The following is a 57671-nucleotide window of genomic DNA, read 5'->3' as shown; positions in this document are numbered from 1 at the left end:
GTCACCACGGTGAACGACTTCCACCAGCAGCCGGAATCCTTCGCGCCGCGCCGCCGGTGGCTGGGTTCGCTTGCCGCGCCGCACGTGAACTTCGTGGCCCGGATGAGCACGCCGGGAGGCCACGGCGCCGATTGGGCCGACGAGGCGACCACCAAGTGGCTGAGTAGCCCGCAGGACGCGCGCACCGAGGTCAAGGCGCTGGTCCCCTACAAGCCCGACTTCATCAAGGCTTTCACCGACGGCTGGCGCTACGGCGTCTCGGCCGACAATACCAGCATGGACCAGGGCACGCTCTCGGCCCTGGTGGACGAGGCCCACAAGAACGATATCCGGGTCCTGACCCATACCGTGACCATCGAGCGGGGCGCGATCGCGGCCCGCGCCAAGGTCGACATCATCGCCCACAGCCTGCAGGACCGGCTGATCGACGCCGAGACCGTGGCGCTGATCAAGGCGGCCGGCGCCGCCTACGCGCCGACGCTGGCCGTCTACGATCCCGACAAGTCCGGCCGCGAGCAGCCCGACACCCCGGCGCGCCGCCACTCGATCACCAAGTTCGGCTATGCGCTTGGCAACGTGAAGGCGCTCAGCGACGCGGGCGTGAATGTGGTGCTGGGCACCGACGCTGGCATGCCGGGCACGCCGCACGGGGTCTCGACCCTGCGCGAGATGGAGCTGTTGGTGAAGGCGGGCCTGACCCCGACCCAGGCCCTGATGGCGGGCACCTCCAACAGCGCCCGGGCGCTGGGCGAGATCGCCGACCGGGGGACAATCGAGGCCGGCAAGCGCGCCGACCTTGTGCTGATCTCAGGCGCGCCCTGGAACGACATCGCCGACGTGCGCAAGATCGAGCGGGTGTTCGTCGACGGCGCGCCCGTCCACGGCGCGCGCTTCAAGGCGCCGGCCGCCAACAGCGCCACGGCCATGCCGGCGATCAAGGTCGCAGCGCTCATCGACGACTTCGAGCGGGCCGACGGCCGCTCCAGCCTCGACACCCTTAGGCTCAATGACATGGACGGCGGCATCGACCGCACGCTGCAGGTGGCGCAGGTCATCGACCGCGCCGGGGCCGGCCACGCGCTCAGCCTGGCCGCGCGCATGGCCGCCAAGGACGATCCGTCCGCCGGTGTGATCATCCCGCTGAGCCGCGGCTCTGTGGAACCGGTGGACGCGCGGGCCTTCAGGGGTGTGCGTTTCGAGGTGCGCGGAGCCGGGACCTACGACTTCGACATCAACACGACCAACAGCAAGTGGCGCGCCGAGGTCACCGCCGGCGGCGACTGGCGCGCGGTCGAGGTTCCGTTCGGTGCGTTGAGGCGCGCGGCGGGCCGCGGGCAGGCGACCGGACCCTGGACGGGCGACGACCTGCTGGAGGTCGAGTTCGCCGGCAGCCGCGGGCCCGGCGAGAAGCTGTGGCTAGAAGTGGACAACGTGACCTTTTACTGACCCGGGACCGCGCGTCTCGGAGTGATTTAAGTGGGGATAAGTTCTATGAAATCAGCTATTTCGTGGCGTCGTGCCATGCTCGCCACCACGGCCCTGGCCGCTCTTTCGTTCGCGGGTCAGGCCCTGGCCCAGACCGATGAGAACGAGGTCGAGGAACTGGTGGTCGTCGGCTCGCAGATCGCCGGCGCCAAGGTGACGGCCGCCGTGCCGGTCACCGTCGTCGGCGAGGAGCAGTTGGACGCCATCGCCGCCACCTCGGGCGATGACCTGTTCCGCTCCATCCCGCAGATGGGCGATGTCAGCTTCAACTCCAGCTTCCTGCCCAATTCCAGCAACAGCGCCCGCGGCGATGTGGGCTCGGTCAATCTGCGCAACCTGGGAGTCGGCAACACCGCCTCGACGGCACGATCAACTTCACCGACTCGGTGACCGGCCAGGCCTTCATCGGCGACCTGATCGGCTCCAGCCCGTCGCCCGACACCAAGGGCTCGCGCACGGTGACCTCGGCCTTCGCCGAACTGGCGATCCCGATCGTCTCGCCGGAGATGGAGATCCCGTTCGCCCGCAACATCGAGATGCAGCTTGCCGGCCGCTACGAGAGCTTCAGCGACGCCGGCGAGGTGGCCAAGCCGAAGGTGGCCATCGCCTGGGACATCATCGAGGGCCTGCGCATCCGCGGCTCCTGGGCCCAGGGCTTCAAGGCCCCGAACCTGGAGCAGGTGAACGCCACCCTGGTCACCCGCGCCAACACCCGCTCCGACTGGGTGCGCTGCGAGGCCGACCTGCGGGCCGGCCGGATCGCCAGCTTCTCCGCCTGCGCGCGTTCGAGCGCCACCACCGCCCAGCGGGCCGGCAATCCTGACCTGCAGCCGGAAGAGTCGGAGACCTGGGGCGCGGGCGTGGTCTTCCAGCCTGCCTTCGTGCCGCCTGAGTTCGGCGACTTCACCTTCACCGTCGACACCTGGCGTGTGAAGCAGGAGGGCATTGTCGGCCTGTTCGGCGAGGGCAACGCCCTGATCGCCGACTACCTGGCGCGCGTCAGCGGCGGCACGAACCCGGACGTGGTCCGCGCCGCGCCCACGGCCGACGACATCGCCGCCTTCGCCGGCACCGGCCTCGCGCCGGTCGGACAGGTCCTGTTCGTGAAGGACCAGTACCGCAACCTGCTGCCGCAGGAGGCGCGGGGTGTCGACCTGGGGCTGATCTGGAACCTGCGCACCGACACCTGGGGCGATTTCAACGTCAACATCAACGCCGCCAAGCTGGTGAAGTTCTACCGCTCGCCGTCGCCTGAGATCGCCGCCCTGCTGGCGGCGCGGGCCGCCGGCCAGATCAACGCCGGCACCACCATCACCGGCGGCGGCGACCTGATCCGCCAGAACGGCCGTCCGGAGTGGAAGTGGTCGGCCACGGCCACCTGGAGCTACGAGCAGTTCCAGGTCGGAGCCTTCACCCAGTTCATCGACAACGTGCTGGACACCGATCTGCTCGACGCCACCGGCGAGGCCTGGGTGGTCGAGAGCCAGATGACCGCCAACCTCTACGGCCAGTACGAGTTCACCGACGGCCTGGCGGCCAACACCCGCCTGCGTCTCGGCGTGCGGAACATCACCAACGAGAAGCCGCCGCTGGAGTCGGGCGACGGCTTCCTGGGGGCCCTCTACCAGCCCCATAGCCGCTATTGGTACGTCAGCGTCCGCAAGTCGTTCTAAGCTCCAGCCGGAGGGGCGGCGACGGCGCGCCGCCCCTCCGCGCTCATTTCGATCACGCCGGAATTCCTGGGAGACGCGGCACATGCGGCGACAGATGATCGGTATCGGACTGGGGCTGGCCCTCGTGGGGGGCATGGCCCAGGCCGCGGAGCTCACCGCGGCGGAACGCCAGGCGATCCTGGGGTCGCTGGACAAGAGCGCGCCGCGCACCGCTGAGGTCGCCAAGCAGATCTGGGGTTTCGCCGAGGTCGGCTACCAGGAGACCCGCAGCTCGACCCTGCTGCAGGGCGAACTCAAGAAGTCGGGCTTCAAGGTCGAGGCCGGCGTGGCCGGCATGCCCACCGCCTTCGTCGCCAGCTTCAAGACCGGCCCGGGCCCGGTGATCGCCATCCTGGCTGAGTTCGACGCCCTGCCGGGCATGGCCCAGACCGCCGATCCCAGCCGCTCGCCGATCGCCGGCCAGGAGGCGGGTCACGCCTGCGGCCACCACATCTTCGGCGCCGCCTCGGTGGCCGCCGCCCAGAGCCTCAAGGAATGGATGGTCGCCAACAAGATCTCCGGCGAGATCCGGGTCTATGGCTCACCGGCCGAAGAGGGCGGGTCGGGCAAGGTCTATATGGTCCGCGCCGGCCTGTTCAAGGACGTGACCGCCACCCTCCACTGGCACCCCTCCAGCGAGAACAGCGCCGCCCAGAGCGTGTCGCTGGCCAATGTCAGCGGCAAATTCCGCTTTACCGGCGCCTCGGCCCACGCCTCCGCAGCCCCTTCGCGCGGCCGCTCGGCCTTGGACGGAGTCGAGGTGATGAACGTGGCGGTGAACTACATGCGCGAGCACGTGCCGGACGGTACGCGTATCCACTATGTGGTCACCGATGGGGGCAAGGCGCCCAATGTCGTGCCGGACAAGGCCGAGGTCTATTATTACGTCCGCCACACCGATCCGCAGATCGTGCGCGACGTGGTCGGCCGCATCCAGAAGGCCGCAGAGGGCGCGGCCATGGCCACCGAGACCAAGGTCGCCTTCGAGCAGACCGGCGGCGTCTACAATATGCTGCCCAACGACACCCTGGGATGGGTGATGGACGGCGCTCTGCGCCAGGTCGGCGGGATCACCTGGGACGCCAAGGAACAGGCCTTCGGCGAGGCCATGGCCAAGCAGCTTCCGGCCAACAAGGCGACCCTGGCCAGCGTCGGCGTCATCCAGCCCTATCGGATCGGCGATGGCGGCGGCGGCTCCACCGACGTGGCCGATGTGAGCTGGGTCACCCCCACCGCCGGCATGGGCGCGGCGACCTGGGTGCCGGGCACGCCGGCCCATAGCTGGCAGGCGGTGGCCGCCGGTGGCACCAGCATCGCGTCCAAGGGCGGGGTCGTGGCGTCCAAGACCCTGGCGCTGGCCGCGGCCACCCTGTTCCGCGAGCCGGAGTTGCTGGCCAAGGCCCAGGCCGAGCTCGAGACCAAGCGCGGGGCGGACTTCAGCTACAAGGCCATGGTCGGCGACCGGCCTCCGCCGCTGGATTACCGCCGCAACCCGTCAGGCGCGGAGTAGGGCGCGCTCAGGCCGCCACGCGCGACGAGGCGGCGATGGGGCTGGCGTCGGCGATCATCGCGTCCAGCCGGGCGGCCAGATCGCGCCCGGCGGGGGTAAGCTCGGCCGCGGTGATCGACCCCATCTTCCAGCGCCTGACCTGAACCAGGTCCTCGCCGGCCAGGGCCCGGACATTGCGCCAGGCCTGGACGGCGCTCATCTCCGCGCGTCGCTGCAGGTCGAGCAGGGGCAGAGCCTCGTCCTCGTCGGCCACGTAGAGGAAGACCATGATCTGGGCGAGCGACAGGGTCGGCGCGCGCTCGCGCAGCAGTTCCAATGCTTCCAGGACAGCGCTTCTGCGGCGCATATCCGCTCCCTGACGACACAACGCTATTGGGGACTCATGCACCGGTTCCGGCGCGCGCGGCGTGCGAACTGCGGGCGTGAATGTCCGCCGCGCCGCGTCGCACCGCGCAGGAACGCTCCAAAAATGCATACGTCGGCGACTACGCTTAGCAACCATCGCGTAATCGGATTGGAGGGCCTCATGAAGCTCTGGGGACAGATTTCAGTCGAGCTGAACGTCGAGGATTTCGTCGAGGCCGCCGACCACCAGAAGCGGCTGGAAGACATGCTGCGCGTCGTCCGCGCCGCCTACCCCGAGGCGACCCTGGCCATGCGCGAGCGCCGCCAGCGCAGTCCCACGCCCGTGGTCCGCGCCCGTCCGCCGGGCCTGGGCACCGGTCGCCTGAACGAATACGCCGAAGGCTGAGCCGATGCGGCCGCGCGACTCCCTGCTCGAGGCGCTGTCGCTGTTCAAGACTCTCAATCCGACCATCACGGTCAACGAGATCATCAGCTTCCTCTACACCTGCGAGAACGAGGGCCTGAGCGTCCAGGAGCTGGCCTATGTCAGCCGGATGACCGAGCCGACCGCCTCGCGCAGCATCCGCTCCTTCGGTCCCCCAGGGTCGGAGTGGGCGCGGCCTCCCGCCTGCGGGTTGGTGGAGGCCTTCCTCAATCCCAATGACGGCCGTGGACGGGTGCTGCACCTCACGGCCGAGGGCCGCGCCCTGCGCGCGCGCCTCGACGACATCATCGGCCAGGCCATCGCCATCACACGCTGAACGCGGCTCGATGTCCAACGGACATCGCTTCCGCGTGCCGATGTAATTGCATCTATGAAATCAATATAGTTATAATAATAAAAACGGCAAAATGTTGCAAACTCGCGACAAAGATAAGTATATCGACCGATTCGACTCCGTATTTGTTGACCAAATTTTCCCTTACCGCGTAACTCACCCGTAACCGGACCTAACTGTGTTCGGCAATTTTTGCGGGGTGCGGATGTCGCCTTCGACCTTCTTGGGTCGGGCGGGCCGTTGGAGGATTCAGACTTGAAAATCAAAACCATGCGGGAGCGCTTGCTGGCGTCTTCCATGATCTGTGGCGCGGCCTTTGCGGCCATCGCCACGAGCCCGGCCTACGCCCAGGAGGACGAGGTCGCCGAGGTGGTGGTCACCGGCTCGCGCATCGTCCGCCAGGACTTCGTGGCGTCCAGCCCGATCACCACCGTCACCGGCGAGCAGGCGACGGCCAACGCCGATATCACCCTCGACACCTATCTGAACACCCTGCCGCAGGTGAGCCCGGCCGGCACGACCACCTCCAACAACCCCGGCAACGCCGGCCAGGCCAATGTCGACCTGCGCGGCCTGGGCGCCAACCGAAACCTGGTGCTGGTGGACGGACGCCGTCCGATGATCTCGGCCAACACCGTGACCGTCGACATCAACACCATCCCGCAGGCGATGATCGGCAATATCGAGGTCATCTCCGGCGGCGCGGGCGCGACCTACGGCGCCGACGCCGTGGCCGGCGTCGTGAACCTGAAGCTGAAGGAGAACTTCGAGGGCCTCGACTTCCGCGCGGGCTACACCGACTCCACCGACTACCAGGACGCCAAGGAGTTCCAGTTCTCCGCCGTGCTCGGCGGCAACTTCTCCGACGGCAAGGGCAACGCGATCTTCGGCTTCGACCGCAGCTACCGCGAGCCGGTGACCAAGGGCCAGCGCGCCTTCTCGGCGCTCGCCACCTCCACCACCGGCACGCCGCCGGCCGGGGTGGTTCGCTACAACTCCGGCAACGCCATCCCCCTGTCGGCGGTGCAGGCGCTGTTCGCCACCTATGGCGTCGCGCCGACCGCCGTGGGTAACGGCTCGGGTTCGCTGGGTTTCAACCTGGACGGCACCCTGTTCTACGGCGGGGTGGGCAACAATCCGACGCTGAACGTCCAGAACTTCCGCTATCCGGTCGACGTCAACGTCAACACGCGGTTCTACCCGGACTTCTACAGCTACAACTTCGACGCTCCGAACCTGCTGACCCTGCCGCTTGATCGCTACTCGTTCATGACGAAGCTGAAGTACGAGTTTGACAACGAGGTGGAGGTCTTCGCCCAGTCCGGTTGGACCGAATACACGGCCAACCAGGCCCTGGCCCCGACCCCCGTGCCGACCGTCACCACCGCCGCGGTGGGCACGGCCACCAACCTGCAGGTCGCCTCGTCCCTGGTCACGCCGGGCCAGAGCATCGGCGCCAACCTGGTGGTGCCGGCCACCAACCCGTTCATCCCCAACGATCTGCGCACCCTGCTGAACGCGCGCACCGGGGACGACCCGTTGCTGGTGGGCGCGGGCGCGACCGAGCCCTTCCTGTTCGCCTTCCGGCCGCTGGGCTTCGGCGCGCGGATCTCCCAGTTCCAGAACACCGTCGTCCAGTACATGGCCGGCGTGAAGTTCCCGATCGGCGAGAACTTCAAGGGCGAGGCCTATGTCAGCCAGGGCCGCACGGAGATCGACCGGACCCAGTTTGGCAACATCAACACCCAGCTCCTGACGGACATCCTGGCTCACCCGACCCAGAACCCCGCGGGTTCGGGCGGCGCCTGCCAGAACCAGAACTTCTTCGGTGACCGGCCGCTGGCCAGCGCCTGCCGCGCGATCCTCGAATCGCCGGTCACCAGGCGCGAGCAGTACGAGCAGACCATCGGCCAGTTCTTCATCAGCGGCGACCTGTTCGAACTGCCCGCCGGCGCGGTCCCGATCGTGCTGGGCGCCGAGCACCGCGGCCTGGAATACAACCTGCGCTTCCTGTCCAACCCGGGCCCGTTCTCGGGCTTCACCGTCGGCCTTCCGGAAGCGGGCAGCAGCGCCTTCAACGACCTGTTCGCCGAAACCCTGATCCCGATCGTCAAGGACATGCCTTTCGTCGAGAGCCTCGAGGTCGGCCTGGGCTTCCGCTATTCCTGGGCTCAGTTCGAAGACCTGCTGACCGGCCGGCGCAGCGACTCGCGCGGTTCGGCCACCTACAAGGCCGAGCTGAACTGGAAGGCCAACGACTGGGCCCGGATCCGCGCCTCCTATCAGCGCGCCGTCCGTGAGCCGAACTTCCAGGAACTGTTCGTCGGCACCGCCTCGGCGCCGCAGATCTTCGATCCCTGCTCGGCCTTCACCAAAGCGTGGCAGGCCTCGGGGACGGGGCCCGGCACCCTGCGCGCCCTCTGCGCGGCCCAGGGCGTTCCGGCCACTGGCGCGACCACGGCGCCGGGCTCGCAGGCCAATATCAACCTGTCGGGCAGCCTCGACCTCGATCCGGAGAAGGCCGACACCTACACCGTCGGCATCGCGCTCTCCTCGCCCTGGGAGAGCCAGTGGCTGAGCCGCCTGCGCGGCACGGTCGACTACTACAACATCGAGATCGCCGACCCGATCATCGTGTTCGACACCAACACCGCGATCTCGTCGTGCTTCAACTATAATGGCGCCAACCCGACCTATTCGAACACCAACCTCTACTGCGCCGGCATCGCGCGGACCGGCGGCAACCTTACAAACTCGACGATCCGCAATCCGCAGCTGCCCGGCAACAGCCCGTGGCCGTTCGAGAACGGCGGGATCATCAAGACCTCCGGCCTCGATTTCCAGCTCGACTACGGGTTCGACTGGGAACGGCTGGGCGCCCCGCAATGGATGGGTTCGATGCAGGCCAACCTGCTGGTGACCCACGTCCTCGAGTACAAGCAGGCCGACCGGACGGGCCTGACCCCTGTCGACTACACCGGCACCATCTCGTATTTCGGAGCCGGCCTGGGTACGAGCTTCCCGGAGTGGAAGGCGACCCTCAATACCCGCTGGGACCTCGGCCAGATCGGGTTGATGGGCTACGAGACCGATGCGGTCAGCCTCGGCGCCCGGGTCCGCTACATCGACGCGATGGAGAACCGCCAGTTCCGGCAGTACACGGGGGAGACCTTCCTCGGCGCCGCCGGCGTCGCCGCCAACGTCCCGGCGACCTACTACATCGATGTCGACGCCACCTGGGGCGTCACCGACAACGTCGAGATCAAGCTGGGCGTGAACAACGTGGCCGACCAGCAGCCGCGCCTCTACGCCCCGAACGTCCAGTCCGGCACCGACCCGTCCACCTATGACGTGATCGGCCGCCGCGCCTTCGGGCAGATCAAACTCCGCTTCTAACGCGCGGAGACATCACGGGAGGGGCGGCGAAGTCATTCGCCGCCCTTTTCGCGTGTGCAGATCATTACAGAAAAGAAAGGAACGATGTCACGAATGTAACAGAACACCCAAAGAGAGGACGCGTATCGCGATACGTTACATGAGTAACCGTCGAAACATTTCGAGAAATTAATTGGCGAAGAAGCGGCGAACCGGGTCACCTATCAGCGTTCAGGGAGCGCGTAGACATGACCATGACAATCGCCTTGGCGACGATGCCGACGACGGTCATGGGGCGGAGCCCTGGATGACTCCGCACCTTGATAGGTTGGATCTTCAGATCCTGTCGGAGCTCCAGGACTCCAACCAGATGACGGCGCACGACCTGGCCGACCGGGTGCCTCTGTCGGCCTCGGCGATCCAGCGGCGCATCCGCAACTACCGCAACAGCGGCGTGATCACCGCCGACGTCTCGGTGGTGAACCCCAAGGTGGCCGGCGAGCAGCTCTCCGTGGTGCTGCTCATCCAGCTCGCCCAGCAACGCCCGCAGTCGGTGGCGGAGTTCCGCGCCTTCCTTGGCAAGTCGCCCCACGTCCAGGTGATCATGGAGATCGCCGGGACCTACGAGCTGATGTGCATCGGCATGTTCGACGGCATCGAGAGCTTCAACGCCTTCGCCGACGCCCATATCGGCGACCATCCGTCGGTCAGCCGCTACGAGACCATCTTCGTGCGTCGCCGGGTGAAGTTCGGCACCAAGATCCCGCTCTAACACCCGGTCACACCGGCGCCTGTTTTCCAGGCGCCTATGTGATGCTTTCGTGCTCAATGCAGAAACGGGTTGCTTGCGCCCTGTCGCTGACCGCCGGGTGGGCGTGCATGAAGGTTATCATCATCGATCCGGACGAGGCGCGGGCCGCCCTGGTCGCCGAAGGGCTGGCGGACGTGCGCCCGCTCGAGGTGCGCCGCGCGTCCAGCTTCGAGGCCATCGAGGGCGAGCTTCCGTCCTTCGCCCCGGACGTGATCGTCATCGCCTGCGACAGCCCCGACCGCGACACCCTGGAAAGCCTGCGTGAAGCGACCTCCGACAATCCGCGCCCGGTGGTGATGTTCGTCGACCGCTCCTCGCCGGGCCTGGCGGAGGCGGCGGTGGAGGCGGGGGTGGCGGCCTATGTGGTCGACGGACTGTCGGCCGGGCGGGTGCGCTCGGTGCTGGAGGTGGCCATGAGCCGCTTCGAGCTGATGCAGAAGCTGCGCGCCGACCTCGACAAGGCCAAGTCCGACCTCGCCTCGCGCAAGTCCGTGGAGCGCGCCAAGGGCCTGCTGATGAAGGAGCGCGGCATCGACGAGGACCAGGCCTATGCGCTGCTGCGCAAGCTCGCCATGGACACCGGCCGGTCGATCGGGGCCGTGGCCACCGACCTGCTCACCTTCGCGGGCGTCTTGAAGGGGGACCGATCATGAGCCTGGAGCGGACGCAGCTTCGGCTGGGCTTCATCGCGCTGAACGACTGCGCGCCGCTGGTGGTGGCTCGCGAGAAGGGGTTCTTCGAGGCCGAGGGCTTGTCGGTCGACCTGTCGCGTGAGGCGTCCTGGGCCAATATCCGCGACAAGGTGGCGATGGGAGCCCTGGACGGCGCCCACATGCTGGCGCCCATGCCTCTGGCCGTGCGGCTCGGGGTCTGCGGCGAGCCGGCGCGGATGATCGCCCCCATGTCGCTAAATCTGAACGGCAGCGCGATCACGGTCTCGACGGCCCTGGCCGATGCGATGCGCATAGCCGATGCGCAGGGCATGACCGTCCGGCCCCGCACCGCCCGGCCACTGACCAAGGTCGTCGCCGAGCGCAAGGCGCAGGGCCTGCCCTTGTTGACCTTCGCCGTGGTGTTCCCGTTCTCGGTGCACAATTACGAACTGCGCTACTGGTTGGCGGAAGCCGGCCTCGATCCGGACCGGGACCTGCGCATCGTCGTGACCCCGCCCGCGCGCATGGCCGCGCGCCTGGCCGCCGGCGACATCGACGGCTTCTGCGTCGGCGCCCCCTGGAACGCCCTGGCCGTCGCCGACGGCTATGGCGAGATCATGGTCTATGCCGCCGAGCTGTGGGGCGTGGGCCCCGACAAGGTGTTCGGCCTGACAGAGGGGTTCGCCGAGCGCCACCCGCTGACCGTGAGCGCGACCCTGCGCGCCCTGATCCGCGCCGCGGCCTGGTCCGACGAACCGGGCAACCGGGCCGAGTTGGCCGCCATCCTGGCTCATAGCCGCTATGTGGACGCACCGGAGGAGGTGATCGCCCGCTCGCTGACCGGTGCGCCGCCCTACGCCCTGGGCGAGCCTGGGCCCGACCATCAGGACTACATCATCTACCACCGCTACGCCGCGAGCTTTCCGTGGCGCAGCCATGCGGTCTGGTTCATGACCCAGATGCTGCGCTGGGGTCAGATCGGTCCGGAGGCCGACATCGCCGGGACGGCGGAGGCGGTCTATCGCCCCGACCTGTTCCGCGCCGCCGCCGCCGAGCTGGGGGCGCCCGCGCCGCTGGTGGACGAGAAGGTCGAGGGCCTGCACGCCTCGCCCTGGACCCTGGACGAGGCCACAGCGCCGATCCCCATGGCGCCGGACCTGTTTTTCGACGGCGGTCGGTTCGACGCCGCCCAGCCCGAGCGCTACGCGGCTGGCTTCGCCATCGGCCGAATGCGCTCCTGAGTCGGTCAGCCGACGCCCAATCCTTGTGCGCTGCACTGCACAATGGCGCCCATCCTTGATGCAAAACACGTCTGGACGATGAGGGAACGGCAATATTCGCCATTTCGCAGTTGCGAGGGTGCGGCGCCCGTGGCGGCCTGATCACGACATCGCGGGACAATGGCGTCCCGCAGCAGGTCCGAAAGGACCGCCGATACCGCACGGTTTCGGACTGGAAGGACAACGACGTCCGCGCGGGGCTCCCACCCCGGCGGACGTCTTTTTTTTGGCCTCGGGGGATAGGGCGATGAACATGAGGAACGGTGTCCTGGCGCCTGCGGTGATCGCCGCGGCGCTGGTTACAGCAACAGGGGCGGCGGCCCAGGCCCCGCCCACGGCGGCGGTCGAGGAGGCCCCGGCCGTCGCGGCCGAAGAGCCGACCGAGGCCGTCGTGGAGCCCGAGCCCGAACCGGCGCCGGAACCGCCTCCGCCTCCGCCTCCGCCTGCGCCGCCGACCATCAGCGAAGCCATCGCGGGCGGCAAGCTGCTCCTGGAGGCTAGGCTCCGCTATGAGGGCGTCGACCAGACCCGGACAGCGACCCTGCGCGACGAAGGCGAGGCCCTGACCCTGCGCACCCGGCTCGGCTGGGAGACCGCCGATTGGAACGGCCTGCGGGGCCTGGTGGAGTTCGAGGATGTCCGCCAGGTCGGCTCGGAGCGGTTCGCGGTCAATGTGCCTGGCGCGGCGACGCCGCCGTTGAACGGCGCCGACAAGGCGCGCTTCCCGATCATCAACGATCCGGACGTCACCGAGCTCAACCGCCTGCAGCTCACCTGGACCCCCAGCGCCGCGGCCATCTTCACCCTAGGCCGCCAGCGGATCCTGATCGACGACCAGCGCTTCGTCGGCAATGTCGGCTGGCGCCAGGACGAACAGACCTTCGACGCGGTGCGCGCCGACCTGGCGCTGGGCCGTTTCAAGGCGACCTATGCCTATGTGACCCATATCAACCGCATCCTTGGCGAGTTGCGCGACTGGGATAGCGACAGCCACCTGCTGAACGCCACCTGGTCGCCGGCCGAGGCCCTGCGCCTCCAGGGCTTCGTCTACGCCCTCGACTTCCAGAACTCGGCGCCGAACTCCTCGGTGACCAAGGGGGTCAAGGCTTCGGGCAAGACCTGGGTCGGCCTGTTCCAGGTGGCCTACAACGCCACCTACGCGACCCAGAGCGACTACAACGGCAACACCGCGGCCTACGATCTCGACTATGTGGGCGCCGATGTCGCGGGGACCTTCGACATCTACACGGCCAAGCTCTCCTGGGAGTCGCTGGAGGGGAACGGAACCCGCGGCTTCACCACGCCGCTGGCCACCGTCCACGCCTTCCAGGGCTGGTCGGACGCCTTCGTCCAGCCGCTGGGCGGGAACAAGGGCTTCGTCGACGGGATCGAGGACCTGAACGTCAGCCTCAACGTCAAGCCGCGGTTCCGGCGGACCTACCTCTTCAACACCGACATCATCGTCCGCTACCACGACTTCGACGCCCAGCGGACGGGCGCGGATCTCGGCCGGGAATGGAACGTCCAGGTCCAGGCGGCGGTCACGCCCAAGCTCTCGGTGGCGCTGAAATACGCCGACTTCAAGCGCGAGGCCTTCGTCCCCGTGGGCGGGGCTGCCCCTCCGCCCTCCCGCACCAAGGTGTGGTTCACCCTCGAATACAAGCTGTGACGGATTCCATGACCGACAAGAACCTGACCCGCCGTGGGGCCCTGACCGCCGCGGCCGCCACCCTCCTCGCCGCCAAGACCGCGTTCCCGTCAGGAGCCCACGCCGCCGGCGCGGGTCCCGAGGTCGCCAAAGCCAGGCTGGGCTTCATCGCCCTGACCGACGCCTCGCCCCTGATCATCGCCAAGGAGCGGGGCCTGTTCGCCAAGTACGGCATGCCCGACGTCGAGGTGCTGAAGCAGGCCTCTTGGGGCGGCACTAGGGACAACCTAGTCCTGGGCTCCGGGGGCGGCGGCATCGACGGCGCGCACATCCTGTCGCCCATGCCCTACCAGTTCACGACCGGCGTCGCGACAGGCGGCCGGCCCCTGCCGATGAACATCCTGGCGCGGCTAAACACCAACGGCCAGGGGATCTCGGTCGGCAACGACCTGAAGGCGGTGAAGGTGGGCCTCAACAGCGCCGGCGCCAAGGCCAAGTTCGCCCAGATGAAGGCGGCTGGCAACATCGCCAAGGTCGCGATGACCTTCCGGGGCGGGACCCACGACCTGTGGCTCCGCTATTGGCTGGCGGCGGGCGGCATCAATCCCGAGACCGAGGTCTCGACCATCGTGATCCCGCCGCCGCAGATGGTGGCCAATATGAAGGCCGGCACCCAGGACGCCTTCTGCGTGGGCGAACCCTGGAACGGCCAGCTCGTGAACCAGAAGGTCGGCTACACCGCCTGCCTGACCTCCGAGATTTGGATGAACCACCCGGAGAAGGCGCTGGGGATGCGGGCCGACTGGGTGGCGAAGTATCCGCGCGCGGCCTTGGCGCTGACCATGGCCGTCATGGAGGCCCAGATGTGGTGCGACAAGGCGGCCAACAAGGCGGCCATGTGCTCCATCGTCTCGGGCCGCCAGTACATCAACGTGCCGATGGGCGACATCCTGCCGAGGCTGCAGGGAACTATCAACTACGGCGACGGCCGCTCGGTGAAGGGCTCAAGCCACTTCATGAAGTTCTGGGCCGACAACGCCTCCTTCCCGTTCAAATCGCACGACCTCTGGTTCGTGACCGAGAACCAGCGCTGGGGCGTCATACCCAAGAACACCAACGCCGCGGCCCTGGTGGCGAAGGTTAACCGCGCCGACATCTGGCGGGCGGCGGCCAAGTCGCTCGGGGCCGCGGCGCCGGCTTCCGACAGCCGCGGCATCGAGCGGTTCTTCGACGGCAAGGTCTTCGATCCTGCGAACCCGGCCGCCTACCTGGCCAGCCAGCCGATCAAGAAGCTGGTCTGACCCCTTCCATGGCTAGGAGCTTCCCATGAGCCTGCCCGCGCAAAAGTTCGAGATCGCCGGCGAAGTCGAGCCGCCGGCGAGCCTCGCGCCCGCGATGATCACCCGGCTCCCCACGCCGGGACCGTCGCGGGCGACCCGCGCCCTGAGCGCCGCCAAGGCGGTCGCGGCGGGGGTCCTGCCGCCGGTCGTCATGCTGCTGATCCTGCTCGGCCTCTGGCAGTTCCTGGCCGGGGACGGCGCCGGCCTGCCGGCGCCCAGCATGATCTGGCTGGAATCCAAGGATCTGATCCTCGACCCCTTCTTCGACAATGGCGGGGTCGACAAGGGCCTGTTCTGGCACGTCTTCACCAGCCTCAGCCGGGTGGGGGTGGGCTTCGGCCTGGCCGCCGTGGTCGGCATCGCGCTGGGCGTTCTGGTGGGGGCCAATGTGTGGGCCCATCGCGGACTCGACCCGCTGTTCCAGGTGCTGCGCACCGTGCCGCCCCTGGCCTGGCTGCCGATCTCGCTGGCCGCGTTCCGCGAAGCTCAGCCCTCGGCGCTGTTCGTGATCTTCATCACCTCGATCTGGCCGATCATCATCAATACCGCGGTCGGGGTGCGGAACATCCCGACCGACTATGTGAATGTCAGCCGGACGCTCAGCCTCTCGCCGCTGGAGCACTTCTGGAAGATCCTGCTGCCGGCCACCACGCCCTACATCTTCACGGGCCTGCGCATCGGGGTCGGCATGAGCTGGCTGGCCATCGTCGCCTCCGAGATGCTGCTTGGCGGGGTCGGCGTCGGCTTCTTCATCTGGGACCAGTACAACTCGTCTCGCATCTCCGACATCGTCGTCGCCCTGATCTGGGTCGGCCTGGTGGGCTTCGCGCTGGACCGCGCCGTGGCCCTGCTGGGACGCATCGTCAGCCGCGGCTCGGCGCTCTCCTAGAAGGAACAGGACATGCCCAAGGCCTTCCTCTCCATCGAGGCGCTCGGCGTCTCATTCCCCGGCCGCACCGGCGCCAACGAGGTGCTGCGCGATGTGAACCTGCAGATCGACGAGGGCGAGTTCGTCTCGATCATCGGCCACTCCGGCTGCGGGAAGTCGACCTTGCTGAACGTGGTGGCCGGTCTCGTGCCCATCACCACCGGAGCGGTGATCCTCGACCACTCGGCGGTTGAGGCGCCGGGTCCCGACCGGGCGGTGGTGTTCCAGAACCACTCTCTGCTGCCATGGCTTTCGGTCTACGAGAACGTCCGGCTGGCGGTGGACAAGGTGTTCCGCGGCAAGAAGAACGGCCGCGAGCGGCACGCCTGGGCGATGGAGAACCTGGCGCTCGTCCAGATGACCCACGCTGCCGACAAGCGCCCCTCGGAGATTTCCGGCGGCATGAAGCAGCGGGTCGGCATCGCCCGGGCGCTGGCCATCCAGCCCAAGGTGCTGCTGCTGGACGAGCCCTTCGGCGCCCTGGACGCGCTCACCCGTGCCCACCTGCAGGACAGCGTCATGGAGATCCATGCCAAGCTGAAGAACACGGTGCTGATGATCACCCACGACGTCGATGAGGCGGCCCTGCTGTCGGACCGCATCGTGATGATGACCAACGGCCCGGCTGCGACGATCGGCGAGGTGCTGAGCGTGGGCTTGGCAAGGCCGCGCCAGCGGCTGGAGCTGGCCACCGACCTCGATTACCTGCGCGCCCGCAAGTCGGTGCTGGAGTTCCTCTACGCCCGCCACGCAGTGGCAGCCTAGGGTCTGGCGAGGGAGATCAGCAGCAGCACCAGCAGAACAAGGGCGGCGACCTGCCAGAAGCGCAGCGGGTCGCGGTCGTAGAGCGAGGGGCGCGTCCGGCGGGCCGGCGCGCCCCTTATCGCGCCGTTCTCCAGCTCGAAGGCCAGTTCGAACCCGTCCTGGAACCGCTCAGCCGGATCGACCGCCACGGCGCGGGCCAGCACCGTCTCCACCCAGGCCGGAAGGTCGGGCCGCCAGGCCGAGAGCGGGGTCGGCCGGCGATGGCGCGGGGTCGTGAAGGGTTCGATCTCGCCGTAGGGATACCGGCCGGCCGAGAACATCGCATAGAGCGTCACGCCCAGCGCGAAGATGTCGGACCGTTCGTCGCCGCCGACGCCGGCGAACAGCTCCGGCGCCATGTAGCTCGGCGTGCCGGGGATGTCCGGGGGCGGGGAGGCCTCCAGGTTCGGCAGGCGCGCCACCCCCAGGTCGATCAGTTTCAGGCCGCCGCCCGGCTCCAGGATCACGTTCTCGGGCTTGATGTCGCGATGGATGACGCCGGCCCGATGAAGCGAGGCGATGGCCTTGGTCAGCTTGATTGCGATGTCGAGGCCCTGGTCGAGGCTGACCGGCGGAGACCGCGACAGCCGCCGCTCAAGGGTTTCGCCCGCGTAGAACGGCTGGACGAGGTAGAGGCTGGTGCGCCGGCCCAGGGGCAGGTCGAGCACGGCGCCGACGAAGGGGTTCTGCACCCGGCTCGCCACCCAGGACTCGCGCAGGAAGGCCGCCCGGGCCGAGGCCTCGGCTCCCAGCGCCTGGGGCTTGGGAAACTTGACCAGGACGGTGGCGGCGGTCTCGCTGTCCAAGGCCCGGAACACGCGGCTGTAGCGGCCGTCGGCCACCAGGGCCTGAAGCTCGAACCCATCGACCCGCTCGCCGACTGCGGGCGGCGCGCGCATGGGCAGGGCCTCGACCTCCTGGGTCAGGCCCGCCACGTCGGCGGCCGGCAGTTCCAGGACGTCCACCACCAGGGCGGTGACATTGTCATCGGATCCGGCCTCCAGCGCGGCCTGCACCAGGCGCCGGGCGGTCTCGTCAGGGCCGGCGCGCTCGGCCAACAGCTCCTCGATCCGGCGGTCGGGCAGGACCCCGTGGACCCCGTCGCTGACGAGCAGCAGCCGGTCGTGCGGCGCCAGATCCTCGCTGGCGTAGTCGATGCGCAGGCTTTCCTGGAGGCCGACGGCGCGGGTCAGGACATTGGTCGTGCCCTCCAGCCGATGATCGGCCGTGAGCCGCGCCATCCGTCCGTCGCGCAGCCGGTAGAGCCGGGTGTCGCCCACGTGCAGCACATGCAGCCGCCGCCCGCGCAGGATCGCCGCCGTCAGTGTGCAGCCCATGCCAGCCAGATTGGCGTCGGTTCGTCCCTGCGCGTGGACCCAACGGTTGATGCAGTCGACGGCGTGGGCGGCGGTGCGCCGGACGCTGCGGGTCTCGCTGGCCCCGAGATAGCCGTCCAGCATGGCGCGGACGCTGAGCTCGGCCGCCACTCGCCCGCCCTTCGCCCCGCCCATTCCGTCGGCGATGGCGCAGGCGACGCCGGTCATCCGCCCCGGCGGCTCCAGCACCGCAGCGGCGAAATCCTCATTGCGCTCACGCCGGCCGGTCTCGCTAGCGAGGCCGGTCAGGACGCGCAGGCTGGTCGCGTGGGTTTCCATCCCTGTCGCTGAGCCGTCATCGCAAGGCGGCTGTCCAGCCCCGGCGCCCATTTTTGTGCAAGTGCGAAGGTATGGCGCCGCATCTTTGCGCAAATCCGCATCGAATCTCCGGCCAAGCTAGGGGAAGGCGCCACAGGAGCGGGCGCCGGGGCGTAGATGGCGCCTATTCGGCGAGCCGTTTCGCCCACGCCAACGGCGGCGTGGGTCTCCAGGACGCTCTGGACGATCCGCCAACACCGCAACCCAGCGCCGCCTCCCCGGCGCGAGATCCAGAGCGTGCGATGATCGGCAAGGACTTCTTGAAGGCGGGCCACACGCCCACCCTGGCCTCGGCCTTCTTCTATTTCGACATGAGCTTCATGGTCTGGGTCCTGTTGGGCTCGCTGGGCGTGCAGATCGCCAAGGACCTGGACCTCAACGCCGCCGAGAAGGGCCTGATGGTCGCCCTGCCGGTGCTGGCCGGAGCGGTGCTGCGCATCGTCAACGGCGTGCTGGTGGACCGCATCGGCCCAAAGTTGGCGGGCACCCTGTGCCAGATCGTCGTCATCGCTGGACTGCTGATCGCCTGGATGCTCAAGGTCGACACCTATGCCGGGGTCCTGGCGGTCGGCCTGGTCCTGGGCGTGGCGGGCTCGTCCTTCGCCATCGCCCTGCCGCTGGCTTCGCGCTGGTATCCGCCGCAGTACCAGGGCGTGGCCCTGGGCATCGCCGGGGCCGGCAATTCGGGGACGGTCTTCGCCTCCCTGTTCGCTCCGGGCCTGGCCAATCTGGTCGGCTGGCAGAACGTGCTCGGCCTGGCGACCATCCCGCTGATCGTCGCCTTCCTGGTCTATCTGGTGTTCGCCAAGGACAGCCCTGACCAGCCCGCGCCCAAGCCGCTCTCCGAGTACCTGTCGGTGCTGAAGATCGGCGACGCCTGGTGGTTCATGCTGTTCTACGGCGTGACGTTCGGCGGCTTCGTGGGCCTCTCCTCGTCCCTGACCATCTACTTCAACACCCAATACGGCCTGGCGCCGGTGATGGCGGGCTTCTTCACGGCGGCCTGCGTGTTCGCCGGCTCCATGGTGCGGCCGATCGGCGGCGCCCTGGCCGACCGCATCGGCGGCATCCGGACCCTCTCGATCATGTACGTGGTCGCTGCCGCGGCCCTGACGGTCATGAGCTTCGGCCTGGCCGATGTGCGCATGACCTTGGGCGTGGTGATCTTCGGCATGGCGGCGCTCGGCATGGGCAACGGCGCGGTGTTCCAGCTCGTCCCGCAGCGGTTCCGCAACGAGATCGGGGTGATGACCGGCCTGGTCGGCATGACTGGCGGCATCGGCGGCTTCTACCTGGCCTCCAGCCTGGGCCTGGCCAAGCAACTCACCGGCTCCTACCAGGCGGGCTTCCTCGGCTTCGCGGCCCTGGCCGTCGTCGCCCTGGTGGGCCTGACCACCGTCAAGAAGCAGTGGCGCACCACCTGGGGCGCGGCCTCGGCCACCGTGGCGCGGGTCTGAGGGCGCCCAGCTCTTAGGCGCCGGCCGCCTGAGGCGCCCAATTATCCAGCGGATGGCCGCCGTACACCCGACCCGGCCTCTCCTCATGCCGCATCGCAGCAATCCTTGCGGTACAACGGAGAGGCGCGAAACAACGAGGTTTCGCCACCCGGCTCTTGCGAGCCGAGGCCCGGTCGGGCCAGTCCGGGCAAAGGCGTCCATCCGAACAGTTTGTCGCTCCGCGCATCGTGGAGCCCAAGACGGAGAGGGCGATGTCCCAGCCTAAGCAACGTCTGGTCGTTATCGGCAACGGGATGGCCGGGTGCCGCGCCATCGAAGAGGTGCTGAAGCGCGATCCGACGCGCTACGACATCACCGTCTTCGGCGCCGAGCCCCGGGTGAACTACAACCGCATCATGCTCTCGCCGGTCCTGGCTGGGGAGAAGACCTTCGACGAGATCGTCATCAACGATCTGGCCTGGTACGCCGACAACGCCATCACCCTGCATTCCGGCCGCAAGGTCACCAGCATCGACCCAACCGCCAAGGTCGTCGAGGCCGAGGGCGGGCTGAGCGTCGCCTATGACCGGCTGATCCTGGCCTGCGGTTCCGATCCGGTCCGCTTGCCCCTGCCGGGCGCGGACCTGCAAGGCGTCGTCACCTTCCGCGACCTGGACGACGTGGAGGCCATGGTCGCCGCCGCCGAGAAGGGCGGCCGCGCCATCGTCATCGGCGGCGGCCTGCTGGGCCTGGAGGCCGCCTATGGCCTGGTCCGCCGCGGCATGGCCGCGACCGTCATCCACCTGATGGATGTGCTGATGGAGCGCCAGCTCGACGAATCGGCGAGCTTCCTGCTGCGCGAAGCCCTGGCCGAGCGCGGCGTCGAGACGGTGCTGGGCGCCCATTCCGAAGCGATCCTGGAGAAGGACGGCCGGGTCGCCGGCCTGAAACTGAAGGACGGTACGGTCATCCCCGGCGACATCCTGGTCATGGCGGTCGGCATTCGGCCGGCTACGGGCCTGGCCGCCGCCGCCGGGATCACCTGCGGCCGGGGCGTGGTGGTCGACGACCAGATGCGCACCTCCGATCCCGCCATCTTCGCCATCGGCGAGTGCGCCGAGCATCGCGGGGTCGCCTATGGCCTGGTGGCGCCCATCTGGGACATGTGCCGCACGCTGGGCGAGGTGCTGACGGGATCGGACGCGACCTATGAGGGCTCGCTGCTGCAGACCCGGCTGAAGGTCTCCGGCGTCGACGTGTTCTCGGCCGGCAAGTTTGGCGGCGGGGAGGGCTGCGAGGACGTGGTGTTCCGCGACGCCGGGCGAGGCGTCTACAAGCGCGTGGTCATCGAGGACGGCAAGGTGGCCGGGGCGGTGCTGTTCGGCGACGCCGCCGACGGCGGCTGGTACTTCGACCTGATGCGCAGCGGGGCCGATGTGGCCGATGTGCGCGACACCCTGATCTTCGGCCAGGCGATCACGGAGGCCCTTCGGGGGGTGGACCCTAGGTCGGCCGTTGCGGCGATGCCGGACTCGCAAGAGGTCTGCGGCTGCAACGGCGTCTGCAAGGGCGCGATCACCGGCGCCATCGCCGAGCTGAGCCTCACCACCCTCGACGGCGTGCGCGCCCACACCAAGGCCTCGGCCTCCTGCGGCTCCTGCACGCCGCTGGTCGAGCAACTGCTGCAGCTCACCCTGGGTGACGGCTTCGAGGCCCAGACGGGTCCCAAGCCGGTCTGCGGCTGCACCCAGCACGGCCACGACGAGGTGCGCAAACGCATCCTGGCCGAGAGCCTGAAGTCCACGCCGGCGGTCATGCAGGCGCTGGAGTGGCATACGCCCGACGGCTGCTCGTCCTGCCGACCGGCGCTCAACTACTACCTGCTCTGCGCCTGGCCTGGCGACTATCGCGACGACAAGCAGAGTCGCTTCATCAACGAGCGGGTCCACGCCAACATCCAGAAGGACGGGACCTATTCCGTCGTGCCGCGCATGTGGGGCGGCGTGACCACCCCCAACGAACTGCGCGCCATCGCCGACGTGGCCGACAAGTTCCAGATCCCCACCGTCAAGGTGACCGGCGGCCAGCGCATCGACCTGCTGGGCGTCAAGAAGGACGACCTGCCCGCCGTCTGGGCCGACCTCAACGCCGCGGGCATGGTCTCCGGCCACGCCTACGCCAAGGGCCTGCGCACGGTGAAGACCTGCGTCGGCTCGGAGTGGTGCCGGTTCGGGACCCAGGACTCCACCGGCCTCGGCGTGCGGCTGGAGAAGTTCATGTGGGGGTCCTGGACCCCGGCCAAGGTCAAGCTCGGCGTCTCCGGCTGCCCGCGCAACTGCGCCGAGGCGACCTGCAAGGACATCGGCGTGATCTGCGTCGACAGCGGCTACGAAATCCACATCGGCGGCGCCGCCGGCCTGCACATCCGCGGCACAGAGATCCTCACCAAGGTCGCCACCGAAGAGGAGGCGATCTGGACCATCTGCGCCGTCACCCAGCTCTACCGTGAGCGTGGCTGGTACCTGGAGCGGATCTACAAGTGGATGGACCGGGTCGGTCTGGCCTCGATCCAGGCCGAGATCGAGGACCCGGAGAACCGCCGCGCCCTCTACGACCGCTTTGCCTATTCGCAGCGCTTTTCCCGCATCGACCCCTGGGCCGAGCGGGTGGCCGGCCGGCATGCCGAAGAGTTCAACCCGCTCAGCCGCCGTCTGGAGTTCGCCCCCGCATGAACGCCCTCGTGAAGGACCCCATGACCTGGACCGACGTCGGCGACGTGACGGACATCCCCCTGCGGGGTGCGCGCCGGGTGCCCAGCGCCAAGGGCGACATCGCCATCTTCCGCACCGGGGACGGGCGGATCTTCGCCCTGATGGACAAGTGCCCCCACAAGGGCGGGCCGCTCAGCCAGGGAATCGTCCACGGCCACGCCGTCGCCTGTCCGCTGCACAATTGGTCGATCGAGCTGGCCACCGGCGAGCCTCTGGGCGCCGACCGCGGCAAGGGCTGCGCGCCGGTGGTGCCGCTGCAGGTGCGCGACGGCCGCATCCTGATCGGGCGCGGTGATGGCTGACGGCGGCCTGCCCAGCCCGGTCAAGACCACCTGCCCCTATTGCGGGGTCGGCTGCGGCGTCGCGGGCCAGGCGGGCGAAGCGCGCGGACTCTCCGTCAAAGGCGACCAGGCTCACCCGGCCAATTTTGGGCGGCTCTGCTCCAAGGGCACGGCGCTGGGCTCGACGGTCCACCTTCAGGGCCGGCTGCTGCACCCGATGATCGGCGATCGCGCGGTCGGCTGGGACGAAGCCACCGCGAGCGTGGCTGACGCCTTCTCGCGGACCATCGCCGAGCACGGACCGGATTCGGTGGCCTTCTATGTCTCGGGCCAGCTGCTGACCGAGGACTACTACGCGGCCAACAAGCTGATGAAGGGCTTCATCGGCTCGGGGAATATCGACACCAATTCACGGCTCTGCATGGCCTCGGCGGTCGCCGCCCATGGCCAGGCCTTCGGCGCCGACCTGGTGCCCGGCTGCTACGAGGACCTCGACCTCGCCGACCTGGTGGTGTTTTCCGGCCACAACGCGGCCTGGACCCATCCGGTGCTGTTCCGCCGCATGGAGCAGGCCCGCGCGCGGGGGCAGCGCTGGATCGTCATCGACCCGCGCCGCACCGACACCGCCGAGGGCGCCGACCTCTTCCTACCGCTCGCGCCCCAGACCGACGTGCGCCTGTGGAACGGCCTGCTGGCCTGGATGGATAGGAATGGTGGGATCGACCGCGCCTATGTCGCGGCCCATCTGAACGGCTTCGGCGACCTGCGCCGCGTGCTCGCCGCCGACGACCAGAGCCTGCAGGCCATCGCCCAGGACTGCGGCCTGACGTCCGATTCCGTGCTCGCCTTCTACGCCGCCTTCGCCGAGACGCAGAAGACGGTGACCCTGTTCAGCATGGGCGCCAACCAGTCGGCCCAGGGTGTCTCCAAGGGCCTGGCGATCCTCAACGCCCACCTGGCCACCGGCAAGATCGGCAAGCCGGGCGCCGCGCCGTTCTCGATCACCGGCCAGCCCAACGCCATGGGCGGGCGCGAAACCGGCGGCATGGCCACGACGCTCGCGGCCCACATGGGTTTCAGCCGGGCCGACCGCGAGCGGGTCGCCGCCTTCTGGAAGACGCCCCAGGTGGCGCCCACGCCGGGCCTCAAGGCCGTCGAGATGTTCGAGGCGGTGCGTGACGGGCGGATCAAGGCGATCTGGATCATGGCCACCAATCCGGTGGTCAGCCTGCCGGCCGCATCGCGGGTGCGTGAGGCTCTGGCGGCCTGTCCCTTCGTCGCCGTCTCCGACGTCATGGCCGACACCGACACCCTCGCGTTCGCCCATGTGAAGCTGCCCGCCCTGGCCTGGGGCGAGAAGGACGGCACGGTCACCAATTCCGAGCGCCGCATCTCGCGCCAGCGGCCGCTGTTCGCCGCCCCCGGCGAGGCCCGCGCCGACTGGCGGATCGTCGCTGACGTGGCCAAGGCCATGGGTTACCGCGAGGGGTTTGGCTGGCGCCGGCCCGCCGACGTGTTCCGCGAATACGCCGCGCTCACCCGCTTCGAGAACGACGGCGCGCGGATCCTCAACCTGGGACCGCTGAGCGAACTTTCGGACGCTGGTTACGAGGGCTTGGAGCCGGTTCAATGGCCGGTCGGTCCTGATGGGGGGACGGCGCGGCTGTTCACGGAGGGCGGCTTCCAGACGCCCGACGGCCGGGCGAACCTCAAGCCCGTCAAACCGCAAGGCCCGGCGCGGCCGGTGGACGCCGACTATCCGCTGGCCCTCAACACCGGCCGGATGCGCGACCACTGGCACACCATGACCCGCACGGGCCTGGCGCCGGAACTGTGCCGCCATTCGCCGGAGCCGATGGTCGAGATCCATCCCGCCGACGCCGCCCGCTTCGGGATCGCCGACGGCGAGCTGGCCCGGATCGAGACCCGCGTCGGCCACGCCGTGGTCACCGCCAAGCTCACCGACCGCCAGCGGCCGGGCGGGATCTTCCTGCCCATGCACTGGACCAACGCCTTCGCCCCGTCCGGCCGCTGCAACCCGCTGGTGGAGCCGTTCGTCGACCCCACCTCGGGCCAGCCGGAGTTCAAGCACACCCCCGCTCGGGTCGGCCCCTATGGCGAGGCCTGGCGCGGCTTCCTGGTGACCCGCGAGCCTCAGTCGCCGCCCGACGGCCTGGACCTGGTCTGGCGCCGCACCCCCTATGATGGCTGCCATGTCCACGAATTCGCGGGGCTCGGCGGTCTCGGGGAGCGCGAGGCAGCCGCCGCGGCCCTGATGCCCGACGGGGAGGGCGAGGCCCTGGCCATGGACGATCCGGCGCGCGGAACCGTGCGCCGCGCCCTCCTGCGCGACGGCCGGCCCGAGCGGGTCCTGGTGGTCACCGAGATGGGCGGCCTGCCGGTGCGCGGCTGGATCGCCGACCGCTTCCTGGACGAGGCCCTGTCGATGACCGACCGCGCCGCTCTGCTGGCCGGCCGCGCCGTCGGGGCCCGCGACGAAGGGGCCATCGTCTGCGCCTGTTTCAAGGTCGGAACCCACAAGCTCACCGCCGCCGTCGCCGGCGGCGCGGGCACCATCGAGGCCCTGGGCGCCGCCACTGGGGCCGGGACCAACTGCGGATCCTGCCGTCCGGAACTCGCTCGCATGCTGCGCACGCAATCCAAGGAGGAGGCCCGTCATGCCGCTTGAAATGGGCAAGGTCCGCCTGGTGGGCGCCGGTCCCGGCACCGTCGACCTGATGACCGTGCGCGCCCTGCGGGCCGTCGAGACCGCCCAGGCGTTGCTATATGACGCCCTCGTCGCCGACGAGATCCTGGCCCTGGCCCCGGCCGGCTGCGTGCGCATCCAGACCGGCAAGCGGGCCGGGAAGACCAGCATGAAGCAGGAGACCATCAATCGGCTGATGCTGCGCCTCGCGCGCCGAGGCCTGAACGTGGTCCGCCTGAAGGGCGGCGATCCCTCGGTGTTCGGGCGCTCGGGCGAGGAGCGCGCCTTCTTGGAGGCCCACGGCGTCGAGGTCGATGTCGTGCCCGGGGTCACCGCCGCCAGCGCCGCGGCGGCCCAGTTCGCCTTCCCGCTGAGCCATCGCGGCGAGGCCCGCCGCATCGCCTTCGCCACAGCCCGGGTACAGGACGGCTCGGTCGTGGAGGGCGGCTGGAGCGGCCTGGCCGACGCCGAGACCACGTTGATCCTCTATATGGCCCGCGACGCAGCCCGTGCCGCCGCCGCCCGCCTGATGGCCGAAGGCCGCGCTCCTGGCACGCCCGCCTTGGCGGTGGAGAACGCCGGACGCGAGGACGCACGCATCCTTTCGACCACCCTGAGCATGTTGGGCGAAGATGTGGAAAACGCGGCGTTTTCGGGTCCTGTCCTGCTGGTGGTCGGCGAGGTCGCCAGCCAGGCCCGCGCCGCCTACGCCCCTAGCCTTCGCGCGGCCTCGGCGAGGTCCTGAGGGGTGTTGATGTTCAGGAAGCCGGCGGCCTCCGCATAGTCGACGAAGCCGCAGTCGTGGTCTTCCAGGAACCCGTGGACCGGCGGATGGTGGCCGTCGGCCAGGGCCGCCTCGAGGTCGCCGATCAGCCCGATGCTCCAGGCGGCGCACAGTGACTGCACCCCGTCCGGCGTCCGCGCCACGGCGCATGAGAGACCGGACGCCGCCGCGATCAGCCGCGCGACCAGATCGTCCGGCAGCAGCGGCGTGTCGCAGGGCAGGGTGATCAACAGGCCTGCGCCCTGAGTCGCCGTCCATCTGAGGCCGGCGAGCACGCCGCCGAGCGGGCCGGGCGCGAGGCCCGGCGGATCATCCAGCACAACGAGGCCCAGCCGCTCCGCCTCGGCCGCGCCGACCCCGCCCGGCCGGACATTGACCGCCACCGCCGTGCATCCCCGCGCCAGCCGCGCGCAGGCTCGCGCCAGCAGCGACTGTCCCGCCAGCAGCGCGACGGCTTTCTCGCCGCCGAACCGCTGCGAGCGCCCGCCGGCGATCACCAGGCCGACCGGAGCGTCTGAACTGCTTCCCATGATCCTGAAGGTCTCAGAGATTGCGCCTCACGGGAAGCACGCCCATTGCCCCGGCCCGCGCGACGCGCTCTTTTGCGCGCTGCAAAATTACAGCGTGCGACGGGAGATACGACATGGCGAACGACAATCAGGAAACGGGCCTACAACTGCGCTCGCTGGTCAAGGCGAGCGGCGAGCTCGAACTGTCGCTGGCGCGGGTCGCCATTCCGGAGCCCGCCGCCGACGAGGTGCTGGTCCGTGTCGAGGCCTCGCCGATCAACCCGTCCGACCTCGGCCTGCTGCTGGGCGCGGCCGACATGTCCACCGCGGCCCTGACGGGAACTCCCGATAACCCGGTGGTCACCGCCAAGATCCCCGAGGCCTACATGCGCGCCATGGCCGCGCGGCTCGACGAGTCGATGCCGGTGGGCAACGAGGGCGCGGGTGTCGTGATCAAGGCTGGGGCCGACGCCCAGCACCTGGTCGGCAAGACCGTGGCCATGCTGGGCGGGGCGATGTACGCCCAGTACCGCTGCCTAAAGGCCGCCGACCTCCTGGTCCTGCCGGAGGGGGCCAGCGCCGCCGACGGCGCCTCCTGCTTCGTCAATCCGCTCACCGCGCTCGGCATGGTCGAGACCATGCGCCGCGAGGGCCACACCGCCCTGGTGCACACGGCCGCAGCCTCCAACCTGGGCCAGATGCTGAACAAACTCTGCCTCGCCGAGGGCGTGGGCCTGGTCAATATCGTCCGCAGCCCCGGGCAGGCGGCGATCCTGCAGGGCGTCGGCGCCAAGCATGTGGTGGATTCCAGCGCGCCCGGCTTCATGGAAGACCTGATCAAGGCCCTGGTGGCCACCGGCGCGACCCTGGCCTTCGACGCCATCGGCGGCGGCAAACTGGCCGGCCAGATCCTCAGCGGCATGGAGGCGGCCGCCAACCAGACCGCCACCAGCTACAGCCGCTACGGCTCGTCGGTGCACAAGCAGGTCTATATCTATGGCGGCCTCGACACCCGGCCCACCGAGCTCAACCGCGGCTTCGGCATGGCCTGGGGCCTGGGCGGCTGGCTCCTGACTCCGTTCCTGATGAAGATCGGCCCGGAGGCGGCCCAGAAGCTGCGCGAGCGTGTCGCCGCCGAGTTGAAGACCACCTTCGCCAGCCACTATTCGCACGAGGTGTCGCTGGCCCAGGCCCTGCAGCCCGACATCATCGCCGCTTACAACCGTCGCGCCACCGGCGAGAAGTACCTGATCAATCCCAGCAAGTAGCCGCCCCCGAGAGGGCGGCCCCCCAGGCTCGGCGGCGGCTCAGTCGCTGCGGGCCAGGTTGCCGGTGTTGACCATCCAGTCGCCGAACTGGGTGGTGTCCCAGAAGGCGCAGTTGTGTTTCTCGCCGAAGGCGGTGGACGACATCGGCTTGTCGCCCTCCGGCGTGAGGATGACCGTCTCGCCGGTCTTGCTGAACGCCGGCCAGTCGCCGGGCGCGCGGCCCCAGACGAAGTCGCCCCAGGCTTTCAGCATGCGTTCGGACAGCGCCGCCTGGGCCGGCGAGAACGCCGGCGGGGTGCGGTGGAGCTCGCTGGGATAGCTGGTCTGGAACACATAGGGGATCTCGGCGGTGTGCAGCGCCCCGCCGGGAGCGCCCGGGAAGGCGAACAGGGTGGGCGGCGCCTGGCGGTCGGCGAACTCATAGGCGTGGACGCTGGCCAGCCGGCTGTAGATCGCGTTCATCTTGCGGGCGCCGCAAGCCCACTGGTCGCTCACCGCCACGGCGAAGGTCTCGTCCGGGGCGCCATGCTTCAGCGGCGGGTAGGCGGCCAGGATCTGGGCTCCGAAGGGCGCGGCGGAGACGTTCTTGGCGTAGTCGGCCTCGGTCCATCCCGCGCCCGGCCGCAGCCGCCGGCCGACGGTGAAGAAGCCGCCCTCGTTCTCTGTGGTCCCGGAGAGGACCGGCATCTGGGCGACCTTGCCGTTCTCGCGCAGCGTCCTGGGCTGCTCGGGCAGCACGTAGCCGTCGAGGATGATCGTCCAGCCGGCCCAGCCGCCGGGCTTGGCCGCAGCGGCGACCAGCTTGGCGGCCGGCACGGCGCGTAGGCACGCCAGCAGCGCCGGGCCCTTTTCGCAGCCGAACTCGGTGGCGAGCTTGGATGAGGGCCCGCGCGCCTGTTCCACTGAGCGTTCGACCATCGGCAAGCCGTCGCCGAACGACGAATTGACCCCGGACATCGTGATGGCGCGCTGGAAGAGGCCGCGCGCGTGGGGCGAGGCGATGTGGCTCCAGATGCTGAACGACCCGGCGGACTCGCCGACCGCCGTCACCCGGCGGGGATCGCCGCCGAACGCCTTGATGTTCTCGGCCACCCAGCGCAGTGCGGCCTGCTGGTCCAGCAGGGCGTAGTTTCCCGAACTGTTCGTGCCGCTCTCGGCGTCGAGCTCGGCCAGGGAGGCGAAGCCGAGCGCGCCCAGGCGGTAGTTCACCGTGACCACGATCGCGCCGGTCTTCTCGGCGAACCGCGACGGGTCGACGTCCTGGGAGGCGCCGGCCGTGAAGCCGCCGCCATGGAACCAGACCGCCACCGGACGGGATTTCGCCGCGCCCTTTGGGACATAGACATTAAGGAAGAGGCAGTCCTCGTCGCCGGCCATTCCGCGCTGCGGGCCCCAACTCGGGCTCGGGCACTTGGCGCCGAAGGCGACGGCGGGCCGCACGCCGGTCCAGGCCTTGGCGGGCGCGGGCTTGGCCCAGCGCAGGTCCCCAACCGGCGGGGCCGCGTAGGGGACGCCGAGGAAGGCGCGGGTCTGGCTGACCTCGACGCCGGCCACTGCGCCTTGGCGGGTGGTGACCTGAAGGGGGTTCGGCGCGGCCTGGCTGGCGGCGGGGAGCGCGAGCAGGAGGCCAAGCGCGATCCCTAGGCGCGACCGGCGCTGGGATCTCGTCTGAAGAGCGGAATCGGATTGAGCGGGAGCCATGGAGATCGCCTTGGATGAAGGTGCGGTCGCGCCCCGCGCCGCATCGGGCGGCGCGGGGCGTCGGTGACTAGAAGCGCCGGGAGACGCGCACGCCGAACTGCCGCGGCGCGCCGTAAAACTGGTTATCGCCGAATGCGCTCTGGCCAGAGATGTAGCGCTTGTCGGCCACGTTGGTCGCGTAGCCCTGCACGGTCCAATCGTCCCGCTCGTAGGTGAGCTGCATGTTGACCACCGTCCTCGCGGCCAGATAGTCGCGCGGCGCCTGGAAGAAGCTCGTCCACTGCGATCCGATATAGGCCACGTCGACCCGGGGGGTCAGCGTGCCGCCGCCCAGGTCGAAGGCGTATTGCATGCCGACATTGCCCGTCCATTCCGGCGCATAGGGATTGGCCGCGCCCTCGATGGTCACCGTGAACGGCTGGTAATTGAAGCACAGAGGCGGGTTGGACGGGACGCCGGCGGGGCACTGCACCCCAAGGCCGGTCGCCGATCCGCCTGGCAGCAGCCGGGTGTTGACCAGGGTCAGCGTGCCCATCTCCGAGTTCACATAGGCCAGGCTGGCGTCGGCGCCGAAGCGGCCGAACTGGAGCTGGGCCTGGGCTTCGAAGCCCTTGATCGTCGAGGCCGTGGCGTTGGTGGTGGCGGTGCGGGTCGTGGTCGGGTCGTAGGTCACCGCCTGGAAGCCGTCGTACTTCATGTAGAAGGCGCCGAGCTGGGTGCGCAGACGCCCGTCCAGCAGGGTCGACTTCCAGCCGATCTCGTAGTCCTGCACGGTCTCGGGATCGAAGGGGACGCCGTTGGTGTTGGCGCCGCCCGACTTGTAGCCCTTGGCCCAGAACCCATAGATCAGGTTGTCGGAATTCGGCTTCCAGTTCAGGGCGACCTTGCCGGTCCACTGGTCGCCGTCGCCCGATGCGTTGGCGGGCAGGGTGGGACCGGGGGTGATGCGGGTGAAGCCCTGGAACTTCATCTCGTCGGCGCTGTAGCGCGCGCCCACCTGCAGTTCGAGGGTCGGCGTCAGGTTATAGGTCGCCGCGCCGAACACCCCATAAGAGCTCTTGGGCAGGTAGATGTAGATCCGCACGCGGTTGACCGGCGTGTAGATCGTGCTGTCGACATAGTCGGTGTATTTGAAATAGGTCGCGCCAACGACCCAGCGCAGCGCCGCGTCGTCCGGCGAGATCAGGCTGATGTCCTGGGTGGCGATGCGCTCGATATAGTCCTGGGTCTGGAACAGGACCGGCGCGGCGGTGGCGTCGGTATCGTAGACGATCCGCTCGTCATTGTACTGCAGGCCGGTGTTCGACCGCAGCTTCACCCCGTTGGCGAAGGTGTAGTCCACCTGCAGCGACGAGCGGACATAGAGTGCGTCGTTGCGCAGGTCCTGGCGATCGAAGTTGATCGTGAAGGGGTCGGCGGGCGCCAGGGCCGCGAAGGCCGTGCCGGGGATAGGTTTGTAGGCGTAACCGTCGGTTGAGCTCTTGTTGTACTGGGTCTTGAAGAGAACGCTCAGCGACTCGTTCGGCGTCCACAGCAGGCCCAGCCGCAGGTTGGCCATGTTGACCTTGCCGGGCTCGACCGTGGACGAGCCGAGATTGTCGTAGAAGCTGTCCTTCTGCTCGGCGTTGAAGGCCACCCGCGCGGCGAGCGTGTCGCTGATCGGCAGGTTGACCGCGCCACGCAGCGAGACGTTCTGGTAGTTGCCCAGGCCCAGCGAGACGTCGCCGTTCACCCCGTCGCCGATCGTCGGCGACTTGGAGTTGATGAAGATGCCCCCGCCGGTGGAGTTCTGGCCGACGAAGGTGCCCTGCGGCCCGCGCAGCACCTCGACGCTCTGGATGTCGAAGAAGGGCTCGCCGTAGGTGGTCTGGGTCGGCAGGAAGACGCCGTCGCGATAGGTGGCGACGCCCGGGACGACGGCGGGGGAGACCACCGCCAGGCCGATCCCGCGGATGTTGAGGCTCTTGTTGAAGCCTTGCTCGATGATGCTCAGCGACGGCGTGGCGCGCTGCAGGTCCGAGACGTTCTCGACCGACTTCTTCTCCAGGTCCGCGCTGCTCAGGGCCGAGGCCGCGATGCTGGTCTGTTGGAGGCTGACGGTTCGCCGTTCGGCGGTCACCACCAGCTCCTCGAGCACGGCGTCGGAGGCGTCGGCGGACGCCTGGGCCAAGGCGACGGAGGGCGACAGCACCAGACCCGCGGCGACCGCCAGGGTGGAGGCTGACGCCAGCAGACGAAGCGACCGGCCAAGGTCGGCGGACTTAGGCATGATGCTCATAGGATCCCCCTCTCCGGAATCGCATTTTCGGCGATCCAGTATTTTAAGACTAAACAATTTATGCATGAAATAACTGCTGATAATGAGTTCCTGTCAAGAGGGTGAAAATCGTCTGCATTTCGACGATGGATCGCCAACATCTTTTTAAAAAAGAAAATGTGGCCGCGAAGGGCGGTGGCTCGACCCACCGGGTGCGGCGGCTCTGGCTCGTCCGACCGAGCCGATCCGGTCAGGCTATAGTCAAAATATTCTATGAGTAGGTATGCAAAGACGATCAACCCTCGCCGGCGGATGGGCGAGGGGCGGCGGACAAATCCGAACAGTCGCTTGCTAAAGGTAACGTTGTCAGAATGACCGGCTACAGGTAGCGTCGTCAATCAACCGGGACGCGCGCTCCCGGCACATCAACGCTCACATGCCAGGCTTGATTGACAACGTTATCATTCGTCACCGATAGTGAGGCCGCGCCACACGAAACTCAATCGGGCGCGCACATCCAGGCCGGGGGAGGGCCGCGACATGGACAGGTTTCGACGGAATCTCTGCGCTGCGGCGGGGGCTGTCCTGGCGACGATCGCGGGCTTTGAGGTGTCGGCCCAGGAGGCGCGGCCGTGGAGCGACACGTCGCTGACCCCCGACCGCCGGGCGGATTTGTTGATCCAGGCCATGGGCCTGGATGAGAAGCTTCAGCTCGTGCGCGGGCATTTCGGCGCCACGATGAAAGGCCTGCCGCCGCCGTTGAACGCCCCGCCGCCGCCGGGCGCGATCGGCGGAGCCGGCTATGAGGCCGGTGTCGAGCGTCTGGGGATCCCGGCCTTGCAGGAGTCCGACGCCGGTCTGGGTGTGGCCAACGGCGGCCACCTGCGCCCCGGCGACCAGGCGACGCCGCTGCCGTCCGGCCTGGCGCAGGCCTCGAGCTGGAACCCCGAAATCGCCTATGCAGGCGGCGCCATGATCGGCCGCGAGGCGGCGTCGAAGGGCTTCAACGTCCTGCTGGCGGGGGCGGTCAACCTGGCGCGCGACCCGCGCAACGGGCGAAACTTCGAATATGCCGGCGAAGACCCGCTGCTGGCCGGGGTGCTGGTCGGCCAGGCGATCAAGGGCATCCAGGACCAGGGCGTCGTCTCGACCATCAAGCACTTCGCGGCCAACGACCAGGAGACCGGCCGGATGGTGCTGAACGCCCAGATCGACGAGGCGGCGCTCCGCGAAACCGACCTGCTCGCCTTCCAGATCGCCATCGAGGCCGGAGAGCCGGGCGCGGTGATGTGCGCCTACAACCGCATCAACGGCGACTATGCCTGTGAGCACGATTTCCTGCTCAACAAGGTGCTCAAGGGCGACTGGGGCTATCGCGGCTGGGTGATGTCGGACTGGGGCGGGGTGCATTCGACCGTCAAGGCCGCCAACGGCGGACTCGACCAGCAGTCGGCCCACAGCTTCGATCGCGAGGACTATTTCGGGGCGCCCCTGAAGGCGGCCGTGATGAGCGGCGAGGTTCCGCCGGCGCGGCTCGACGACATGGCGCGGCGCATCCTGCGCAGCATGTTCGCCGTGGGCCTGACCGAGGCCAAGCCGCGGCTCCCCATCGACCAGGCCGCGAACGCCGCCGTCGCCCAGCGCGCCGCCGAGGAGGGGATCGTCCTCCTGAAGAACCAGGGCGACCTGCTGCCCATGGCCTCGCGGCTGAAGCGGATCGCCGTGATCGGCGGGCATGCCGATGTGGGCGTGCTGTCGGGCGCGGGGTCCTCGCAGGTGATCGCCTTCGGAGGCTCGGCGCTGGAGCTTCCGGCCAAGGGCGGCCCGGCCGCCGCGCTCTTCAAGATGGTCTATCACCCGTCGTCGCCGCTGCTGGCGATCCGGGCCGCGGCGCCGGGGGCCAAGGTCACCTTCACGACCGGCGACGACCTCGCCGCGGCCGTCGCCGCGGCGCGGGAGGCCGAGATCGTCATCGTCTTCGCCGAACAGTGGCAGACCGAGATCCAGGACGCGCCCAGCCTGAACCTGCCCGACGGCCAGGACGCCTTGATCGCCGCCGTGGCCGGCGCCAATCCGCGCACCGTCGTGGTGCTGGAGACCGGCAATCCCGTGACCATGCCCTGGCTGGACAAGACCCCCGCGGTCCTGGCCGCCTGGTACCCCGGCGCACGCGGCGGCCAGGCGATCGCCAACATCCTGTTCGGCAAGGTCAGCCCCTCGGGCAAGCTGCCGATCACCTTCCCCGCCAGCGAGGCCCAGCTTCCTCGCCCTGTCGTGCCGGGATCGGAATTGACCTTCACCCTGTTCGGGGGAAACGATCCGCCTTTCGACGTGCCTTATCCGGAGGGTTCGGCGATGGGTTACAAGTGGTTCGAATCCAAGAGCCTCAAGCCGCTGTTCGCCTTCGGCCACGGGCTCACCTACACCCGCTTCGCCTATGACGGCCTGGAGGCGCGGGGCGGCCAGACGATTTCCGTCACCTTCACCGTCAGGAACACCGGCGCGCGCGCGGCCGCCGAGATCGCCCAGGTTTACGCCACGCCGCCCTCTGGCGGCCTGCGCCGGCTGATCGGGTGGCGGAAGGTGACGCTGGCGCCGGGTGAATCCCGACGCCTGGACGTGGTGGCCGACCCGCGGCTGCTGGCGGCGTTCGACACAGCCGCGCCCGGCTGGCGGGTCGCGAAGGGCGCCTATTCGATCTCGGTCGGCGCGAGCTCGACCGACACGCGGCTCAGCGGATCGGTCGAGATCGCGGCGCAGACACTGAAGCCCTGAGCGGACGACGCGGCCTTGAAGAGGATGGATATCGTGAAGACATTGAGCATCGCCGGCGTCGCCCTGGCTCTCCTGGCGGGCGCGGCCCAGGCCGAGACCGCCCGAGTGACCGTCGCCTCCGGCGCCCTCCAAGGCGTCGTGGAGGGCGAGGTGGTCGCCTTCAAGGGCGTTCCGTTCGCGGCTCCGCCGGTCGGCGACCTGCGCTGGCGGCCGCCGCAGCCCGCGGCGTCCTGGAGCGGCGTGCGCCCGGCCGCGGCTTACGGCGCCGACTGCATGCAGAAACCCTTCCCCAGCGACGCCGCGCCATTGGGCACGACGCCGGCCGAAGACTGCCTGGTCCTCAATGTCTGGCGTCCGGTCAAGGCCTCCGCCGCCAAGCTGCCGGTGATGGTCTGGATCTATGGCGGCGGCTTCGTGAACGGCGGCTCCTCGCCGGCCGTCTACGCCGGGACCGAGTTCGCGAAAAACGGCGTGGTGTTCGTCAGCTTCAACTATCGCCTGGGCCGGTTCGGCTTCTTCGGGCATCCGGCCCTGACCAGGGAGAGCCCGGACGGGCCTCTCGGCAACTACGGCTTCATGGACCAGGTCGCGGCCCTGCAATGGGTCCGGCACAACATCGAGGCCTTCGGCGGCGATCCGGGCAACGTGACGATATTCGGCGAGTCCGCGGGCGGCTTCTCGGTGCACACCCTGGCGACCTCGCCGGCCGCGCAGGGACTGTTCCACAAGGCCATCGTCCAGTCCGGCGGGGGGCGCGGGAGCCTTTCGCCCGGACGCCGGGTGACCGGCGGGGCCCCGGGAGGGCCGCCGTCGGGCGAAGCCGTCGGCCTGGCCTTCGCCAAGCGCATCGGGATCGAGGGCGAAGACGCCGCGGCGCTCGCGGCCCTGCGCGAGGCGCCCGCCGAGACGATCCTGTCGGGCCTCGACATGATGACCATGTTCGATCCCACCTACAGCGGCCCGATGATCGACGGGAAGATCGCCGTCGGCGAGCCCGGCGCCATCTACAAGGCCGGCGGCGGGGCGAAGATCCCGATGATCCTCGGGGCCAACAGCATGGATATCGGCTTCTCCCAGGCGCGGACCATCGACGAGGTCTTCGCACCCTTTGGCGCGGCCAACCGCGCCAAGGCCCAGGCCGCCTACGATCCCGCCAATAGCGGGAACCTGCGGATGGTTGGGATGACGGTCGCCAGCGACCAGATGATGGTCGAGCCGGCGCGCTACGTCGCCAGGACCTTCGCCGCCCAGAGCCGTCCGGCCTACGCCTACCGCTTCTCCTACGTGGCCGAGTCCATGCGCAAGGAATGGCCCGGCGCGCCCCACGCCACCGACATTCCATTCGTCCTCAACACCGTGAAGGCTAAGTATGGCGCGGCGCTTACGGCTTCGGACGCCAAGGCGGCCGAGGCGGCCAGCGCCTACTGGATCGCCTTCGCCAAGACCGGCGACCCGAACGGGCCCGGACGTCCGAAATGGCCCGCCTACGAGCCGGCCAGCGACCAGATCCTGGACTTCACTAATGACGGCCCGGTCGCCAAGGCCGACCCGTGGAAGGTGCGCCTGGACCTAGCCGAGAGCGTGAACGACAAGGCGGTCCACTAGGTCGCCGACCGACCGAGCGGCGGCGGGTCGCCAAGGGATTTCCGCGCTATAGTGGCTGCGGAGAACGTTGGGCGACTCGCGCCGACGACCAAGAGGCCGGCGTTTTGGCGACGACGATCAGGGACGTAGCCGCCCAGGCGGGGGTGTCCATCATGACGGTCTCCCGCGTGATGAACGGGGAGCGGCACGTCAGCGCCGCCGCCCGCGAGCGGGTCCTGAAGGCTGTCGAGGCGCTGGACTACCGGCCCAACATCTTCGCCCGCGGCCTGCCGGGAAACCGCTCGTTCCTGATCTGCCTGCTCGTTCCGGAGGTCATCCCGGGCTATGTGGCGGAGTTCCAGCTGGGCGCGATCGGGCGATGCCGCGCCTCGGGCTATCACCTGGTGGCCCAACCCTATGACAGCCGCCAGCCGCGCTTCGCCGAAGCCGTCGAGGACGCCATCGCCGCGCTGCGCCCGGACGGGTTCATCGTCACCCCGCCGATCTCCGACGATCTCGGCGTGCTGGACGTCCTGGAGGCGTCGAACACCCCCTATGTGCGTCTCTCGCCCGGCCTCTCTGCCGAACGGGGCGCATCGATCTCGATTGATGAGATCGCCGCGGCCCAGGCCATGACCGAACTGCTGATCGAGACCGGCCACAGACGGATCGGGTTCGTCCGCGGCCATCCCGACCACGTGGCCGCCTCCTGGCGCTTCGACGGCTATCGCCGCGCCCTGGAGGCGCACGGCATCGCCTTCGACGAAGCGCTGGTCGCCCAGGGGGATTTCGACTTCTCCGGCGGCGAGGCCTGCGGCGCCCAGCTCCTGTCGGCGCCCGCGCGGCCGACCGCGATCTTCGCGAGCAACGACGACACCGCCCTCGGCGTCATGGCGGCGGCCAACCGGCTTGGCTTGCGCGTGCCGCAGGATGTGTCGGTGGCGGGTTTCGACGATAGCGAGCTCGCCCTTCGCGCCTGGCCGCCCCTGACGACCGTGCGTCAGCCGATCCGCGAGATGGCCGCCGCCGCGGCGGAGATGCTGATCAACGCCGGCGCCGAGACCGAACAGCGCCGGTCCGATTTCGAGATCGTCCGCCGCGAGAGCGTCGCGCCACCGCCCTAGCGCGGGCCGATGGACGCCCGCTCGATCAGCTCCGTCGACAACGACATCGACCGGAAGGCCGCGGGGGCGCCCGAGGCCGCGGCGATCAGCATGTCCGCGGCGGCGGCGCACATGTCGGCGATGGGCTGGCGGACCGTCGCCAGCGGGGGCCAGCTCATCCGCGCCGAGCGGGTGTCGTCGAAGCCGGCAACCGAGAGGTCGCCCGGGATGTCGAGCCCCGCGCGCCGCGCCGCTGCCATGACGCCGAACGCCATTTCGTCATTGCTGGCGAACACCGCGGTGGGTCGCTCAGCGAGCGCGATCAGTTGCTCGCCGGCCGCCTCACCCGACTCGAAGGTGAAGCCGCCCTGGACAATGAGGTTCGCGTCCGGCTCGCGGCCCCCCTGGCGCATGGCCTCGAGATAGCCCCTGAGCCGCAGGTGCGAAGCGCCGTGATCCTGCGGGCCCTGCACGAAGGCGATCCGTTCGTGGCCCAGTTCCAGCAGGCGCGAGGTCAGGGCGCTGGCTCCGTGGGCGTCGTCGACCACGATGCTGGCCGAGCCGGCCGCGACGTCCCACGGCGCGATGCGGACATAGCGGACGCCAAGCCGTTCGATGGCGGCGATCGCGACGGCGTTGTCGGAGATCGGCGGCGTGAGGATCAGGCCGTCGACCCTGAGGCTTGAAAGAATCTGCTCGATCTGGCGGCCGACGTCGCCCTGGCTGTCGATGGGCTCGACCGCCACATAGTAGCCGGCGCGCCGGCAGCGGATCAGGGCGCCCAGTTCGGCCTCGGCGACATAGCCGAAGTTCGGATTGTCATAGAGGAATGCGATCAGCCGAGAGGGCGCGCCGATCAGGCCGCGGGCCGCGACGCTGGGCCGGTAGCCGAGCTCTGCGACGGCGGCGGTGATCTTCTCGCGCAGCTCCTGACGGACATGGGGTTCGCCGTTCAGGACGCGTGACACCGTCTTGAAGGACACGCCGGCCCTCGCGGCTACATCCTTGATCGTCGGTTGCCGCGCCAAAGGGACTCCGTGGCTCGCCTGGCCCCGGCCGCCGCAGCGACCACCCTGTTCCTCGCAAACTCCCGGAGTCGATGCAATCGGGAAGCGCCGCCATGATAAGGGCGCCACATTGTGATTGACAACGTTATCAATCGGCTTTTCTGTCGATCCAAACAGACCGCGCGCCGCGCGGCAGCAGCCCGTAGGGAGGGCCTCTTGATCGCGTCCGAGACCTTTGTCCTGGCGGCCGACATCGGCGGCACGAACGCTCGCCTGGCGCTCGCCGAGGTGGGCGCCGGCCAACCGGACCTGCTGTACGCGCAGGACTTCCGCTGCCGCGACTTCCCGAACCTGCGCGCGGTCGTGGGCGAGTTCCTCAGCGGAGCCGGCCGGGTGAGCGCGCGGATGCGTCCGCAGGCCGCGGCCTTCGCGGTCGCGGGGCCTGTCGGACCCGCCGGCGCGGACCTGCCCAACGCACCCTGGAACGTGCGGCTCGATGACCTGGGCGACCTCGGCCTCGGCCCGGTGCGGCTGCTCAACGACTTCGAGGCCCTGGCCATCGGGGTCGCAGCGCTCGCCGAGCATGACACCCCGCCGATCGGCCCCGCCATGACAGGCGTTGCGGGGGCGCCGCGCATCGTCCTCGGCGCCGGAACCGGCTTCGGCCTGGCCGCGATGCTGGGCGGCGTCGATGCGCCGACGCAGGTGATCGCCGGGGAGGGCGGCCACGTGTCTTTCGCCCCGACAGACGACATGGAGATCGAGATCCTTCGGCGGTTTCGCCGTTGGTACGGCCGGGTCTCCGTCGAGCGCCTGGTGTCGGGGCCCGGACTGCGGATCCTCTACTTGACCCTCGGCCAGATCAGCGGCGTCTACGCCGATCCCGACCTGACGCCGGAGGACATCGCCACGCTCGGCATGCGCGGCCGCGATGACCTCTGCGCCCAGACCCTGGCGCGGTTCTGCGCCATCTTCGGTTCGGTGGCGGGCGACGCGGCCCTCACCTTTGGAGCCCAAGGCGGCGTGTTCATCGCCGGCGGACTCGCCAACAGCATCGCAGCCTTCCTGGAGGCGAGCGCGTTCCGCGAACGGTTCGAGGCCAAGGGCCGCCTGCAGGCCTATGCCGCCGCCATTCCCACGCGCCGGGTGGCCCAGGCCCACACCGCCGTCCTGGGCGCCGCGAGGTTCGCCGCCGCCGCCATGCCTGAAAAGGAGCGCTCTGTATTGACAACGTTACCGGAGACTGGCTTTCTTCGTGCGCGAAGCGTTTCCCCATGACGCTGACTGGCGGGTGGTCGAGGCCTCCTCGATCGCCCGCCGCTTTCTCGGGGGAGAAGCGCCGAAACAGGGGGCGGAAGATGTTTGACCGGGTCTGCTGGGCCGTTGGGCTCTTACTCGTCGCGCAGGCGGCGAGCGCCGCGCCGCAGCCGCGGCTCGGAGTCCGCGGCGCTCCTATCATCTCCGTCGACGGCCTCAACTTCAAGGACCTGAACCGAAGCGGCGGCCTGGATCCCTACGAGGACTGGCGCGCGTCTCCGGCTGTCCGCGCCGCCGATCTCGTCCAGCGCATGACGCTCGAGGAGAAGGCCGGCGTGCTGATGCACGGGACCTTGCCGGCTCCCGCCAGCCCCATGGGTATGGGCGAGCGCTACGACGTCGAGGGCGCCGCGGCGCTCATCGCCGAGCGGCGGGTGAACAGCTTCATCAGCCGCCTGAGCGGCGGCGGCGCGGCCCTGGCCGAGGAGAACAACCGGCTCCAGGCCCTGGCCGAGCAGACCCGCCTGGGCGTCCCGCTAACCATCAGCACCGATCCCCGCAACCACTTCCAGCATGTCGCGGGCGCCGGCGTCGCCTCGGGCGGGTTCTCGAAGTGGCCCGAGGCCCTGGGCCTGGCGGCGATCGGCGACGAGCGCCTGACCCGCCGGTTCGGCGAGGTGGCGCGGCAGGAATACCGCGCCGTCGGTTTCCACATGGCGCTCTCGCCGCAGGCCGACCTCGCCACCGAGCCGCGCTGGTCGCGGGCCACGGGCACCTTCGGCGAGGACGCCGACCTCGTCGGGCGGATGGTGCGGGCCTATGTGGCCGGCTTCCAGGACGGCGAGGACGGCCTGGGCCCTGACAGCGTCGTCGCGGTGGTCAAACACTGGGTGGGCTATGGCGCGGCGAAGGAGGGCTGGGACAGCCACAGCATCTATGGCCGCTTCGCGAGCTTCCCCGGCGGGGCGTTCGCCCAGCATGTGAAGCCCTTCGAAGGCGCGTTCCAGGCCCAGGCCGGTGGCGTCATGCCGACCTATTCCATCCTCCAGGACCTGAAGATCAACGGCCGGCCCGTCGAGCAGGTGGGGGCGGGTTTCAACAAGTTCCTGCTGACCGACCTGTTGCGAGGGACCTACGGGTTCAAGGGCGTGGTGGTCTCCGACTGGCTGATCACCAACGACTGTCCGGCCGCCTGCCGAGGCGACTGGAAGGCCGGAGACCGTCCGCTCCTGGGCATGCCCTGGGGCGTGGAGGATCTCTCCGAGATCGGCCGGTTCGCCAAGGCGCTCGACGCGGGCGTGGACCAGTTCGGCGGCACGGAGCGCACGGACCTGCTGGTCGAGATCGTTCGGTCCGGCCAGGCGACCGAGGCGCGGCTGGAGCAGTCGGCCCGCCGCGTCCTGCAACAGAAGTTCGAGCTCGGCCTGTTTGAGGACCCCTATGTCGACCCGGCCGCCGCCGCCCGCATTGTCGGGTCCGCGGCCTTCCAGGCCGAGGCCGAGGCGGCCCAGAGCCGATCCCTGGTGCTGCTGGAGAACCGGCGCGCGACCCTGCCCCTGGCGGCGGGGAAGAAGGTGTTCCTGCGCGGCGTCTCGCCGGCCGCGGCGACAGCGCGGGGCCTGATCGCGGTCGACTCGCCCGAGGCGGCCGACGTGGCGATCATCCGCACCCAGGCGCCCCATCAGCTCCTGCACCCGAACTACCTGTTCGGCCTGATGCAGCATGAGGGCGATCTCGACTTCAAGGACGGCGCGCCGGATTACGAGGCCATCAAGGCCGCGGCAGCCAAGGTCCCGACCATCGTTAGCGTCTTCCTCGACCGGCCGGCGATCCTCACCAACGTCAAGGACCACGCCAGCGCCCTGATCGGCGACTTTGGCGCCAGCGACGAGGCCTTGCTGGACGTGGTCGTGGGCAAGGCGAAGCCGGAAGGCCGCCTGCCGTTCGAGCTGCCGTCGTCGATGGACGCTGTCCGGGCCCAGGCGCCGGACCGGCCCCACGACAGCGCTGCCCCGCTCTATCCCTTCGGCTACGCGCTGCGCCGATGATCCCGCACAGTCCGATCACGCGACAGGAGGCCTGACCGTGGAAGCCCCGATCCAACTCAATCGCGCGCCGGCGGCGGCGGCGCCGGCCTCGGCCTCCAAGGTCGTGCCGCTGGTGGTCATGCTGTTCTTCGCCTGGGGCTTCGCGACCGTCCTGATCGACACCCTGATCCCCAAGCTCAAGGGGTTCTTCCAGCTCAACTACACCGAGGCGATGCTGACCCAGTTCGCCTTCTTTCTCGGCTATCTGGTGTTCTCGATCCCGGCGAGCTTCCTGCTGGCGCGGATCGGTTACTTCCGGCAGATCGTCGTCGGCCTGGTGATCATGGCGGGTGGCTGCCTGCTGTTCGCGCCGGCCGCTCAGCTCGGGGTCTATCCGGCCTTCCTGTTCGCCCTGTTCGTGATGGCAGCGGGGATCACCACCCTGCAGGTGGCGGCCAATCCCCTGATCGCGCTGCTGGGATCGGCGGCGACCTCGCACTCCCGATTGAACCTGGCCCAGGCCTTCAACTCGCTCGGCACGACGATCGGCCCGCTGGTCGGCGCCGCCCTGATCCTCCAGGGCGGAGTGACGGCGCCCGACGCGGCCAAGGTCGCGCCGGAGGTGCTGGAAACCTTCCGCCGGGCGGAGGCCGACGCCGTCCAGGCGCCGTTCTTGGGCATCGCCGCCATCCTCCTGGTCCTGGCCATCGTCTTCTGGTTCCTGCGCCGTTCGCCGGCCGCGCCATCCGCCGCTGGCGGGCAGGGGGCGGGCTTCGATCTCGGGCTGCTGCGGCGTCCGCGTCTCGCGCTCGGGGCGCTGTCGATCTTCGTCTATGTGGGCGCCGAGGTTTCGATCGGCTCGATCATGATCAACTACCTCATGCTGGACAAGACGCTGGGCGCGGTCGCCGCCTCGGCCGGGCAGCTGGTGGCGCTCTACTGGGGCGGGGCCATGGTGGGCCGGTTCATCGGCTCGGCGGTGCTGAGCCGGGTCCCGGCGGGCATGGCCCTGTGCGTCTGCGCCCTGGTCGCGGGACTGCTGGCCTGCACCTCGGCCGCCACGGTCGGCATGATCGCCGCCGTCGCCATCATCGCCATCGGGCTGTTCAATTCGATCATGTTCCCGACGATCTTCACCCTGGCCATCGAGGGCCTGGGCGAACGGACGCCGCAGGGGTCGGGGCTGCTGTGCCTGGCCATCGTCGGCGGCGCGATCATCCCCCTGATCACCGGGCGGGTGGCGGACTTGGCGGGCCTCAGCGTCAGCCTGTTGGTGCCGGCCATCTGCTACGCCTGGATTGCTGTCTATGGCTGGCTGGCCGCGCGCCTCTGGGTCGCAAAGGCTTAGGATTTCGCGCGAATGAAGGGGCTGGAGATGAGGCGAGGCGTGACGTGCGCGCTGGCGGTTGGGACGCTGGCCTTGGCCGTGGGAGCCGCGCAGGCGGCGACGCCGCCGGCCGACCTGGTGCTCGTGAACGGCAAGGTGTTCACCGCGGACGGCAGGGGCTCGGTTCAGCAGGCCATTGCGGTGCGCGGCGAGCGGTTCGTCGCCGTCGGTTCGAACGGGGCGGTCCGCAAGCACATTGGGCCTCAGTCGCGGGTGATCGACCTGCACGGCCGCTTCGTCAGCCCGGGCCTGGCCGACGCCCACTTCCACAACGAGGGCGGCGGCGATGGGGTGGACCTGTCGAAGGTCCGCTCGATGTCCGAGCTGCTGAGCGCCGTGAAGACCGTCGCCGACGCCGCCCCTGAGAGCGCGATCATCGTCTCCAACGCCGACTGGCATGAGGCGCAGTTGAGCGAGCAGCGTCTGCCGACGGCTGCGGATTTGGACCAGGCCAGCGCTGACAGGCCCGTCGTCCTGGTGCGGGGCGGCCACTCTTACATCCTGAATTCCGCGGCGCTCCGGAAATGGAACCTCTCGAAGGAGACCCAGGCCCCGGCCGGCGGGGCGATCCCCCGGGACAAGGCGGGCGCGCTGACGGGCGAATTGATCGACGCGGCCAAGGCGTTCGTCACCCTGCCGCCGCCTGCGCCCGTGACCCGGGCCGATGTCCTGGCGACCCAGAAGGCGCTGAACGCGTATGGCGTGACGGCGGTGCGGGTCCCTGGATTCTACAAGGGCGATCCCCTGAAGGCCTATAGCCTGCTCAAGGCGGCGGACGCGGCGGGGGAACTGAGCCTGCGCTACGTTTTCTACCTGCCGGGGTTCGGGCTTCGCTCGGCCGCCGAAGTCGGTCCGTTCCTCGAACGCTGGGGCGTGAAGCCGGACGAAGGCGGCGATTGGCTGCGGATCGGCGGCGTCAAGCTGGGCGTCGACGGCGGCTTCGAGGGCGGCAACATGTCCAGCCCCTACGCCGAACCCTATGGAAACGGCGGCACGTTCTTCGGCATCCAGACGCTGGCGCCCGAGTCCTACAAGGCCGTGGTGATGGAGCTCAACCGGCTGGGTTGGCGGCCCACGACCCACGCGGTCGGCGATGCGGGCCTGGACGTGGTGCTCGACGCCTACACCGCGGCCGATCACGACCGGCCGATCGCCGGCAAGCGCTGGAGCATCGAGCACGCCTTCATCGTCCGCCCCGACCAGGTCGACCGACTAAAGCGGCTCGACGTGGCGGTCTCGGTCCAGGATCACCTCTATCTGGCGGCGCCGGTGCTTGAGAAATACTGGGGCCGCGAACGCGCCGAGCAGGTGACGCCGCTGAAGCTGCTGGCCGAGGCCGACCTCCTGCTCGCCGGCGGCACCGACGCGCCGGTCATCCCCTACAACCCCTTCTGGGAGCTCTATCACTTCCTCACCCGCGACACGATTTCGGGGGGCGTTTTCGGTCCGCGTCAGGGCTTGGCTTCACGCAAGGCGCTGCTGGAGCTGGTCACCATCAACTATGCCCGGATGATTGGCGAGCAGGGGTCGAAAGGCTCCATCGAACCCGGGAAGCTGGCGGACTTCGCCGTGCTGACCGACGACTTCCTCACCGCGCCGCCGGCCCGCATTCGCGACATGAAGGCCCTGGCGACCTATGTGGGCGGCAAGGAAGTCTACAGGAGCCCCGACTTCTGAGCGCCCCAAGCCTCAGAATTGCCCTCAGAAGAAGGCCTGCAAGCCGGTCTGGGCGCGACCCAGGATCAGGGCGTGGATGTCGTGGGTGCCTTCATAGGTGTTGACGGCCTCCAGGTTCATCACGTGACGGATCACATGGAACTCGTCGCTGACCCCGTTGCCGCCGTGCATGTTGCGGGCCTGCCGCGCGATATCCAGCGCCTTGCCGCAGTTGTTGCGTTTCATCAGCGACACGGCCTCGGGCGCGGCGCGTCCCTCGTCCATCAGGCGGCCAAGCCGCAGGCAGCCGTGGAGGCCGAGCGTGATCTCCGTCTGCATGTCGGCGAGCTTCTTCTGCACCAGCTGGGTGGCGGCCAGCGGCCGTCCGAACTGGGTGCGTTCGACGGTGTAGTCCCGGGCCGCCTGCCAGCAGAACTCCGCCGCGCCCATGGCGCCCCAGGCGATGCCGTAGCGCGCGCGGTTGAGGCAGCCGAACGGGCCCTTCAGACCGCTGACATGGGGCAGGAGATTGGCGGCGGGCACGAAGACGTCGTCCAGCACGATCTCGCCGGTCACCGAGGCGCGCAGCGAGAACTTCCCCTCGATCTTGGGGGTGGAGAAGCCTTCCATCCCGCGCTCCACTAGGAAGCCGCGGATGACGTCCTGTTCGTCCTTGGCCCAGACCACGGCGACGTCGGCGATGGGGCTGTTGGTGATCCACATCTTGGCGCCGCGGAGGCGATATCCGCCCGGCGCCTTCACTGCGCGGGTCCGCATGCCACCGGGGTCCGAGCCGTGATCCGGCTCGGTCAGGCCGAAGCAGCCGATCAGTTCGCCGCTGGCCAGGCCGGGCAGGAAGCGCTGCTTCTGTTCCTCGGTCCCGTAGGCGTCGATGGGATGCATCACCAGACTGGACTGCACGCTCACCGCCGAGCGGTAGCCGGAGTCCACGCGCTCGATCTCGCGGGCGATCAGGCCGTAGGCGACATAGGACGCGCCGGCGCAGCCGTGTCCCTTGATGGTCGAGCCCAGGAAGCCCATGCGGCCGGCCTCGATCATGATCTCGCGATGGAAGATCTCCTTCCGGTTGGCTTCCAGCACGCGGGAGAACAGGTGCTCGCGGCACCAGTCGCGGGCGGCGTCGCGGATCATCCGCTCGTCCTCGTTGAGCAGGTCGTCGAGCAGCAGCGGGTCGCGCCAGTCAAACCCGGCCATGCGGGCGGCGTCTTGGGGCAGGGTCGAGGCGTCGGTCATGGCGGGCGTCCTGTGGCGCGATAATAGTTTAGACATAAAATATCATCGAACCGCTTGCCACAAGCCCTGCTTCGCGCAAAAAAGTTGAAGTCTAAAATATTGAAGCTTGGAACAAGGGAACGCGGCGCATGAGCGACAAGTCCTATCTGGAGTGGCCGTTTCTGCAGCCGCGGCACGCGGCCATGGCGCAGGCCCTGGACGCCTGGGCGGCCGAAAACGTCCCGGACCTGGTCGGGGAGGAGGGCGATGAAGACGCCGCCTGCCTGCGCCTGGTGGAGGCCATGGGGCAGGCGGGCTGGCTGGCGGTCGCCGCCCCCGATCTGGAGGCCGGCGAACAGCTCGACCTTACCAGCCTTTGCCTGACCCGCGAGATCCTCGCGCGCCACGCCGGCCTGGCGGACTTCGCCTTCGCCATGCAGGGGCTGGGGTCCGGCGCCGTCGTCCTGTTCGGCACGCCCGAGCAGCGGCGGACATGGCTGCCGGGGATCCGTTCGGGCGAGCGCCTGGCCGGCTTCGCCCTGTCGGAGCCCGATGCGGGTTCGGACGCCGGCGCCATGACCACGACGGCGACGCGCACCCTGGACGGCTACCGCCTGTCGGGCCGCAAGACCTGGATCTCCAACGGCGGGATCGGCCACCAGTTCGTGGTGTTCGCCCGCCTGGACGGCGAGGCCCGATCGACAATCGCCCTGATGGTCGACGCCCAGACGCCCGGCTTCGTGACCGAGGAGCGCATCGACATCTGCGCGCCGCACCCCATGGCGACGATCCGCTTCGACGACTGCTTCATCCCGGAGTCGGCGCGCCTGGGCGACGAGGGGGCGGGGATGAAGGTGGCGCTCAGCACCCTGGACATCTTCCGGCCCAGCGTGGGCGCCGCGGCCCTGGGACTGGCGCGCCGCGCGCTGGACGAGGCCCAGGCCCACGCCGCGCGGCGGCCGATGTTCGGCGGGGTGCTGGGCGACCTGCAACTCACCCAGGCCAAGCTGGCCGAGATGGCGGTCGACATCGACACTTCGGCGCTGCTGGTCTACCGGGCGGCCTGGGCGCGGGACCGCGCGGGGATGGGCGCCCGGATCACCCGCGAGGCCGCCATGGCGAAGCTCCACGCCACCGAGGCGGCACAGTCGGTGATCGACAAGAGTGTTCAGATCATGGGCGGGCTCGGTGTGCGTGTGGGGACGCCCGTCGAGCGGCTCTACCGCGAAATCCGCGCCATGCGGATCTACGAGGGCGCCTCGGAGGTGCAGAAGGTGGTCATCGCCCGGCAGCTGGCCGGCGAGTTCGCCAAGTCGCGCTGAGGTTCAGTCGGCGAGGACCGCGGTGGCTTCGATCTCGACGCGCGCTGCGGCCTCGACCAGCCGGACGACCTGGACGAGAGCCATGGTCGGATAGTGGGCGCCGATCACCTCGCGATAGACGCGGCCGATCGCGGGTAGGGCGCCGGAATACTCCTCCATGTCCACCACGTACCAGGTCAGCCGCACCAGGTCGGCCGGGCCCGCGCCGCCCTCGGCCAGCACCGCGACGATGTTGGAAAGGGTCTGGCGCACCTGCTCGACGAAGTCCGACGAGAACTCGCCGCGCTCGTTCCAGCCGATCTGGCCGCCCACATAGATCGTGCGGCCGCTCGCCAGGATGCCGTTCGCATAGCCCCTCGGCTTGGGCCAGCCGCCGGGCTGCAGAACCTGGCGGCTCGGCTTGTCGTCGTCCTTTTGCGGGGTGAGCGCGGCGGGGGAGGTCATTGGCATTGTTCCTGGTAACGGGTGAGCGCGGCGCGGATCGGCGCCGGAAGCGGAATGGGCCGGCCGGCCTCAATGGCGGTGGTGACCATAGTCAGGCGACCGCGGAACACCTCGTCCTCACCGCGATGGGCGTGGAGGATGAAGCCCGCCGAGGCGCCGCCGATCCGGTCGATCAGTGGCGTGATCGACAGGAACTCGCCCATGCGTGCCGGCTGGAAGAAATCACACTGCAGGCTGGCGTAGCCCAGCCCGATCCCCGCGGTGATGAAGCCGTGATAGTCGAGGCCGAGAGCGGCGGGGAAGAAGTCCTCGATCACCCCGTTGAGCATGTCGACATAGCGCGGCGTGTAGACGATGCCGGCCGAGTCGCAGTCGGAGAACCGCACCATGCGCGACGCCCGGTAGGCGGCCGCAGGCAGGGTCGAGGCGCCGACCGGCGAAGGCCGAGCCCGGTCGTCCGCGGCGAACCGCGGGCCGCAGGTTTCGGAAGCGAGGGTCACGGCGCGCCTCAGTCGCCCTGGAAGACCGGCCGCTGTTTCGCGGCGAAGGCGTGGAAGGCCCGCTTGAAGTCTTCGGTGGTCATGCACAGGGCCTGAGCCACGGCCTCGGACTCGATGGCGTCCTCCACCGACATGGCCCACTCGACCTGCAGCATCCGCTTGGTCATGGCGTGGGCGAAGGTGGGACCCGAGGCGATATCCGCGGCCATGGCCATGGCGTCGTCGAGCAGGCTCTCGGGTTGCGACAGCCGGTTGAAGAAGCCCCAGGACATGCCTTCCTCGCCCTTCAGCGAGCGGCCGAAATAGAGGAGCTCCGAGGCGCGCCCCTGGCCCACGATGCGCGGCAGCAGGGCGCAGGCGCCCATGTCGCAGCCGGCCAAGCCGACGCGATTGAACAGGAACGAGACGGCGGCCGAGTTCGTGCCGACACGGATGTCGGACGCCATGGCCAGGATGGCCCCGGCGCCGGCGCAGACGCCATCCACGGCCGCGATGATCGGCTGCGGGCAGGCGCGCATGGCCTTGACCAGGTCTCCGGTCATCCGGGTGAAGGCCATCAGACCCTTGGTGTCGCGCTCGATGAGCGGACCGATGATCTCGAACACGTCCCCGCCGGAACAGAAGTTCCCGCCGGCGCCGGTGATCACGAAGGCCTTGACCTCGTCGTCGCGCACCGCGGCGCGGAACAGGTCCACCAGTTCGAGATAGCTGTCGAAGGTGAGCGGGTTCTTCTTCTCCGGCCGGTCCAGGGTGACCTGGGCGACGCCGTTCTGGACGGCGAGCCGGAAGTGGCTGGGCTTGTAGCCGCTCAGCGGCAAGGTGATGGATGAGGCCAGGGGCATCAGGCGTCACCGTCGCGCGTGGCGCCCTGGACCGAGGTCTTCAGCTTGGCCAGGCTCTTCAGCAGCCCGTCCACATCCCGGGCGCTCAGGCCTGCGAACATCTCGGCGATCCAGTCCTCATGGGCCCGCGCCATCTCGGCGAAGGCGGCGTGGCCGGCCTCCGTCATGGCGATGATCTGGACGCGGCGGTCGTTGGGCGGCGAGCGGCGCACGATGTGTCCGCTGTCGACCAGGCGCTCGACCAGGCCGGTGACATTGCCGTTGGACACCATCATCCGCTTGGAGATCTCGCCCAGGGTCATGCCGTCCGGCGCGCGTTCGAGCTGCGCCATCAGGTCGAAGCGCGGCAGGGTGACGTCGAACTGCTCGCGCAGGCGGCGGCGGATCTCGGTCTCGACCAGGTTCGAACAGGTGAGCAGGCGCAGCCACAGGCGCAGCTCGTTCTTGTGGTCGTGCGGCGCTTCCAGCGCCTTCGTCTCGGCGTCGAGAACCAGCTCTGCGTTTCGATCCATGATCCTAAATCTCTCCTCCGGCGACCGGCAGGGCGACGCCGGTGACTGATCCCGCCCCTGGACCGCAAAGCCAGGTGACGGCTGCGGCGACTTCGTCCGGCTGGATCAGGCGCCCTTGCGGGTTCGCCCGGGCCAGCTCGGCCCTGACCTCGGTCGCGACGCGGCCGGTCTTTTGAATGATCAGTTCGACGCTGTCCGCAATCAGATCCGTATCGGTGAAGCCCGGGCAGACGCAATTGACCGTCACGCCCGACCTGGCGGTCTCGAGCGCCAGCGACCGCGTCAGGCCTAGCACCGCGTGCTTGGCCGCGACGTAGGCCGAGACATAGGCATAGCCCTTGAGCGCGGCGGTCGAGGCGATGTTGACGATGCGGCCGCTTCTCCGCGCGACCATCCCGGGCAGCACGGCCTGGACCCCGTGGACGACGCCCATGAAATTCAGATCCATCATGCGCCGGAAATCGTCGGCCGAGGTCTTGGCGAAGGGCGCGCTGAAGGCGCCGCCGGCGTTGTTCACGAGGATGTCGATGGGCCCCGAGGTCTGCGCCAACGCCTGCGCCGCCGCGGCGAACGAGCCCTGGTCGGTCACGTCGGCGACGCGCCAGGCGCGGGCGCGGCCGAGATCGACCTGGGCCTTCAACGAGGCTTCGTCCCGGCCGACAATCGACACGGTGGCGCCGGCCGCGGCGAGCGCGCCGGCGATCGCCGCGCCGATGCCGCGATTGCCCCCGGTGATCAGGGCGTGCCGGCCCGTGAGGTTGTCCAACCTGCTTCTCCCATTCGAGGCGGCGATCTTGACTCGCGGCTCAACAAATTTCAAGATTAAAACATTCCGTCGCGTCGAGCGGCGACTCAAGTGTTCGGAAAGAAAAGATGAATATTTCCGTGATCGGCGCAGGTCCGGCAGGGCTCTATTTCTCCATCCTGATGAAAAAAGCTCGTCCGAACGCAGACATAACCATCGTCGAGCGCAACAGGTCTGGCGACACGTTTGGTTTCGGCGTCGTGTTTTCCGACCAGACGCTGGATATTTTCCAGAAGTACGATCGCGAAAGCCATGCGGCGATCTTGGACAATTTCACCTACTGGGACGATATCGAGATCGACTTCAAGGGCGAGAAGATTCGCGTCGGCGGCAACGGCTTCTGCGGCTGCGCGCGGCGCACGCTGCTGGAGCTGCTTGAGGCCCGCGCCCGGGAGCTGGGCGTGAAGCTGGAGTTCGGACGCGAGGTCGAGGACCTTTCGGCCTTCGCCGACAGCGACCTGATCGTGGCTGCCGACGGCGTGAATAGCCGCATCCGCGCGGCCGACGAGGCCCATTTCCGGACCGCCACCGACCTGCGTCCTAACAAGTTCGTCTGGATGGGATCGACCCGTCCGTTCGACGCCTTCACCTTCTTCTTCGAGGAGACGGAGTACGGCGTCTTCATCGCCCACTGCTACCAGTACGAGGCCGGCCGCTCGACCTGGGTGATCGAGACCGATCCGGAGACCTTCGACCGCACGGGCCTCGCGGACATGGACGAGGAAACCTCGGCCCGCTTCCTGGAAGGCATCTTCCAGCGCCAGCTCGAGGGCCATGGGCTGATCACCAACCGCTCCCTGTGGCGGAACTTCCCAATGATCCGCAACGGCGCCTGGTCCAAGGGCAATGTCGTCCTGCTGGGCGACGCCAAGGCCACCGCCCACTTCTCCATCGGAGCCGGCACCAAGCTGGCCATGGAGGACGCTATCGCCCTCTTCGAGGCCTTCGAGGCCGAGGCCGACGCGCCCGCGGCCCTGGCGAGATTCGAGCAGGCCCGTCGCGAGGACGTGGAGAAGACCCAGCACGCCGCCGACGTGTCGCTGGTCTGGTTCGAGCAGCTCGCCCGCTTCTGGAACTACGAGCCCGCCAAGTTCGCCTTCGGCCTGATGACCCGGGCCAAGGCGATCACCTATGACAACCTGGCATTGCGGGCGCCGGAGTTCGTCGAGCGGGTCACCCGAGAGTTCGAGCAGGACCAGGCCGCCCGCGGCCTGCGCACCCGCGGCCCAGACACCCCGCCCATGTTCCAGCCCTACCGGCTCCGCGAGATGGAGCTCGCCAACCGGGTGGTGCTCTCGCCAATGTGCACCTACTCCGCCGACGAGGGCCTTCCGGCCGATTGGCACCTGGTCCACCTCGGCGCGCGCGCCCTGGGCGGCGCCGGGCTCATCTTCACCGAGATGACCACCGTCTCGCCGACCGCCCGCATCACCCACGGCTGCGCTGGGATCTATACCGACGAGCAGGAGGCCGGCTGGCGCCGCGTTGTCGAGTTCGCCCATGCCAACTCGGCGGCGAAGATTTGCCTGCAGCTGGGCCACGCCGGACGCAAGGGCGCCACCAAGCTGATGTGGGACGGCATGGACCAGCCGCTGGAGGCTGGCGGCTGGCCGCTGATCTCGGCTTCGGCGATCCCCTACTATCCGAACAGCGAGATCCCGCGGCCCATGACAAGCGAGGACATGGACGAGGTGAAGGCCGACTTCCTGGCCGCCGCGGTCCGCGGCGAGCGGGCGGGTTTCGACATGCTCGAGCTGCACTGCGCCCACGGCTACCTGCTCGCCTCGTTCGTCTCGCCGCTGACCAACAGTCGGACCGACGAGTACGGCGGCAGCCTGGAGAACCGCCTGCGCTTCCCGCTTGAGGTCTTCGACGCGATCCGGGATGTCTGGCCGCGCGAAAAGCCGATGTCGGTGCGCATCTCGGCGACCGACTGGAAAGAGGGCGGCGTCACCGCCGCGGAGTCCGTTGCGATCGCCCAGGCGTTCGCCGAGCACGGCTGCGATCTGGTGGACGTCTCGACCGGCCAGACCGTCCCCGACGCCAAGCCGATCTTCGGACGCATGTTCCAGACGCCCTTCTCCGACCGGATCCGCAACTCGGTGTCGGTTTCCACCATGTGCGTGGGCGCCATCAGCACGCCCGACCAGGTGAACACCATCCTGGCCGCCGGCCGGGCCGATCTGGTGGCCGTGGGACGTGGCCATCTGGCCGATCCGTCCTTCACCCTGCGCGCGGCGGCCTGGTACGGCGTGAAGCTGGACTGCCCGCCGCAGTACCTGCCGGGCTTCGAGGCCCAGACCGCCAACTCCCGCCGGGAACGCGAGGACCTGCTGGACCTGCGCCGCCGGGCCAAGCCCGTGGGCGGCAAGGCGCTCGCCACCGCCGCACTGGTCGGCTCCAGGTTCGCGGCGGAATAGTGCTGGGAGATTGAGGACAGCCAAGGATTCTTCTCCCGCCAGGGGAGAAGGATCGCGGCCCTAGTGCGCCTCGGCGCGCAGGGCGCTGCGCTGGATCTTGCCCGTGGTGGTCTTGGGAAGCGCGGTCCGGAACTCGATCAGGCGCGGGTATTTGTAGGGCGCGAGCGTGGCCTTGACGTGGTCCTGCAGCGCCTTGGCCAGGGCCGGGTCGGCGGCGATGTCGGGCTTCACCACAATGACCGCCTTGACGATCTGGCCCCGCTCCCGGTCCGGCCAGCCGACCACCGCGCACTCGTTGACGCTCGGATGGGTCATCAGGGCGGCCTCGATCTCCGGGCCGGCGATGTTGTAGCCGCTGGAGACGATCATGTCGTCGGCGCGGGCCACGTACCAATAATAGCCGTCCTCGTCGCGACGGAAGATGTCGCCGGTGACGTTCCAGCCCGCGACCACGTACTTCGCCTGGCGCGCGTCGGACAGGTAACGGCATCCCGTCGGCCCGCGCACGCCCAGGCGGCCGACGCCCACCCCCTCGACCGGAAGGTCCTGATCGTCGAGCAGGCAGGCCTGGAAGCCGGGCACCGCCTTGCCCACGGCGCCGGGCCGGGTGGTCTCCGGGGTGGCGGAGATGAAGATGTGGATCATCTCGGTGGCCCCGATCCCGTCGATGAGGCGCACGCCGGTGCGTTCAAACCAGGCGTCGGAGACGGATTTCGGGAGATGCTCGCCGGCGGACACGCAGGCCTCGACGCTGGCCAGGGCCTCGTCCGGCGCGCGGGCCAGCATGGCGCGGTAGCCGGTGGGCGACGTGAAGACGTGGGTCGCGCGATGCCGCGCAATGGCCTGCCACAGGGCGTCGGGGTTGGACTGGTGGGGCAGGGCGGCGGTCGCCCGGAAGCGCAGCGGGAAGACCAGCAGCGCACCCAGGCCGAAGGTGAAGGCGATCGGCGGGGTGCCTGTGAAGATGGCGTCCGAACCTGGCCGCAGGATGTGGCGGCAGAAGGTGTCGCACATGGCCAGGACGTCGCGGTGGAAGTGCATCGCCGCCTTCGGCTCGCCGGTGGTGCCCGAGGTGAACGCGATCAGGCAGACATCGTCCTGGCTGGTCGGGACGGGTTCGAAGGTCGCCGGCTTCTCGGCCGCCAGGGTGTCGAGCTCGCTTCCGGGGCCGAAGGAGACCACCCGCGTCAGGGCGCCGCCGGGTTCGCGCGCGGCGAATACCTCGTCGCAGAGGTCCTGACCGCAGAGCGCCAGGCTCGCCTGCGCCTTGTGGATGATGGTCTTGAGCTCCGCGGCCCGGAGCATCGGCATGGTGGTGACGGCGATCGCTCCGGCCTTGATGACCGCCAGCCAGCAGGCGAACATTACCGGCGAGTTCTCGCCCCGCAGCAGGACCCGGCCGCCCGGCACGACGCCGAGGTCCTCGGTGAGCACCCGGGCGATCCGGTTGGTCCTGGCCGCCAGCTCGGAATAGGTGAGCACGCTCTCGCCCTGGAGGATCGCGGGCTTGTCCCCGAACCCCTCGTCCAGCGCCGCGTCGATCAGGACGGCGGCGCAGTTCAGGACCCTTGGGTAGTCCAAGTCGGCCAGGCCGAGGTCGATGACCGGCCAGGAGTCCTCGGGTGGGAGATGGTCGCGCGCAAAGGTGTCCTTGTGACCGGACGGGTAAAGCATCGACCTTGCGCTCCAACGTATCGTGAGGATCAAAAAAACTTTATGTCTAAAATACCTCGTGTCAACGTACGGCGTTGAGAAACCCGACGCGGAAAGAGCGTGCGGCCGTGTGGGGTGCGGGTCATGAGATTGTAAAAACAAAAGAAAACCTCATTCGGAAGAATCCAGAACCTCTGGCCGCCAAAACGGACGCGGACCCCCACGGCTCGGCGGTCGCTGTTCGAATTCAGAACAAATCGCTTCAAACTTAAAGGATAATGCGCTCTGCTGCGATCGGGGCGGAGACTGAAACCGGCGCGGCCCCGAGCGTCTGGCGGGTGGAGTGCGCGAACTTGAGACAACGTTCACAGACTCTGGGTTCACGGACTCTGGGCTTCTGCCTTGCCGCCTTGGCGGCGAGCCTGCCTGCGGCGTCATTCGCCAGCGGCAACAGGCACACGTTCAGCCGGGCGGAAACCGCGGCCGTTGACTATCGCGCGACCCCGCACCGGCCAGCCGCGGCCTGCGACTCCTCCGGGGCCGGCGCCAGGCTGGTCGCGGCGACCCCGCAAGCGCCGGAACACTGCCGGATCGACGGCGTGCTCCCGTCCGGCGCGGGCTTCCAGGTCAACCTGCCGAGCGCCTGGAACGGCCGGCTCTACATGTACGGCAACGGCGGCTATGCGGGAGAGGACGCCGAAGGGGACCGTGAACAGGCTTCACGCGTCCTGGGCCTGGCCAACGGCTTCGCCACCGCGCGCACGGACACCGGTCACCTGGCGTCGCGCGAGCCCCTGGCCACCTTCGCCCTGGACCAGGCCAAGCTGGTGAACCACGGCCACCAGGCCGTCCACGACACCGTGACCCATGCCAAGGCCCTGGCGACCGCCTACTACGGCGCCCGCCCGCGCTACGCCTACTGGGACGGCTGCTCGACCGGCGGCCGCCAAGGCGTGATGTCGGCGCAGCGCTATCCCGACGACTTCGACGGCATCGTCGCCGGAGCCCCGACGCTCGACTGGTCGAGCATCATGATCAAGGGGCTGTGGAACCGTCAGGCTCTGAGCGGCTCGGGCCTGACCTTCGAGCGGATGGCGCCGGTCTTCAAGGCGGTGATGGCCCGGTGCGACGAGCTGGACGGCCTCGCTGACGGCCTGATCGACGATCCCCGCCGCTGCGACTTCGACCCCAGGCGCGATCTTCCCTCCTGCGAGGACGGCGGGGCCGACTGCTTCACCGCCTCGGAGGCCGAGGCCCTGCGCAAGGTCTATGCCGGGCCTCCGAAGGGGCCCGGCACGCCGCCCTGGGTGGTCCAGACCCCCGGCTTCGAGCACCCGAGCACGCTCTTTCCCTTCACCATGACCCCGAGCGGTTCGCCCGACGTCCTGACAGTCTTCGCGACGTCCTGGACCAAGTACATCGGCTTCAGGGACCCGGCCTACGATCCGGCGGCTTTCGACTTCCGCACCGATCCGGCCCGGATCCGTGGCGCCGACGCGATCTTCAATCCCACGCCCGACCTCGCCGCCTTCAGGGCCCGGGGCGGCAAGATGATCACCTTCTGGGGGTGGGCCGACACGGCGCTCAATCCCGGCATGGGGCTGCACTATTACGACCAGGTCGTCGCGCGACAGGGCCCTTCGCAGACCCAGGACTTTTACCGGTTCTTCCTGATCCCCGGCGTCGCCCACTGCGCCGGCGGCTACGGACCCGAGGAGATCGACGCCATGAGCGACGTCATCGATTGGGTGGAGGCGGGCGTGGTTCCGGTCCGGCTGCCCGCGCGCCGGCGCGGGTCGGACGGCGGACCGTCCTTCAACCGGGCGTACTGCGCCTATCCGGCGATCACCAAGTACGGCGGCTCGGGAGATCGGGAAGATCCCGGCAGCTACCGCTGCGCCGCGCCGGACGAGGCCTCGCCACGAAAGTGAAACCGGGGCCGGGCTCGCCCTGCGCGCCCGGCCCTTCCATCAGCGCGCTCGGGGCAGGGATCGCGTCCGCGATCGGTCCGCCGGGCAAGGAGGACAGATGCAGGTCAATGTATCCCAGCTGATCGACCGCTCGCGGGTCGGCGGCTACCAGACGTTCGTCATCCTCCTGTGCGCGATGGTCGCGTTCCTGGATGGCTTTGACATCCAGAGCATGGCGCTGGTCGTGCCCAGGCTGACGGCCGAGTGGGGCCTGCCGAAGTCGGCCTTCGGCCCCGTCCTGTCCGCGTCTTTCGCTGGCATCATGCTGGGGACCATGGGCCTCGGCCTGCTGGGCGACCGCCTCGGGCGCCGCAAGACCCTGATCACCTCCTTCGTCTTCGTCGGCGTCACCTCGCTGGCCACGGCCTTCGCGCAGAACGTGGAGCAGCTGATGCTCGCGCGGTTCCTCACGGGGATCGGCATCGGGGGCTGCCTACCAAACGCGACGGCCCTGACGGCGGAATACGTGCCGGCCAAGCGCCTCAGCTTCCTGGTCACGGTGACCTTTTCGGCGGTACCGTTCGGCGGCGTGGTGGGCGGTTTCCTGGCGGGCGACCTGATCGCACACTGGGGGTGGAGCGCGGTCTTCATCGCCGGCGGCGTCATCCCGCTGCTGATCAGCCTGATCTTGCTGGCGGCCCTGCCGGAATCGCCGAAGTTCCTGGCCCTGCGCCCGGCCGCCAGCCAGCGGCTGGGCGCGATCCTGGAGCGGATCGACCCGGCCTACCGATACCAGGCGAGCCACAGCTTCGTCGTCGACCATCCCCAGACCAAGGGCGCGCTCCGGGAGCTGTTCAGCGACGGCCGCGGCGGCCTGACGGCGGTCCTGTGGCTGGTCTTCTTCTTCAGCCTGTTCGGCATGTACCTTCTGACCAGCTGGCTGCCGAGCGTGTTCACGGACGCCGGCTGGAGCATGGGTGCGGCCATCAAGACGGTCTCGCTCTTCCAGATGGGCGGCATCATCGGCGGGCTGGCCGCGGGCTACCTCGTGGACCGATGGGGCCCCTATCTGGTGCTTTCGACCATGTTCCTGTTCGCCGCGGTGATGACGGCGGCGATCGGGGTGTTGGGCGGGCCGGCCTGGCTCACCCTGGTG

Annotated in this window: 44 protein-coding genes (2 of these 44 only partly in view); 31 read left to right on the top strand and 13 right to left on the bottom strand. The window is 69.0% G+C overall.

The window, feature by feature from the left end:
• The 4 genes from Q8Q77_RS08285 to Q8Q77_RS08270 all read left to right on the top strand — a co-directional run.
• On the top strand, positions 1–1446 hold the 3' portion of the coding sequence (locus tag Q8Q77_RS08285) for an amidohydrolase family protein (protein ID WP_305583008.1). The gene continues 336 nt to the left of window position 1, outside the view; only the last 1446 of its 1782 coding nucleotides appear in the window; its start codon lies beyond the left edge, outside the window; the stop codon is at positions 1444–1446.
• 75 nt (positions 1447–1521) lie between these two features.
• Positions 1522–1875, top strand: coding sequence for a hypothetical protein (locus Q8Q77_RS08280; protein WP_305583006.1), 354 nt, complete (start codon positions 1522–1524; stop codon positions 1873–1875).
• Positions 1872–3158 (top strand): TonB-dependent receptor domain-containing protein, encoded by a 1287-nt coding sequence (locus Q8Q77_RS08275; protein ID WP_305583004.1) that lies wholly within the window; start codon positions 1872–1874, stop codon positions 3156–3158. Before Q8Q77_RS08280 ends, Q8Q77_RS08275 begins: the two co-directional genes overlap by 4 nt.
• Positions 3159–3240: 82 nt before the next feature.
• Entirely contained in the window at positions 3241–4707 is a 1467-nt protein-coding gene (locus Q8Q77_RS08270; RefSeq protein ID WP_305583003.1) for an amidohydrolase, read from the top strand.
• A gap of 7 nt (positions 4708–4714) precedes the next feature.
• Here Q8Q77_RS08270 and Q8Q77_RS08265 read toward each other — a convergent pair whose 3' ends face one another.
• Positions 4715–5053, bottom strand: a complete 339-nt coding sequence (locus Q8Q77_RS08265; RefSeq protein WP_305583001.1) for a hypothetical protein — start codon at positions 5051–5053, stop codon at positions 4715–4717.
• A 180-nt stretch (positions 5054–5233) separates the two neighbouring features.
• Here Q8Q77_RS08265 and Q8Q77_RS08260 point away from each other — a divergent pair, with 180 nt between their 5' ends.
• From Q8Q77_RS08260 to Q8Q77_RS08215, 10 genes are all read left to right on the top strand, one after another.
• Positions 5234–5458, top strand: coding sequence for a hypothetical protein (locus tag Q8Q77_RS08260; protein ID WP_305582999.1), 225 nt, complete (start codon positions 5234–5236; stop codon positions 5456–5458).
• 4 nt (positions 5459–5462) lie between these two features.
• Positions 5463–5813 (top strand): hypothetical protein, encoded by a 351-nt coding sequence (locus Q8Q77_RS08255; protein WP_305582997.1) that lies wholly within the window; start codon positions 5463–5465, stop codon positions 5811–5813.
• 273 nt (positions 5814–6086) lie between these two features.
• On the top strand, positions 6087–9227 hold the full coding sequence (locus tag Q8Q77_RS08250; RefSeq protein ID WP_305582995.1) for a TonB-dependent receptor domain-containing protein: 3141 nt from the start codon (positions 6087–6089) through the stop codon (positions 9225–9227).
• 286 nt (positions 9228–9513) lie between these two features.
• Positions 9514–9978 (top strand): Lrp/AsnC family transcriptional regulator, encoded by a 465-nt coding sequence (locus tag Q8Q77_RS08245; protein WP_305582993.1) that lies wholly within the window; start codon positions 9514–9516, stop codon positions 9976–9978.
• Positions 9979–10085: 107 nt separating this feature from the next.
• Positions 10086–10670: an ANTAR domain-containing response regulator gene (locus Q8Q77_RS08240; RefSeq protein WP_305582991.1), complete on the top strand. Its 585-nt coding sequence runs from the start codon at positions 10086–10088 to the stop codon at positions 10668–10670.
• A complete protein-coding gene (locus Q8Q77_RS08235; protein ID WP_305582989.1) occupies positions 10667–11911 on the top strand; it encodes a CmpA/NrtA family ABC transporter substrate-binding protein in 1245 nt (414 codons plus the stop codon). The genes Q8Q77_RS08240 and Q8Q77_RS08235 overlap by 4 nt, the downstream gene beginning before the upstream one ends.
• Before the next feature lie 286 nt (positions 11912–12197).
• On the top strand, positions 12198–13619 hold the full coding sequence (locus tag Q8Q77_RS08230) for an alginate export family protein (protein WP_371130429.1): 1422 nt from the start codon (positions 12198–12200) through the stop codon (positions 13617–13619).
• 8 nt (positions 13620–13627) lie between these two features.
• Positions 13628–14899: a CmpA/NrtA family ABC transporter substrate-binding protein gene (locus Q8Q77_RS08225; protein WP_305582987.1), complete on the top strand. Its 1272-nt coding sequence runs from the start codon at positions 13628–13630 to the stop codon at positions 14897–14899.
• Positions 14900–14924: 25 nt separating this feature from the next.
• Entirely contained in the window at positions 14925–15827 is a 903-nt protein-coding gene (gene ntrB / locus Q8Q77_RS08220; RefSeq protein ID WP_371130428.1) for a nitrate ABC transporter permease, read from the top strand.
• A gap of 12 nt (positions 15828–15839) precedes the next feature.
• Positions 15840–16631 (top strand): ABC transporter ATP-binding protein, encoded by a 792-nt coding sequence (locus tag Q8Q77_RS08215; RefSeq protein ID WP_305582985.1) that lies wholly within the window; start codon positions 15840–15842, stop codon positions 16629–16631.
• On the opposite strand, the gene Q8Q77_RS08210 is transcribed toward Q8Q77_RS08215, so the two are convergent.
• Positions 16628–18325: a bifunctional protein-serine/threonine kinase/phosphatase gene (locus tag Q8Q77_RS08210; protein ID WP_305582983.1), complete on the bottom strand. Its 1698-nt coding sequence runs from the start codon at positions 18323–18325 to the stop codon at positions 16628–16630. The genes Q8Q77_RS08215 and Q8Q77_RS08210 overlap by 4 nt on opposite strands.
• A 281-nt stretch (positions 18326–18606) precedes the next feature.
• Between Q8Q77_RS08210 and Q8Q77_RS08205 the strand changes: the two genes are divergently transcribed.
• The 5 genes from Q8Q77_RS08205 (at position 18607) to cobA (ending at position 26304) form a co-directional block, all read left to right on the top strand.
• Positions 18607–19821: a NarK/NasA family nitrate transporter gene (locus tag Q8Q77_RS08205; protein WP_305582981.1), complete on the top strand. Its 1215-nt coding sequence runs from the start codon at positions 18607–18609 to the stop codon at positions 19819–19821.
• Positions 19822–20072: 251 nt separating this feature from the next.
• Positions 20073–22532: a nitrite reductase large subunit NirB gene (nirB, locus tag Q8Q77_RS08200; RefSeq protein WP_305582979.1), complete on the top strand. Its 2460-nt coding sequence runs from the start codon at positions 20073–20075 to the stop codon at positions 22530–22532.
• The gene (nirD, locus tag Q8Q77_RS08195) at positions 22529–22873 is read left to right on the top strand and encodes a nitrite reductase small subunit NirD (protein WP_305582977.1); all 345 of its coding nucleotides are present in this window, start codon (positions 22529–22531) and stop codon (positions 22871–22873) included. Before nirB ends, nirD begins: the two co-directional genes overlap by 4 nt.
• Positions 22866–25541, top strand: coding sequence for a nitrate reductase (locus Q8Q77_RS08190; RefSeq protein WP_305582975.1), 2676 nt, complete (start codon positions 22866–22868; stop codon positions 25539–25541). Before nirD ends, Q8Q77_RS08190 begins: the two co-directional genes overlap by 8 nt.
• Positions 25531–26304, top strand: a complete 774-nt coding sequence (cobA, locus tag Q8Q77_RS08185; RefSeq protein ID WP_305582973.1) for a uroporphyrinogen-III C-methyltransferase — start codon at positions 25531–25533, stop codon at positions 26302–26304. The genes Q8Q77_RS08190 and cobA overlap by 11 nt, the downstream gene beginning before the upstream one ends.
• Here the strand turns inward: cobA and Q8Q77_RS08180 are convergent.
• The gene (locus Q8Q77_RS08180) at positions 26265–26873 is read right to left on the bottom strand and encodes a molybdenum cofactor guanylyltransferase (protein ID WP_305582971.1); all 609 of its coding nucleotides are present in this window, start codon (positions 26871–26873) and stop codon (positions 26265–26267) included. The two genes, cobA and Q8Q77_RS08180, sit on opposite strands and share 40 nt — an antisense overlap.
• Before the next feature lie 113 nt (positions 26874–26986).
• Between Q8Q77_RS08180 and Q8Q77_RS08175 the strand changes: the two genes are divergently transcribed.
• Entirely contained in the window at positions 26987–28120 is a 1134-nt protein-coding gene (locus tag Q8Q77_RS08175; RefSeq protein ID WP_305582970.1) for a zinc-binding dehydrogenase, read from the top strand.
• Between the two features lie 39 nt (positions 28121–28159).
• Here Q8Q77_RS08175 and Q8Q77_RS08170 read toward each other — a convergent pair whose 3' ends face one another.
• Both Q8Q77_RS08170 and Q8Q77_RS08165 read right to left on the bottom strand, forming a co-directional pair.
• Positions 28160–29821: a carboxylesterase/lipase family protein gene (locus Q8Q77_RS08170; RefSeq protein ID WP_305582969.1), complete on the bottom strand. Its 1662-nt coding sequence runs from the start codon at positions 29819–29821 to the stop codon at positions 28160–28162.
• Positions 29822–29888: 67 nt separating this feature from the next.
• Positions 29889–32099, bottom strand: a complete 2211-nt coding sequence (locus Q8Q77_RS08165; RefSeq protein WP_305582967.1) for a TonB-dependent receptor — start codon at positions 32097–32099, stop codon at positions 29889–29891.
• 519 nt (positions 32100–32618) lie between these two features.
• On the opposite strand from Q8Q77_RS08165, the gene Q8Q77_RS08160 reads away from it, so the two are divergent.
• From Q8Q77_RS08160 to Q8Q77_RS08150, 3 genes are all read left to right on the top strand, one after another.
• Complete coding sequence (locus tag Q8Q77_RS08160) at positions 32619–34853, top strand: beta-glucosidase (protein ID WP_305582965.1); 2235 nt, start codon at positions 32619–32621, stop codon at positions 34851–34853.
• Between the two features lie 24 nt (positions 34854–34877).
• Entirely contained in the window at positions 34878–36458 is a 1581-nt protein-coding gene (locus Q8Q77_RS08155; protein ID WP_305582963.1) for a carboxylesterase/lipase family protein, read from the top strand.
• A gap of 104 nt (positions 36459–36562) precedes the next feature.
• Complete coding sequence (locus Q8Q77_RS08150; protein WP_305582961.1) at positions 36563–37561, top strand: LacI family DNA-binding transcriptional regulator; 999 nt, start codon at positions 36563–36565, stop codon at positions 37559–37561.
• Here Q8Q77_RS08150 and Q8Q77_RS08145 read toward each other — a convergent pair.
• Positions 37558–38568 (bottom strand): LacI family DNA-binding transcriptional regulator, encoded by a 1011-nt coding sequence (locus tag Q8Q77_RS08145; RefSeq protein WP_371130427.1) that lies wholly within the window; start codon positions 38566–38568, stop codon positions 37558–37560. The two genes, Q8Q77_RS08150 and Q8Q77_RS08145, sit on opposite strands and share 4 nt — an antisense overlap.
• 195 nt (positions 38569–38763) lie before the next feature.
• On the opposite strand from Q8Q77_RS08145, the gene glk reads away from it, so the two are divergent.
• The 4 genes from glk (at position 38764) to Q8Q77_RS08125 (ending at position 44895) form a co-directional block, all read left to right on the top strand.
• Positions 38764–39825: a glucokinase gene (gene glk, locus Q8Q77_RS08140; protein WP_305582957.1), complete on the top strand. Its 1062-nt coding sequence runs from the start codon at positions 38764–38766 to the stop codon at positions 39823–39825.
• 80 nt (positions 39826–39905) lie between these two features.
• Positions 39906–41852: a glycoside hydrolase family 3 protein gene (locus Q8Q77_RS08135; protein WP_305582955.1), complete on the top strand. Its 1947-nt coding sequence runs from the start codon at positions 39906–39908 to the stop codon at positions 41850–41852.
• 37 nt (positions 41853–41889) lie between these two features.
• The gene (locus tag Q8Q77_RS08130; RefSeq protein ID WP_305582953.1) at positions 41890–43179 is read left to right on the top strand and encodes a sugar MFS transporter; all 1290 of its coding nucleotides are present in this window, start codon (positions 41890–41892) and stop codon (positions 43177–43179) included.
• Between the two features lie 39 nt (positions 43180–43218).
• Entirely contained in the window at positions 43219–44895 is a 1677-nt protein-coding gene (locus Q8Q77_RS08125) for an amidohydrolase (RefSeq protein ID WP_305582951.1), read from the top strand.
• Between the two features lie 24 nt (positions 44896–44919).
• Here Q8Q77_RS08125 and Q8Q77_RS08120 read toward each other — a convergent pair whose 3' ends face one another.
• A complete protein-coding gene (locus tag Q8Q77_RS08120; protein WP_305583115.1) occupies positions 44920–46089 on the bottom strand; it encodes an acyl-CoA dehydrogenase in 1170 nt (389 codons plus the stop codon).
• Positions 46090–46256: 167 nt separating this feature from the next.
• Between Q8Q77_RS08120 and Q8Q77_RS08115 the strand changes: the two genes are divergently transcribed.
• Positions 46257–47429 carry an acyl-CoA dehydrogenase family protein gene (locus tag Q8Q77_RS08115; protein WP_305582949.1) on the top strand — a complete coding sequence of 391 codons (1173 nt, stop codon included), beginning with the start codon at positions 46257–46259 and terminating at the stop codon, positions 47427–47429.
• Between the two features lie 3 nt (positions 47430–47432).
• Here the strand turns inward: Q8Q77_RS08115 and Q8Q77_RS08110 are convergent, their stop codons facing one another.
• From Q8Q77_RS08110 to Q8Q77_RS08090, 5 genes are read right to left on the bottom strand one after another with little or no spacing between them, the layout of a single operon-like run.
• Complete coding sequence (locus tag Q8Q77_RS08110) at positions 47433–47873, bottom strand: RidA family protein (protein ID WP_305582947.1); 441 nt, start codon at positions 47871–47873, stop codon at positions 47433–47435.
• Positions 47870–48373: a thioesterase family protein gene (locus Q8Q77_RS08105; protein ID WP_305582945.1), complete on the bottom strand. Its 504-nt coding sequence runs from the start codon at positions 48371–48373 to the stop codon at positions 47870–47872. Before Q8Q77_RS08105 ends, Q8Q77_RS08110 begins: the two co-directional genes overlap by 4 nt.
• A gap of 8 nt (positions 48374–48381) precedes the next feature.
• Entirely contained in the window at positions 48382–49215 is an 834-nt protein-coding gene (locus Q8Q77_RS08100; RefSeq protein ID WP_305582943.1) for an enoyl-CoA hydratase family protein, read from the bottom strand.
• The gene (locus Q8Q77_RS08095) at positions 49215–49727 is read right to left on the bottom strand and encodes a MarR family winged helix-turn-helix transcriptional regulator (protein ID WP_305582941.1); all 513 of its coding nucleotides are present in this window, start codon (positions 49725–49727) and stop codon (positions 49215–49217) included. The genes Q8Q77_RS08100 and Q8Q77_RS08095 overlap by 1 nt, the downstream gene beginning before the upstream one ends.
• Positions 49728–49731: 4 nt before the next feature.
• Complete coding sequence (locus Q8Q77_RS08090) at positions 49732–50493, bottom strand: SDR family NAD(P)-dependent oxidoreductase (protein WP_305582939.1); 762 nt, start codon at positions 50491–50493, stop codon at positions 49732–49734.
• Positions 50494–50600: 107 nt separating this feature from the next.
• On the opposite strand from Q8Q77_RS08090, the gene Q8Q77_RS08085 reads away from it, so the two are divergent.
• On the top strand, positions 50601–52952 hold the full coding sequence (locus Q8Q77_RS08085) for a bifunctional salicylyl-CoA 5-hydroxylase/oxidoreductase (RefSeq protein WP_305582937.1): 2352 nt from the start codon (positions 50601–50603) through the stop codon (positions 52950–52952).
• 60 nt (positions 52953–53012) lie between these two features.
• Here the strand turns inward: Q8Q77_RS08085 and Q8Q77_RS08080 are convergent, their stop codons facing one another.
• Positions 53013–54626, bottom strand: a complete 1614-nt coding sequence (locus tag Q8Q77_RS08080; protein ID WP_305582935.1) for an AMP-binding protein — start codon at positions 54624–54626, stop codon at positions 53013–53015.
• A gap of 332 nt (positions 54627–54958) precedes the next feature.
• Between Q8Q77_RS08080 and Q8Q77_RS08075 the strand changes: the two genes are divergently transcribed.
• Complete coding sequence (locus Q8Q77_RS08075; protein WP_305582933.1) at positions 54959–56536, top strand: tannase/feruloyl esterase family alpha/beta hydrolase; 1578 nt, start codon at positions 54959–54961, stop codon at positions 56534–56536.
• Between the two features lie 97 nt (positions 56537–56633).
• Positions 56634–57671, top strand: partial view of an aromatic acid/H+ symport family MFS transporter gene (locus Q8Q77_RS08070; protein WP_305582931.1) — the 5' portion only. Its footprint extends 300 nt past the window's final position; 1038 of the gene's 1338 nt are visible here — the first part of the coding sequence; its start codon is at positions 56634–56636; its stop codon lies beyond the right edge, outside the window.

Source organism: Phenylobacterium sp. (genome assembly GCF_030698145.1).
Classification (GTDB): Bacteria; Pseudomonadota; Alphaproteobacteria; order Caulobacterales; family Caulobacteraceae; genus Phenylobacterium.
The sequence above is the reverse complement of the archived record's forward strand: the minus strand, read 5'-3'. Positions and strand labels throughout refer to the sequence as shown.

Excerpts from the sequence above, each read along its gene's own strand:
- Q8Q77_RS08280 (WP_305583006.1), top strand. The coding sequence starts at position 1,522 with ATGCTCGCCACCACGGCCCTGGCCGCTCTTTCGTTCGCGGGTCAGGCC.
- Q8Q77_RS08270 (WP_305583003.1), top strand. The coding sequence starts at position 3,241 with ATGCGGCGACAGATGATCGGTATCGGACTGGGGCTGGCCCTCGTGGGG.
- Q8Q77_RS08265 (WP_305583001.1), bottom strand. The coding sequence starts at position 5,053 with ATGCGCCGCAGAAGCGCTGTCCTGGAAGCATTGGAACTGCTGCGCGAG.
- Q8Q77_RS08260 (WP_305582999.1), top strand. The coding sequence starts at position 5,234 with ATGAAGCTCTGGGGACAGATTTCAGTCGAGCTGAACGTCGAGGATTTC.
- Q8Q77_RS08255 (WP_305582997.1), top strand. The coding sequence starts at position 5,463 with ATGCGGCCGCGCGACTCCCTGCTCGAGGCGCTGTCGCTGTTCAAGACT.
- Q8Q77_RS08245 (WP_305582993.1), top strand. The coding sequence starts at position 9,514 with ATGACTCCGCACCTTGATAGGTTGGATCTTCAGATCCTGTCGGAGCTC.
- Q8Q77_RS08240 (WP_305582991.1), top strand. The coding sequence starts at position 10,086 with ATGAAGGTTATCATCATCGATCCGGACGAGGCGCGGGCCGCCCTGGTC.
- Q8Q77_RS08235 (WP_305582989.1), top strand. The coding sequence starts at position 10,667 with ATGAGCCTGGAGCGGACGCAGCTTCGGCTGGGCTTCATCGCGCTGAAC.
- Q8Q77_RS08230 (WP_371130429.1), top strand. The coding sequence starts at position 12,198 with ATGAACATGAGGAACGGTGTCCTGGCGCCTGCGGTGATCGCCGCGGCG.
- Q8Q77_RS08225 (WP_305582987.1), top strand. The coding sequence starts at position 13,628 with ATGACCGACAAGAACCTGACCCGCCGTGGGGCCCTGACCGCCGCGGCC.
- ntrB (WP_371130428.1), top strand. The coding sequence starts at position 14,925 with ATGAGCCTGCCCGCGCAAAAGTTCGAGATCGCCGGCGAAGTCGAGCCG.
- Q8Q77_RS08215 (WP_305582985.1), top strand. The coding sequence starts at position 15,840 with ATGCCCAAGGCCTTCCTCTCCATCGAGGCGCTCGGCGTCTCATTCCCC.
- Q8Q77_RS08210 (WP_305582983.1), bottom strand. The coding sequence starts at position 18,325 with ATGGAAACCCACGCGACCAGCCTGCGCGTCCTGACCGGCCTCGCTAGC.
- Q8Q77_RS08205 (WP_305582981.1), top strand. The coding sequence starts at position 18,607 with ATGATCGGCAAGGACTTCTTGAAGGCGGGCCACACGCCCACCCTGGCC.
- nirB (WP_305582979.1), top strand. The coding sequence starts at position 20,073 with ATGTCCCAGCCTAAGCAACGTCTGGTCGTTATCGGCAACGGGATGGCC.
- nirD (WP_305582977.1), top strand. The coding sequence starts at position 22,529 with ATGAACGCCCTCGTGAAGGACCCCATGACCTGGACCGACGTCGGCGAC.
- Q8Q77_RS08190 (WP_305582975.1), top strand. The coding sequence starts at position 22,866 with ATGGCTGACGGCGGCCTGCCCAGCCCGGTCAAGACCACCTGCCCCTAT.
- cobA (WP_305582973.1), top strand. The coding sequence starts at position 25,531 with ATGCCGCTTGAAATGGGCAAGGTCCGCCTGGTGGGCGCCGGTCCCGGC.
- Q8Q77_RS08180 (WP_305582971.1), bottom strand. The coding sequence starts at position 26,873 with ATGGGAAGCAGTTCAGACGCTCCGGTCGGCCTGGTGATCGCCGGCGGG.
- Q8Q77_RS08175 (WP_305582970.1), top strand. The coding sequence starts at position 26,987 with ATGGCGAACGACAATCAGGAAACGGGCCTACAACTGCGCTCGCTGGTC.
- Q8Q77_RS08170 (WP_305582969.1), bottom strand. The coding sequence starts at position 29,821 with ATGGCTCCCGCTCAATCCGATTCCGCTCTTCAGACGAGATCCCAGCGC.
- Q8Q77_RS08165 (WP_305582967.1), bottom strand. The coding sequence starts at position 32,099 with ATGAGCATCATGCCTAAGTCCGCCGACCTTGGCCGGTCGCTTCGTCTG.
- Q8Q77_RS08160 (WP_305582965.1), top strand. The coding sequence starts at position 32,619 with ATGGACAGGTTTCGACGGAATCTCTGCGCTGCGGCGGGGGCTGTCCTG.
- Q8Q77_RS08155 (WP_305582963.1), top strand. The coding sequence starts at position 34,878 with ATGGATATCGTGAAGACATTGAGCATCGCCGGCGTCGCCCTGGCTCTC.
- Q8Q77_RS08135 (WP_305582955.1), top strand. The coding sequence starts at position 39,906 with ATGTTTGACCGGGTCTGCTGGGCCGTTGGGCTCTTACTCGTCGCGCAG.
- Q8Q77_RS08120 (WP_305583115.1), bottom strand. The coding sequence starts at position 46,089 with ATGGCCGGGTTTGACTGGCGCGACCCGCTGCTGCTCGACGACCTGCTC.
- Q8Q77_RS08115 (WP_305582949.1), top strand. The coding sequence starts at position 46,257 with ATGAGCGACAAGTCCTATCTGGAGTGGCCGTTTCTGCAGCCGCGGCAC.
- Q8Q77_RS08110 (WP_305582947.1), bottom strand. The coding sequence starts at position 47,873 with ATGACCTCCCCCGCCGCGCTCACCCCGCAAAAGGACGACGACAAGCCG.
- Q8Q77_RS08100 (WP_305582943.1), bottom strand. The coding sequence starts at position 49,215 with ATGCCCCTGGCCTCATCCATCACCTTGCCGCTGAGCGGCTACAAGCCC.
- Q8Q77_RS08095 (WP_305582941.1), bottom strand. The coding sequence starts at position 49,727 with ATGGATCGAAACGCAGAGCTGGTTCTCGACGCCGAGACGAAGGCGCTG.
- Q8Q77_RS08085 (WP_305582937.1), top strand. The coding sequence starts at position 50,601 with ATGAATATTTCCGTGATCGGCGCAGGTCCGGCAGGGCTCTATTTCTCC.
- Q8Q77_RS08080 (WP_305582935.1), bottom strand. The coding sequence starts at position 54,626 with ATGCTTTACCCGTCCGGTCACAAGGACACCTTTGCGCGCGACCATCTC.